This is a genomic window from Seonamhaeicola sp. (genome assembly GCF_028281565.1).
Classification (GTDB): Bacteria; Bacteroidota; Bacteroidia; order Flavobacteriales; family Flavobacteriaceae; genus Seonamhaeicola.
Genome location: NZ_JANQJQ010000015.1, coordinates 57672 through 115342, shown reverse-complemented (window position 1 = coordinate 115342; position 57671 = coordinate 57672). Strand labels below are relative to the sequence as shown.

Genomic DNA, 57671 nt, shown 5'->3' with positions numbered 1-57671 from the left:
ATAGTCCATACATTATTATTACATAAAGAATTACTACCCTGACCATGAAAATATCTGGTAAACTGATTTGTTTTAGGGTTATATCGGTTCAGCCCATTATAAGTCCCTATCCATAAATAACCACTTTCGTCCTCTTGAATAGCTAAAATATCGTTACTACTAATTGAAAGGGGGTTATCAACCTGGTTTCTGTAAATGGTAAATTTTGTTCCGTCATATTTATTTAATCCATCACGTGTACCAATCCACATTTGACCTAAATGATCTTGATGCATTGCAATTACAGAACTTTGAGAAAGCCCGTCAACAGTAGATAAATGGTTAAATACAAAAGTATTATTTTGAGCCTTTACACCACAAATACAATTTAAAAGAAAAAGGTATGTAAAGATCTTTTGCATGCTTTAAATTAATGACTTTAAGAATAAATATAACAAGATTTAATAAAGCCCGAATTCAGGTGTAGCTTTTCTGTAGTAAAAAGCTAAAATGCACATAATAAAATTGAAAAAGATTGTTAGAACATGTAATCTAAATCGGTAAATACATTATTAAAACTTCTACAAATCAAATAATCTGGGTAACCACATGGAAATTTCCGGGATATACGTAATGAGCATGAGCACGAGTACCATTATAAACAGGAACGGTAATAGTGGTTTGACCACCTGGGATACCGAGACCTTGGCAATACCACTACCCACAAAGAGGATGGTACCCACCGGAGGCGTACACAATCCAACACATAGATTAAGTACCAGGACAATCCCGAAATGTACAGGATCCATGCCAAGAGCCATTACAACCGGTAAAAAAATGGGCGTAAAGATCAATACGGCCGGTGTCATGTCCATAAACGTTCCCACGATCAACAGGGTCATGTTAATTACCAGGAATATGGCAAACTTACTACTGAACTGTTCCAACAGGAATCCGCTCATAAGTTCCGGAATGCTTTCAAAAGAGAACAGCCAGCTCATGGCCATGGACGTGCAGATCAAGAACATCACCACTGCTGTGGTCTTGGCACTGTTGAGTAAGATATTTGGAAAACTCTTTATTGTGACACTTTTATAAATCAAAGCTAATACTGCGGCATACAACACGGCAATCACCGAAGCCTCAGTGGCCGTAAATATACCAACAACGATACCGCCTACAACGATTACGAGCATCAACAGGCTAAAAAAAGCTTTCCTAAAATGATTCCATATCTCTTTTAAGGTAGCTCTCTGTCCTCTAATAAATTTCCTTTTCACAGCAACAAAAACTATATATCCTATTAAAGCCAGCCCCAACAGGATACCAGGCAAATACCCCGCAATAAACAGGGCTGCTACTGATGCTGCTCCACCACTTGCAAGTGCGTATACAATTAAAATATTACTGGGAGGTATCAATAAGCCTGTTGTTGAAGAGGTAATATTTACAGAAGCACAAAACGCTCTCGGGTACCCTTCTTCTTCCATACGGTCCGTCATGATACTTCCTATGGCCGAGGTTGCGGCAACGGCAGATCCTGATATGGCCCCGAATAACATAGAAGCCAAAACATTTACATAAGCCAGACCACCGGGCAGGCTGGCTACTAAAGATTTGGCAAAATTAATAAGCCTATTGGCTATCCCCCCCTGTTTCATAATCTCTCCAGCCAATACAAAAAACGGAATGGCCAACAGAGCAAAACTGTCTATACCCGTTGTCATACGTTGGGCAATGGTGGTCAGCCCGGGCATTTTATCAATGTTTAATAAAAGGCTCAAAGTAGTCGAGATACCGATACTGTATGCCACAGGGACCTTGAGCATCAATAAGAAAAAGAAACTTGCAAATAATACGATGATACTTAAAACTTCAATGCTCATGGTTAGTCGGTTATTTGGTTTTTGTAAATTCTAGAAATGTGATATATAGAAAACCACATAATCAGCAGTCCGCTAAATGGTAAAATGGCGTAAATATATCCTAATGGAATACGTAGGGTACCAGATAATTGCCCTAAATGTAATGTGGTGTAAACTAAGTTACTTCCACCTATAACCATAACAATCAAGGCGAACAGAAAAATTAGTATCTCAATGATAATAGACACCTTTTTCTTTGTGGCATCTGAAAACTTTTGGTACAGAAAATCCATAGACAGGTGTTCCCTTTTGGCGTTAAGGTAAGCAGCACCAAGAATAGACATCCAAATCAATGAAAATCTGGCAAGTTCTTCGGTCCACGTAAAAGACCCTTTTAACACATACCTTGAAAATACCTGAAACAGCACGTCAAACACAAGAAGTGCAAATATGACAATCAGGAATATTTCCATAAACCTAACGACTTTGTTAAATAAGGAATTGGATGTGCTCATGTTCTATTGTGATTTAATGTCTTTAACTATATCTGCAAGTTCAGGGTGTTCCTTCTTAAACTCTTCTAAAACGGATTTAGATTTATCAGCAAATAATGATTTTTCCGGAATGATGACTTCTACACCAGCTTCTTTTACTATTCTCATACAGTCTTCAACAGATTCCTTCCAAAATTGTTTTTGGGCCTGGGCCGATTCATTGGCGGCTTCCTGTACCCAAATTTTCTCCTGGTCCGACAATTTTTCCCATTGTTTGGTTCCAATGAGTAATACATCGGGAATCGAAGAATGTTCGTCTAAAGTGTAGTACTTACTAATCTCATAATGGTTGGATGACACAAACGAAGGTGGATTATTTTCGGCACCATCAACTACCCCTTGTTGAATAGCGGTATATAATTCACCATAGGCCATAGGTGTGGCAGAACCCCCCAGGGCATTAACCATATTGATGGCCATCTGGTTGTTCATCACCCTGATTTTTAATCCGTGCAGGTCTTCCGGGGTTCTTACCGCTTTGCTGGCGGTATAAAAACTTCTGCTTCCCGCATCATAGTAACATAAGCCCCGAAGCCAAAATTGCTCTCCTTTTTCTAAAACTGATTTCCCAATAGCTCCTTCTAAAACATCGAACATATGTTGTTTGTCCCTGAACAAATAGGGGATACCAAAAACGTGGTAATCCGGAACAAAGTTCGACATGGTTGCAGCACTTACTTTGGTAATCGCTACACTTCCTATTTGAAGTAATTCTACCACTTCACGTTCTGAACCTAATTGGCCGTCAGGAAAAATTTTAATGGTTAGCGTCCCGTCAGATTTTTTAGCCAATGCTTTTTGAAACTCTACAATCCCCTTATGAACCGGATGTGTTTGGGGAAGTGTATGGCCTAAATAGAGCACTTTTTTATCTGAACGCTTATTACATGAAATGAGCCCCAACGACAAAAACAGTACTAAAAGAAATTTATGGTTCATACTGAAAAATTAGTTTAGTTTTTAAGTTGATTATCTACAAATATAGTAAAAATACAATCGATTGTATTTTTATAGTTCATACTATTCAAAATTGAAATAGTTTTTAGCATTATTATAGCAAATATCCTGAATCATTTTCCCCAGAAAATCAATATCATCCGGCACCAGGCCATTATTCAAATCATCTGCAATCATATTGCATAAAATACGTCTAAAATATTCATGTCTCGGAAAAGACAAAAAGCTACGGCTATCAGTCAACATACCAACAAACCGACTTAACAACCCCATGTTTGACAGCGTATTCATTTGCTTTTCCATACCATCTTTCTGATCTAAAAACCACCATCCGGTTCCAAATTGCATTTTTCCGGGAATACCAACCTCGCTATAATTCCCCATCATGGTAGCAAATACTTCATTTTGCGTTGGGTTTAGGTTATAGCAAATGGTTTTGGTTAAAACGCCTTCATAGTCTAATCTATTAAAAAACTTAGACATAGCTTTGGCATAGGTGAAATCACCAATAGAATCACATCCGGAATCATTTCCTAACAGGGTGCCTAAGCGTCTATTATTATTCCTTATGGCTCCCAGGTGAAATTGTTGGATCCAACCTTTTTTATGATACAACTTGCTAAAATTGTACTGTAAAAATGAACAATAAATTTCCGATTCTTCATTTGATAACATTTTACCGGACAATCTCTTTTTAAAAACCTGATCAGCTTCAGCTTCTGCAAAATCTACCACATATATTTGTTCCAGTCCATAATCCGAAACCTTACATCCGTGAGAAGCAAAGAAATCCATTCTATTTTCTATGGCTTTCAGTAAATCTGTAATCGTATGAATGGAACATTCTGCGCAAGCTTCCAATTTCTCTATGTAGTCCGGAAAACTTGATTCATTAATAAGGAACAATTTGTCCGGCCTGAAGGAGGGGTATACTTTAGTGAAAATATTTAGTTCTGCAATTTGTTTATGATACTCTAAACTATCTATAGGATCATCTGTAGTACAAACAACTTCAACATTCATATCTTGTAATATGTCGGCCGGTGTTTTAACGGCTAAAACAGCATTTGCTTTTTTATAAATATCATTGGCTGTACCTGGCTGCAAAATATCATCTATATCAAAGTAGCGTTTCAATTCTAAATGCGTCCAGTGAAACAACGGATTTCTTAACGTATATGGAACCGTTTCGGCCCAGGTTTTAAATTTGTCTTCAAGGGAAGAAGTATCCCCAGTAATTAAGGCCTCATCAACACCATTGGTCCGCATGGCCCGCCACTTGTAATGATCACCTCCTAACCAGGCTTTTGTAATATTTCTAAATGGCTTGTTTTCAGCTATTTGCTTTGGTGATAAATGATTGTGATAATCAATAATAGGCATGGATTTGGCATACTCATGGTAGAGTGTTTCAGCCTCTTTAGACTGAAGCAAAAAATTATCGGTTATAAAGTTTTTATGATTCATTTGATGGTTTTCCTATTGTTGCCAGAATTCCGCCATCAACATACAAGACATGTCCATTAACAAAATCACTGGCTTTTGATGATAAAAATATGGCTGCTCCGGCTAAATCACTTGGATCTCCCCATTTGGCAGCCGGTGTTCGGTTTACTATAAAGCCATTAAACGGGTGACCGTCAACTCTAATCGGGGCTGTTTGAGATGTTGCAAAATAACCCGGTCCAATGCCATTTACCTGAATATTATGTTTTGCCCATTCAGTTGCCATATTTTGGGTTAGCATTTTAAGCCCTCCTTTAGCGGCTGCATAAGCGCCTACGCCGTTACGTCCTAATTCACTCATCATGGAGCAAATGTTAATCACTTTACCTTCTTTTCTGGCTATCATACCTTTTACAACGTGTTTAGAAACAATAAAAGGGCTGACCAAATCAACATCTATAACTTCTTTAAAATCGGAAACCTCCATTTCAATAAGCGGTGTTCTTTTTATTATTCCCGCATTATTGACTAATATATCTATTTGCCCAACCTCTGTTTCTATTTGGGCAATAGCCGAAATCACTTCTTCTTCCCTGGTTACATTAAACTTGTAGCCTGTGGTATTAATGCCCTCGCTTTTATATTGAGCAACAGCTTTATCAATTTTTTCCTGCGAAGAGTTACCATTAACTATAATGTTAGCACCAGCCAACCCTAACCCACGTGCCATGGCCATACCCAGACCATGGGTGCTTCCGGTTACCAATGCATTTTTTCCTTTTATATCAAATAACGAAATACTCACTCTTAATTCAATTTATATCGATTTTGAAATACCAAATTCTAAACCTCTCAGTTCTGCCAACCCTCTTAATCTACCAATTCCGGAATACCCCGGGTTTGTTTTCTTCTGTAAGTCATCCAGCATCTGATGACCGTGATCTGGTCTCACAGGAATTGTGGCATCTTTATATCCGTTCGATCGTCTTCTTTTCTCCTCGATAAGAATCTCTTTAACTACGGCATACATATCTACATCCCCCTCTAGATGATTGGCTTCATAAAAATTCCCATACGCGTCACGTTGGGTACTTCTCAAATGAAGGAAGTGAGCACGGTCGGCAAATCTTTTAAATATTTGCACCAAATTATTATCTGCCCTTACGCCTAATGATCCCGTACAAAATGTTATACCATTAGCCCTATCGGGTACGTTATCGAACAAATAGGCATAATCATCTTCGGTACTTACTACTCTGGGAAGCCCCAAAATCGGGAATGGCGGATCATCCGGATGAATACACATAAGCACTTCATTTTGGGAAGCAACAGGTATGATTTCCTTTAAAAAAGCAACCAAATTTTCTCGGAGTGTTTGATCACTTATATCATTATACGTATCTAAAACACTCTGAAACTGTTCTAAGGTATAGCCTTCTTCTGCTCCCGGTAGTCCGGCTATAATGTTATTTATAAGCTTTTGTTTTGCCTCTTCCGATAAATTATCTGCGTACACTTTTGCGACCTTTTGTTGCTCTTCCGAATACTCGCTTTCTGCCCCGGGGCGTTTTAACAAATATAACTCGAAAGCCGCAAAGGCAACAACATCAAAGCGTAATGCTTTGGAACCATCTTCAACTTCAAAACCTAAATCCGTACGTGTCCAATCCAATACAGGCATAAAATTATAACATACTATGTTCACCCCACATTTAGCCAGGTTTTCAATACTCTTCTTGTAGTTCGCAATATAGACTTGAAAGTTTCCTGACCTTGTTTTAATATTTTCATGAACGGGAATACTTTCTACAACGCTCCAATTCAATCCGGCGCTTTCAATTATGTCTTTTCGTTTTTGTATTTCATCAATGGTCCAGATGTCTCCATTGGGGATATGATGTAATGCTGAAACCACACCTGTAGCTCCCGCTTGTTTTATGTCTGACAAAGTTACCGGGTCATTTGGCCCGTACCATCTCCAAGTTTGTTCCATTTTTTTTAATATTATATTTTTAAACACCACTAAAAGCGCTAAAACCACCATCTATTGGAATGACTATTCCCGTAATAAAACTTGCAGCCTCACTACATAAAAAATGAATGGCCCCATTTAGTTCTTCCGCCTCTCCAAAGCGTTTCATTGGTGTATTATTGATTATTGTATTACCACGGTCTGTATAGCTTCCATCTTCATTGGTCAGTAATCTGCGATTTTGATTACCTATGAAAAACCCGGGAGCGATAGCGTTTACCCTAATTTTCCCTCCAAATTTTGTAGCCATTTCAACGGACATCCAACGTGTAAAATTCTCCATGGCTGCTTTAGAGGCCGAATATCCAACCACTCTTGTTATGGCTCTTTCAACAGTCATAGAGGAGTAGTTAACAATACAACCTTCACCTTGCTTTGCCATTACTTCTCCGAATACTATGGAAGGTAAAACAGTTCCGTTCAGGTTTAAATCGGTTACCTTTTGAAAATCTTCCATCTTTAAATCGAAAATTGTTTGGTCCGGGCCAATGGTGGCTCCCGGCATATTGCCTCCGGCGGCATTTAGGAGGATATCAATTTTCCCAAAGTGTTTTAAAATGTCTGTTCTGTTTTTTTCCAGGGTTGCTTTATCTAAAACATTAGTTTCAAAACCAATAGCTTCACCACCATTATCATTTATGGCTTTTACTTTACCATCAATGGCTTCCTGACTTCTGTCCAGAATAACAATTTTAACTCCGGAATCAGCTAAATTTTCAGCTATAGAACCTCCAAGAACACCGGCTCCTCCGGTTATAACAGCTACTTTGCTTTGTAAATTAAATTTTTGACTCATTTGTTATTTTTTAGGTCTAAAAGGTGTATTTATTCTAAAGATACAATTTTATCGTGTACGTACACGCAAAGATATAAATTTTTTTCGTGTACGTACACGAAACATGTAAAAATTCTTTTTTATGGATTAATTTAAGAGTTGAATCCATAAAAAACTTGCTATTATTTAAATCCTAAAAATGCAATGATTTTATCAACTACTTCCCTAAGTTCTTTCGGGAGTTGATCCTCTTCCCAGGGGTGGCGAGCTTCAAAAACATGATTGGCATTCTTGATGACCATCAGGGCGCTGTCCGGATTCCATTTATGAAGATCTTTAGCTTCATCAATTAAAATACTGGTATCATTATTACCATGAATGATGAGATGAGGAATCTTTAAATTAGACACGGCCTTTTTTATGTCCAGGCGTTCTTTATTTTGCACAGTGTCTTCGTAAAATTGATAATAATGTGGCATTTGCTGCTTGGTGCGTCCGTTTAAAACATATTTTACACCTGTTTTTTCCCAGTTTTCAATATCGGTATTGGTTACAGACCTGCTTAAAAAATCAGATACGCCTGCCAGGCTGATCACGTTTTTTATCCTGGGATCTTCGTATGCGGTAATTGAAACAATCCCACCACCTCTACTGTGCCCGATAAGTGTAAGATTATCTAAGTTCCCAATGGTTTTGATACGGTCATTCTTAAAACACCAATCAATAACCAATTGTAAATCATCCAGTTCTTTAGTGTAGTTGTTGTTGCCAAAGGCTTCCAGATCCGGGAAATCTATGGGCTGTTCAACTGTGCCGCCATTATGAGAAAAATTAAATTTCACAAAACAAAATCCGGTATTTGCAAAAGCATTAGCCATTAAGTTCCAGGCACCCCAATCTTTGAACCCTTTATAGCCATGGCAAAAGATGATTATCGGATTATTTTTAGTGGAATCAACCCGGGTAATATCTATTACAATAGGTTTATTATGGCTTCCATTAATTACAAAATGTTCTTTTTTTAGCATCATATTTCTTTTTCGGTGAATGGGATATCGGGATTACAGATCTCTAAAACGAGTTGCCTTAATTCCGTACTAAAGTTATCAATTGTTTCTTGAGTAATGAGCATATTTTTTTTTGCGTAGGCTCCGGGCTTGTCCTTTTTTGCAAATTTTAAAAAACCGCTGCTCAGGTTTTTAAAGGATATAATTCCGGCTTCAACCGGAAATTTAATCTTAGCCGAAAGCTGCATCATATAAACATAGGTGAGTACCTGAAAGCTTTTGCTGTACTTTTTATAATCGGTTGAAATAGCTTCCCAATTAACAACTTCAACTTCGGTTTGATTAACCTTACCGGTTTTATAATCAATAATCCGGGTTATACCGTTATATTCATCAACGCGGTCAACTTTACCGGTAATTTTTACCGGGAAGTCAAGCTCCGGAATATCAATTGAAACCGTATTATCAGCCTCAATGGCCACTATTTTTATTTCGTTGTTGGCTTTCAAGTCCTTAATTTCCAGGTCTAAAAAATTGGACACATAGCGTTTAGCTATTTCAAAAATAATAAGGTTCTTCCCGGTATTAATATCCCCTTCTTTATAAATATCAGTAAAGTGATGTGTGACGGTTTTAGCAATACTTTTTTTTAAGTTTTGAATGATTTCAACAGAAAGAAATGTCCCGATCAAAGGTTTATAGAAATCTTCAAGCGTGTTATGAACTACGGTCCCTAAGGTATTGGCAGCAACCGTTTCTTCTACTTCATCAAACTCCTTTATTTTTAAAACTTTCTGATAGTAAAAATCGATTGGGTTTCTAATATAGTTTGTAAGTGACGATGGCGAAAACCCTTTTTCGGCAACTACTTTTAGTTTTTCAATGACATCAGGGGTCTTATCAACTACATTTAATTCAGTTGCAATTACCGGTACCTGCGGTGTAATTATCTGATGTCTGATTTTGTGAATGCCTTCCAGTTCCAATTGAGTTATAAATCGGCTTTTTTCGCCACCTGTCAGCACATCGGTTTCCGTATTATAAAGCAGGTAAATGTTTTTAGCACGTTGTAAAAGATGGTAAAAATGATAGGTATAAACAGCGTCTTTTTCCTTATAAGTGGGCAAATGGTTTTCTAATTTGACATCAAAAGGAATGAATGAATTATTACTTTTTCCCGATGGAAGCAGGCCTTCGTTAACGCCTGAAATAATGACGGTTTCAAAATCCAAAACCCGGGACTCTAACATGCCCATTACTTGTAAGCCCTGTAAGGGCTCCCCTTGGAAGTCCAAAGTCTCCGCAGCCAGCAACTCTTTATAAACGCCGAATAATGATACTATATCTTTGATATGATTGTTTTCAGAGTTTAATCTCACCAACTCATTGAACAGTTCGTTAAAACGAAATAAGTATTCTAATGACAATAGATTAGAGCTTTTGTCTCTATCCAAATGCTCTTTGATGGCCAGGATTAATTGAGAGCAGTTTTTTAACGTTACATCAACAGATTTATCCCAATTGTCAAACAATAGATCAATAATTTTTGAAGACGCATTAGCAATTTCTTTTAACCTTTTACTTGTGAGGTAAACGAGGTTATTGGTATCAATGGTCTCTATGATTTTAGAGGCATGATCAACAGCGTTGATATAAAAAAGAGGTTGGATAAACTGATGTGAAACGATATTGATAATGTCTTTGTAATAAAAGGATCTTGAAGGATTTTTATGCATATGGAACAGGGCCTCGAAAAGCGATGCCAAAGGAATGGACCTTAATGGAAACCCCATGGTAATATTTAAAGATTGAATATTTTCCGGTAAAGAATTGAGGGTTGGAATTAACAAATCTTCATCTCCCAAAACCAAAGCCGTATTTTGTAATGATGGGTTTTCTTCCTTTAGTGTTTTTAATAGTGAACCAATATATTTTGCCTGCCCAATATTTTTCGGAATACCTAAAACTGAAATATTTTTTTCATTGGAATAATGATTAGCTACCCAATTAAAAGGTTGTTTTTCAAAACACAACCAATTGGTTTTAAATTGCCTTATAAAAAGTGCTGCGTCATGCTTTGGATTGTCTATAAAAACCTGATCAATGTCCCAGTATATTTTGGCTAATTCGTTTTGAAGTAATTCTTGAATAATAGTTTCTTCAGCCCTGTTCAGGGCATTAAACCCTAAAAAAACATGGTGCTTTTCAGTATTGTTTTGAATGTAAGATTCTAGGTTTTCAACAGCTTCTCTGTAAATGAGCCCTTGATAGCCAACTTTTTTATTTAGAAGGGATGTTGTGAAATGAGTATAATAGGTATTGAGTTTATTCCAGAACGATAAATACTTTTTTATAAACTCGGTTTGGTTTTCTTCTAAGGACCAATGGTTGTGTTCTATTTCTTTAATAGCACTTAAATAGTTGAAAATGTTTTTCTGAGGAATAAGGTATCGGTCTATTTCATTAAAGTCTTGAAGCAGTATTTGTGCCCATTTGGAAAACGACTCCAAAGGATCTCTTTCGTCTTCATTTGTTAGTTTGAGGTAAGTGCTATAAAACTCAAAAAGAAGCGCTGTATTGCTAATGTTTTTTAATCCTGAAAGTTCTTCTACAAATGCCTCAATACTAATTATTTCGGGCGCAAAAATAGTTTGATTTGTTATTTGCGATAATTGATGTTTTAAAAATAAACCCGCACGTTTACTGGGTAATATAAAAGTGAGGTTAGAAAGATGCACATGGTGTTTTTGTAAATCTTTTAGAACATCAAAAATAAAAGTAGCCATTGTATAAAAATAAAAAACGCTTCGGGAATCCCGAAGCGTTTTTTAAAAGTTATTTAAGGAATTAACTGTCTTATTTTGCCAAGTTAATTTCTACTCTTCTGTTTTGAGCTCTACCGGCTCTTGTTTTGTTAGAAGCCACAGGGCTAGATTCTCCGTATCCTTTAGAAGATAATCTGAATTGATCAACTCCGTGTGATGTTAAATAATCTTTTACAGCAGCAGCTCTGGCTTCAGATAAACCTTGGTTTAACTTCTCGCTACCTACACTATCAGTGTGTCCTTCAACAGTAAACTTAGAGTTAGGATACTCGTTAAGGATTTTAATGATATCAGCTAATACTTCAGCAGACTCATCTTTGATAGAAGATTTACCAGTATCAAAGTTGATAGTTTTAGCGTACTCATTTAAAGTTTTTTGCACTTCTTCAGTTACTTCAGGACATCCGTCGTTAGCGACAGTACCTTTAACCTCAGGACATTTATCGTCTTTGTCTAATACACCGTCACCGTCAGTATCTGGCCATGGGCATCCTTTGTTAGCAGCAGGACCTGCAGTGTTAGGACATTTATCATCACCGTCAGTGATACCGTCACCGTCAGCATCAGGACATCCACTTAAAGCTTTTAAACCAGCTACAGTAGGACATTTATCTTTGTTATCGGCAATACCGTCACCGTCAGAATCCGGACAACCGTTTAATTCCGCTAAACCGGCTTCATTAGGACAATCATCTTTGCTGTCTTCAATACCGTCACCGTCAGAATCCGGACATCCGTTGAACGCTTCTAAACCAGCAACATCAGGACAAGCATCGTCCTTGTCATAAATACCATCACCATCAGTGTCAGTTCCACCAAATTTAATAGAAAGACCGGCAGTGTGTTGGAAGTGTGTATCTAAGTAATCTTCAAAAGCATGTTTGTAAGCAGTTTGTAGCGTGAAACCAATATTTTCGTTAAACCAAATGTTGAATCCGGCTGTACCATTTAAAGTACCGGCACCAACTTCATCAACCCAGGTGTAACCACCACCTACACCTAAGAAAGGGTCTATAGTAGTTCCTTCTATAAAGTTGTACTTAATTGTACCGTCAATACCGTAGTAAGATAAATCATCTACTGAGTTACCTTCTCCCCAGGTATCAATTTTGTTTAACGAACCAGTTGCTCCAAAAGAAAAACCATCGCCTAAATATTTAGATACAGAGACTGACGATAATGATGGTAGAATGTTGTAATTGTCAACATCAACGAATTTATCAAAAATAGATTCGCCAAATGGGGCTCCGTCTCCATTAGGATGGGCATCAACTGCATTTACTCCAATGGTAATTTGCCATGGATTGTTTTTGTCTTGTGCATCAGCATAATTGTAACCAAGTACAAATACGAATGCTAACAATAATCTGCTAAGATTTTTCATATTCAAAAGTTTAATTTTTAAGTGTTAATTGTAAACAAAAGTAAGTTGTTAAAAATTATTAACAAAGACAAATATATAAAAAAAACCTACAAAAGTGCCGTTCATCGATAGTTCAGACTGATTTTAGATAGTATATTTTATCTTTTCAACTATTATAGACCCTTTTAAGTAAATTAAGTCACATTTTAACATTTTAAAGTGTACCGGTAACGTGTTTAATTGAAATTTCCTGATCGATATAAATTAGTATCTTATTTTTAACAGGGATATTCATATCTTCAAGTACATCCTGGTACGATTGTAGTTGTTGTACATGGTGTTTATCTTCACTCCCGGTTTTATAGTCAATAATAGTGGCCTCGTTATCAGAGTTAATATTAACCCGGTCCGGTCTAAGTATCATACCACTTTTTGTAATGATATCTCGTTCATTATAAATGGTGTCATTAGAGTTATAATATGCTTCTAAAAGGGGATGGTTTACAATGGCTGTTACAACTTGCCTTAAATCGTTTACCTGTTCTTTGCTGATTACCGAACTATTTAAAAAAGCATCCAAAACAAAATCAACATCCTCTTTAATTTTTATTTGAGACATAATATGATGGACGAGGTTTCCTTTTTCAATGGCTTTTTGCTGGTTGGTATCCCATAAAAACCCAGATTTTGTGACTACCTTTATATTATGATCTTCTTTTGCGGTAGAAATAAACGTTTTTTGAAGGTATGTTTTGTCATTAATGGGTGATTCCTTTGATGTCTTTTCTGAGCTACCGAAGCTGTACTCTAATTGTAGATCATTCCAAACACCAATACTTTGGAGATAAGTAATAAGTAAACCGGAATACCTTTTATTGTTGACCACACCTTTTGACGATATATCTTTTTTAGAGATAATATATAGTTGCTCAACGGCTCTGGTTAATACTACGTACAACAGGTTAATATTGTCCAGTTCCAGTTCAGATTGGTGCTTATTAAAAATACGCAAGCCTTCATCTCCAAAATGTTCAAAATCCTTATTATAATTCAATAAGGTATGAGAGAAACCCTGGTATTGCTTTTCATTTAATTTGTACCATGCTTTGGGCTCAACCTCTTTATAAATGTCTAAATCGGCATAAGGAAAAATAACCACTGGAAATTCTAACCCTTTAGATTTATGAATGGTCATAATCTGAACTGCGTTTTGCCCTTTTGGGGTAACAATGCTTAAAGTCTCTTTTTTCTTTTTGAAATGCTCAAGGAAAGCAGCAACATCTGATCCTTTTTTTTGTGTAAATTCCAGGACAAAATCCAGGAAAAACTGAATGTAAGCATTTGATGTTTGTACCAAGTTAAAACTTCTAACAATAGTTTCTGCCAGATCATAAAGCGGAAGCTGTAATAAATTGCTATTTATAGTGATGTTATATTTTTCAAAACTTTTAAAAAGTTGAGGCAATGGCAAGTATAGATGTTCTGAAAAAAAGTGATGCTTGTCTTCAATATTAAATAGGGATGTTAGATAATTTAATACGGATACTTTTATTTCATTGTTTTTAGGCTGAATTAAAAGCGTTAAAATGCCGGTTATGAAATTGACTTCCGGTGAATTACTGATTAATAAGGTTTCTGAAGAGACTATCGGGATTTCATTCTGACTTAAATAATTAGCTATGGTAACCCCTTCCTTTTTCTTTCTCACTAAAACACAAATATCTTCAGGTTTAAAGCCGCTACTTAGGCAAGTATTGATCTTTTCCAAAACCGCTTTTGTAAAACATGCATTCCTGTCATCGGTTCTATCAAAATCCAGAAATGATAATGCTACATAACCCGAATCTTCTAAAAACGTGTTTTGGTGTCCGTTCTCATAAAGCTTCTGATAATCTTTGTTGGTAAAAACCTCACCGGATAAAAATTTAAAAAACCCATTATTGAACGTTACAATTTCTTTGAAGCTCCGGTAATTTGTCGGAAGGTTTTCAATTTGCTTTTCTACATAAAACGGGTTGTCATTATTAAACAAACCAATAAACTGCTCTGCTTTTCCACCACGCCACCGGTAGATAGCCTGTTTAGCATCACCTACCAACATAGCGCTTCCATTTTCGGCAGATAGCGAATTACTTATTAAGGGAATTAAGTTCTCCCACTGTTTAACAGAGGTGTCCTGAAATTCATCAATAAAATAGTGTTTGAATTTTTCACCAATACGTTCGTAAATAAATGGTGTTGGTTGTCCTTTTATTTGGTTGCTTATAATAGTATTAAATTCTGAAATAAGCATTTTGTTTTGCTCTTCTTTCAGGAGTTTTAATTCATTATTTATAGCATTTAAAACAGATAAAGGCGTGATGTTTTTATAAAAGGTCTTTAAAAATTTAAGGTGATAAACATGTGCTTTGATTGTTTTAAAAGTTATTTCAATTTCAGGCAAAATAGTATCAATAGTATCAGCTAAAACAGGATCTAAACTTTTATTATAGATACCTTTTCTTTCGGTAATATTATTTTCAAGCTTATTATCGTAAAGCCTTTCTAAATTTAGTTGAGAAGCCTTTTTAAAATGATTTGGTAAGATGCCTCTGGTAAAATCTTTAGGTTCCAGCCCGGCTTCATTAATTAGAGTAAGCACACTTTTTGAGTGCTTAACAATACTATTTTCAGCAGATAGAATCTCTTTCTTTAATTGTGTCTTTAAGGCTTTAAAATCGTTAAAAGTTTTGTGCCTTAAAGTTTCAATAAACGGCATGTCATTTTCATTCACCAGCAATTTAGAGATCTTATTAAAGTCTAAAGCCACATCCCAACTTTTATCGTCATCAGCTTTTTCAATGGCAAATTCAACTAGAATACTGGTGAGTGCGTCATCAGTTCCGGCTTTGGCAATAAGGCTATCAACCGCTTCACTTAAAAGGGCATCCTGGTCCAGTTCAACTTCAAAATTTAAAGGTAGTTTTAAGTCGTAGGCAAAAGTTCTGATTAGCTTATGAGTAAATCCGTCAATAGTAGAAACATCAAAGGCCGCATAATTGAACAGAATGGTACTAAGTATGTTTTTGGACTTATTGTGAACTACATTTGGAGCTATCTGTAATTCTTTACAAATAGCATGGAACATGCTATTAGGATTACTTAAAATAGAGACATCAGAAAACTGCTTAAGCATATCAATAATGCGTACTTTCATTTCGGCCACGGCCTTATTTGTAAATGTAATGGCAAGGATATGCTTAAAGGCCTCCGGGTTTCCGGACTTGAATAAAACCTTTAAATATTCTTTTACCAATGCAAAGGTTTTTCCACTACCAGCGGAAGCATTATAGATGGTAAAAGCACTGTTTTTATTCATGAATGATAATTTGCAACAAGATAAAAACTATCAATGGTTTCATAACAATTTATTATTTTTAATTGAAGCCTTTTATATGTAAATTTGAAATGAAATTAATTAATAATAATAAAACAAGAAATTATGGCTTTTGAATTACCAGATTTAGGGTATGCATACGATGCTTTAGAACCACATATTGATGCTCGTACTATGGAGATACATCATTCTAAACATCATCAGGGATATACAAACAATTTTAATAATGCTATTGCAGGAACCGATTTAGAAGGGCAGTCTGTAGAAGAGATCCTTACTAATTTAGATATGAATAATGGTGCAGTTAGAAATAATGGCGGTGGATTTTATAATCACTCATTATTCTGGACAGTCATGAACCCTGAGGACAGAGGTTATTTATCAGGTGAATTAAAAGATGCTATTGAGGCAACTTATGGATCTAAAGACGAATTTATTGCGGCTTTCAGTAAAGCGGCGGCAACACGTTTTGGATCTGGTTGGGCCTGGTTATGTGCGCACAAAGGCGGTAAGATTGAAATTTGCTCTACCGCTAATCAGGATAATCCGTTAATGCCGGGAATTGGTTGTGGCGGAACTCCAATTTTAGGATTAGATGTTTGGGAGCATGCTTACTATTTAAACTATCAAAACAGACGTCCGGATTATATCAATGCATTCTTTAATGTGATTAACTGGAATGAAGTTGAAAGGCGCTACGCGGAAGCAAAGTAATCAAATTTAATTTTAAGTGTTATAAAATCGTCTGGAGCATTTTCCAGGCGATTTTTTTATGGAGTTACCCCGGGTTCAAAAAAAGAACAAATGAAAAAGGTGAGCTAGAACGCTCACCTTTTTGCCCCAAATCTACCATAAACTTAACCTACTTATGTTATGGTTCTTCAAATGTATAGGTGTACCGGAGATTGAGAAAATATTTTGGTTGAACTACTAATAAATTGGCTTAACAGGGATAAGGCTTAAAAAAGGGGATGAAGTGAAAACAGGTCTTCTTTTGAATGAATATCAGGTTATTTCAGAAACTAAATTGCATAAAAAAAGGCGAACGAGAGTTCACCTTTTTTTGCCCCAAATCTACCATGAACTTAACCTACTTATGTTATGGTGAGACCAATTTATATGTATTTTAGATAATAGGATTATTTATTAGATAAAGCGCACATTTATCAGACAAAATGCATTTTTTATAGTTTAACCGTAAATGGTTGCGAAATTGCCATTTAATAAGCACGTTCTTTATTGCCTTCATAAAAATTAATAAATGCCCGGTTCACAACTCTATTCCCTCCAACCGTTGGGTAGTTCCCTGTAAAGTACCAGTCTCCCAGGTTTTTAGGGCAAGCTTTGTGTAAATTCTCAACAGGTTGAAAGATTATTTTAACCTCAGCTTCAATACTTTCGTCGCTTAATAGTTCCGCTATCTTATCTGATATTTGTTCATCTGTAAACGGATTATAAATCTCTTTCACAAAGTTTTGTACATCTTTATCATCAAGGTCTTCCTGAGCTTTACATTTATTATAAACGTCTTCAATAGTATTGTAAGTATTGCGGTCTTTATGTAATGCCAGGGCAGCTCTAAATGCTACCAAACTTTCCAGGTTAGCCATATCAATGCCATAGCAATCCGGATAACGGATCTGAGGGGCGGAAGAGACCACAATAATCTTTTTGGGGTTCAACCTGTCAAGCATTTTCAGAATGCTCTTTTTTAAAGTGGTTCCTCTTACAATACTATCGTCAATAATCACCAGGTTGTCGTTTGGTTTTACTACGCCATAGGTAATGTCGTAAACATGAGCCACCAAGTCGTCTCTACTACTGTCTTCAGTAATGAAGGTTCTAAGCTTTACATCTTTAATAGCTATTTTTTCAACCCGAATTCTTTCCGATAGTATATTGGTGACTTCTTCAGCTGAAATATTGCGTTGCCCGCTCAAAATGGTTTTGGTTTTCGATTTATTGAGTTCATTTTCGGCGGTTTCTACCATACCATAAAATGAGGTTTCGGCCGTATTGGGAATGTATGAGAAAACGGTATTTCTCGTATCGTTGTCTATAGCCTCAAATACTTTTGGCATTAATAACTTACCAAGCATTTTTCGTTCCTGATAAATCTCGGCATCACTTCCCCTGGAAAAATAAATACGCTCAAAGGAACATGCTTTTCTTTCTAAGGGTTCTAAAATTTCCTTAATCCTAACCTCACCGGAATTTTTGGTGATAATAGCGTTCCCCGGAGGCAATTCGTGTACCGCCTCAAAAGGGACATTAAAAACTGTTTGAATGACAGGTCTTTCTGAAGCAACAACAACTACTTCGTCGTCTTTATAATAATATGCGGGACGAATACCGGCAGGGTCCCTTAAAACAAAAGAATCTCCATGACCAATAAGTCCTGCCATGGCGTAACCACCATCCCAGTTTTTGGCCGCACGTTTCAAAAGCTTAGAAAGTTTTAAGCGTTCAGCAATTAAAGGTGATGCCTCCCGTTTGTTATAACCTTCTCGTTTTAAGTCTTTGTATATTTTACTAACGGCATCATCTAAAAAGTGACCGATCTTTTCCATTACTGTAATGGTATCCGTATACTCTTTAGGGTGCTGTCCCAATTCAATGAGGTTACTAAATAATTCCTTAACATTGGTCATATTAAAGTTACCGGCCATGATTAGGTTACGGTGCATCCAGTTATTCTGTCTTAAAAACGGGTGTACACTTTCTACACTGTTTTTACCAAAAGTACCATAACGTACATGTCCCAAAAGGACTTCACCTATATAAGGGATATTCTTTTTTTGAGCGGCCACATCATCCAGATATTCAGGGTGTGCTTTAAACTCATTATTAATACGGTCATTAATTTGACCAAAAATATCTTGTATGGGTTGTTGGGCTATGGAGCGAATTCTACTTATATAACGTTCTCCGGGTTTGGTGTTTAATTTAATACTGGCAAAACCGGCACCATCCTGTCCACGGTTGTGCTGTTTTTCCATCATGAGGTACATTTTATTTACACCGTAAAATGCACTTCCATACTTTTCTTTGTAATATTCCAGCGGTTTTAAAAGTCTTATAACAGCTATACCACATTCGTGTTTTAAGATATCACTCATATTTAATTTTTTTTCGCCTCTAACAGTCTTTAGTTAGACGTACGGAAATAATAAAAATAGTTTATCTAGATTTCTAGACTTTATTTGATTCCCGCCTTCACGGGAATGATAATTTTAATGGAAACCTCGATGCAAGCATGCGAGGAATTCTTTTTAATTAAAAACGCGCTCTATTTTTGAGCGCGCTAAGTTAGGTTAATTCTATTTCAAACTGCGTTAATTGCTTAAACTGCAGTAGTCGTTTATGTACTTCGTCATTTGATAAATTCAGCATACGCTCCGTTCCAAATTTTTCAACGCAAAACGATGCTAATGTAGAACCGTAAATAATAGCGTTCTTCATATTTTCAAATGAGGTGTCATTTGTTTTTGCCAGGTACCCCGCAAAACCTCCGGCAAACGTATCGCCGGCACCGGTTGGGTCAAACACTTCTTCTAATGGTAACGCAGGGGCATAGAATACATTGTCATCATGGAACAATAAAGCACCGTGTTCTCCTTTTTTGATCACCACATATTTTGGCCCCATGGCATAAATTTTTCTGGCAGCAACCACCAAAGAATATTCTCCGGTAAGCTGTCTTGCTTCTTCATCATTTATGGTGATGACATCAACGCGTTTTATAACATTGTGCAAATCTTCCAGGGCAGAATCCATCCAAAAATTCATAGTATCTAAAATAACCAAATCCGGTTTCCTGGTCATTTGATCCAAAACACTCATTTGGGTTTGCGGGTGTAAATTCCCTAACATAACCACACTGGCATCACGATAGTTTGCAGGAACTACAGGATTGAATTCTGCAAGGGTATTAAGTTCTGTGACCAGAGTATCTCTGGAATTCATATCGTTATGATATCGACCGCTCCAGAAAAATGTTTTGCCTTCTTTTACAATTTCTACACCGGTAAGGTCAATATTTCTGTTGGATAATAAATCTAAATAATCCTGGGGAAAATCACCTCCCACAATTGATACGGCTGCAGCATCTACGCTAAAATGAGAAGCGGCTAACCCTATAAAAGTTGCGGCACCACCAAGTATTTTATCGGTTTTTCCGAATGGCGTTTCAATAGCATCAAACGCTATGGTGCCAACTATAACTAATTTACCCATAAAAGGACTGACAATTTTGTGCAAAAGTACATTAATTTTTCCAATAAAAAATTTCTTGAAACGAACTATTTCTGAGGAAGAGCATAGGGGTATTTCACGCTTTCATTTTGCTCTTTTTTAATAAGGTTGTGACTTTTTAAAAAATGAGGTGTCTAAAAAGTGCTATTAATCGATTTGATTGAGATTGGGGGATATAAATTATTTATGTTCCCTGATTTTTTTAAGGCACTTTTATTTTCTCCCAAAATCAGCAGGAATTTCTCCCCAGGCTTTAGTTTCCCATTTGACAATAACTGTATCGTAAGTGTTAGACTTTAACCAGTTCACGGCTCTGTCGACCAATTCAAAAAGCGGCTTGTTTTTTTCGGTGCGTTCCAGTTTGGTGTTACAGTTTTTCTTTCTGACCCAACTCATAGCGGTTCTGGAATCGGTATATATAATATGATTGCTATTGTGCTTTTTTAAAAAAGCCAATCCGTGTACTATTGCTAAAAACTCGCCTATATTATTAGTGCCTTCTTCAAAAGGGCCCTGAATGAAAAGTTGTTTTTTTGTTTTGGTATCCACGCCACGGTATTCCATTTTCCCCGGGTTGCCACTAGAGGCAGCATCAACCGAGATAGAGTTGTAGTTAGGTTGCCCAATTTTTTTAAGCTGTGCTTCGGAAAGTTCGCTTTTGAATTTTGCCGATTTTCCAATGTAGTCTTTATAGTTTCCTTTCAATGCTTTTTTGGCAGCTTCAAATGTTGAAAAGGATTTGTACCGGGCTCCCTGAAAATCTTTTATCTGGGCTTTGCAGTCATCCCAGGATTCAAAAACCCCTGTTTTATGACCTTTCCAAACGGCGTAATATTTTTGCTTCTTTTTACTCATTCAAAAGTTTCTCAACCACCTTTGGAAAATGCTCCATTTCCAGTGCATGAATCTTAGCGGCCACATCTTCGGCAGTATCAGTAGGGAATACTTCGCATTTTGCTTGAAAAATGGTAGCGCCTTCATCATAGTTTTCATTAACATAATGAATGGTAATACCGGTTTCAGTTTCCTTGTTTTCAACCACAGCATTATGTACATGCATACCATACATGCCTTTACCTCCAAATTTTGGTAATAAAGCAGGGTGTATATTAATCACTTTGTTAGGAAATACGTTTAAAATAGTCTCCGGGAACTTCCATAAAAATCCGGCTAATATAATAAGGTCCGGGTTTGAGACTTTTAAAATGTTCAATACATCATTAGTCTTTGTGAAAGCCACTCTGTTGAACGATAAGGCACTCACTTTGAGTCTTTTGGCACGGTCCAGAACTTTGGCATGGGGATTGTTTGTAAGTATCTGAATAACAGATACATTATCGCTGTTTTGAAAAAACTTAATTAAATTTTCAGCATTAGATCCGCTTCCGGATGCAAAAATTACCACACGTTTCATCTGATGGTTTATATTTTAAATTACAGTCATACTTCGGCTTAGCTCAGCACAGGTATGTAATTCGCTATCAAAATTTAAAGAATGCCTTGTAAAGTTCGTCAAGCTCATTTCATATGACCGATAGTAATGTTAAGATTGTTCGAACAAAAAAAAGAATAATTATTAACAATTAGGAGGTAAAATTAAAATACTTAAAAGTTATTTTAGTAAATTACAAACACATTTTTATAGTAAAGATGTGTTTTAAAAATAAAGTTTTTTATTTTTGCCAACTGAATTAAAACTTAAAATTAAAAGATTATGTCAGACATTGCATCAAGAGTAAAAGCGATTATCGTAGACAAATTAGGAGTTGATGAGAACGAAGTTGTTGCAGAAGCTAGCTTCACTAACGATTTAGGAGCAGACTCATTAGACACTGTAGAACTAATTATGGAATTCGAAAAAGAATTCGACATTCAAATACCAGATGATCAAGCTGAAAATATAGCAACAGTTGGTCAAGCTATTTCTTACATAGAAGCTGCAAAATAAGCACATTACTTTATGGAATTAAAGCGAGTTGTAGTCACAGGTTTAGGGGCTTTAACACCAATAGGCAATACCAAAGATGAATATTGGGATGGTCTGGCTAATGGTAAAAGCGGTGCTGCGCCTATAACGTATTATGATACCGAAAAGTTTAAAACCAAGTTTGCTTGCGAGGTAAAAAACTTTAATGCAACCGATTTTCTTGACAGAAAAGAAGCTCGTAAAATGGATAAGTTTGCGCAATATGCTATGGTAGCTTCAGATGAAGCTATTGCAGATGCCAAATTAAACCTGGACGAGGTTAACAAGTTGCGCGTGGGTGTTATATGGGGAGCAGGTATTGGTGGCTTAGAAACCTTTCAGCAAGAAGTATTAAACTTTGCTGCAGGAGATGGGTCTCCAAGGTTCAACCCTTTCTTTATTCCAAAAATGATTGCTGATATTGCACCAGCAAACATCTCCATAAAGCATGGTTTTATGGGGCCGAATTACACAACGGTTTCTGCTTGTGCTTCTTCTGCCAATGCTTTATTTGATGCCCTGAACTCTATACGTTTAGGGTACACAGATGTAGTTGTTACAGGAGGAAGTGAAGCGGCAGTTACCATAGCCGGTATGGGTGGTTTTAATGCCATGCATGCACTATCAACCAGAAATGAAAGTCCAGAAACAGCTTCAAGACCCTTTGATGCAACCAGAGATGGTTTTGTTTTAGGCGAAGGAGCAGGTGCTTTAATTTTAGAAGAGTATGAGCATGCCAAAGCAAGAGGCGCTAAAATTTATGCGGAAGTTGCAGGTGGAGGTTTATCTTCAGATGCCTATCACATGACGGCACCTCACCCGGAAGGACTTGGTGTAGTTGAGGTAATGAAAAATTGTTTAGAAAATGCAGGACTTAACCCGGAAGATGTAGACCATATTAATACACATGGTACCTCTACGCCTTTAGGTGATGTGGCAGAACTTAAAGCCATATCAAAAGTATTTGGAAGTCATGCAAAAAACATAAATATTAATTCTACAAAATCAATGACAGGGCACCTGTTAGGTGCAGCCGGGGCTATTGAAGCCATAGCGAGTATTTTAGCTATAGAGCATGGTGTAGTGCCTCCAACAATAAATCACACTACGGTTGATGAAAATATTGATCCGGAATTAAATTTAACTTTAAACAAGGCTCAAAAACGCGACGTAAATGTAGCAATGAGTAATACATTTGGATTTGGCGGACATAACGCTTGTGTATTATTCAGGAAAATATAGATAGACAGAATCCCGAATGAAATAAACCATAACGATAAATTAAATTTTACATATTGATATGAACCATGGTTTATTACATCTGACATTAAAATAGAGTATTAATTATCAGATGAAAAACATTCGTAACATATTAAATTCCCGTTTTAAACGCAACGGGAATTTTTTTATGCAAATAACCAAGATTCTTGGGTTCAAACCCAAACGTATTGAGTATTTTAAAACAGCATTCACCCATCGCTCCATGAACATAAAAGATAGTGGGGGTAACGCTATCAATTATGAGCGGTTAGAGTTTTTAGGGGATGCCATGTTAAGTGCCGTTATTGCCTCGCACTTGTATCAGGAGGTGCCAAGCGGCGATGAAGGTTACTTGACAAAGATGCGCTCTAAGGTTGTAAGTAGAGAGCATTTAAATGAATTAGGTAAAGAGTTAAACCTAATTAATTTAGTACAAAGCAAAATTCCTGCAGGACAATTTGGAGATAATATTCACGGTAATTTATTTGAAGCACTTGTGGGTGCTATCTTTTTAGATCGAGGCTATAAATACTGTGAAAAGTTTATATTCAAACGTGTTATAATTCCGTATGTGGATATTGAAAAGCTTGAGGGCAAAGTCATAAGCTATAAAAGCTTACTTATAGAGTGGTGCCAGAAAGAAAAGAAAACATTTGGGTATAATGTTTATGAAGATACGGGAAATGATGATGTGAGACACTTTTCCGTAAAGCTTTCCATTGATGAAAAAATAGTGGCCAAAGCCAGGGCAACTTCAAAGAAAAAGGCCGAAGAAAAAGCTTCAAAACGTGCTTTTTTTGCATTTCAGAACAAAATTTCAAAAATGATATAACATTTTATTTACAAAAGAAGTCAACTATAACGTTTTAGTTAGCTTTATTTTTAAGATTAGGTAAAACCCTTTACAATTCAGCATATTAAATACTATATTTACGCCGAAAAATTAGGGTATGGCTGTTCATAAACTTGTTTTAGATGCTATTGATGAAGACCTATTTACTTTAATTGCAATACATTGCACCCTTGAAGATTATAGGTTAGCATATCTGTTAAATAAGTTTTTAGGTATTACGCTTACCAGGAAAGCATCTGATCTGGATTTCCAAAATGGAGCATTAACCTATTCCATTTATGAATGGGAAGATTGCAAACAGCAAACCATTTGGAGTTTAGTATCCAATGTTTGTAAAACGGAAGATTATAGACAAGGTAATGATGATTCGTTGTTTAACGTACAGGAAAAAATAACCCGAACCAATCATTTAATACCGGAATATAAAAGCGTTAATTATTTTTTGAAGATAGATAACGAATTCAATTTTAGTAAAGAAAAGTATATTTTAAACAGTATATTAAAAATCCCGCAAGTGGCCACAGCCTATAGTATTGAACCTAATCAACTAAAATCTAAGGACCATTTAATTTTTAGCTAATGTCAATAAGAAAGAAAACCAAAATAGTAGCCACATTAGGACCGGCAACAAGCAGTAAAGAAGTTTTGAAAGGGATGCTTGAAGAAGGTGCTAATGTTTTCAGAATAAATTTTTCCCATGCCGATTATGATGATGTGACCGAACGTATAAAAATGATTCGCGAACTTAATGAAGAATATGGGTTTACTGCCGCCATTTTAGCAGATTTACAAGGACCAAAGCTTCGTGTTGGTGTGATGAAAGAAGAGGTAGTGGTTAATCCGGGTGATGAAATAATCTTTGCAACCGGTGAACGCTTTGAAGGCACCAAAGAGCGTGTTTACATGACCTATGATAGGTTTCCGCAAGATGCAAAACCAGGAGAAAGCATTCTTTTAGACGACGGGAAATTAATTTTTGAAGTGGTTTCAACGGACCAAAAATCTGAAGTAAAAGCCAAAGTCATTCAGGGTGGCCCACTTAAATCTAAGAAAGGAGTAAACCTGCCAAATACCAATATATCGCAACCGGCATTAACAGAGAAAGATATCAATGATGCTATTTTCGCAATTGGTCAGGGTGTAGACTGGATAGCCTTATCGTTTGTGCGTCATTCAGAAGATTTAATGCAGTTGCGTGATCTAATCAATGAACACAGTGATTATAAAATCCCCATTGTAGCGAAAATTGAAAAGCCGGAAGCTATTGAGAATATCGATAAAATAGTGACACACTGTGACGGTATCATGGTAGCTCGTGGTGATCTGGGTGTTGAAATTCCGGCTGCCGACGTTCCTTTAATTCAAAAGCAATTGGTATTACGCGCTAAGAAAGCCAGAATTCCGGTAATCATTGCTACGCAAATGATGGAAACAATGATTTCCAGCTTAACACCTACCAGGGCAGAGGTTAACGATGTGGCTAACTCCGTAATGGATGGTGCCGATGCCGTAATGCTTTCGGGAGAAACATCGGTAGGTAATTATCCGGTGCAGGTCATCAGGCAAATGGCTAACATTCTTAAAAGTGTTGAGGATTCTCCGTTAATAAAAGTGCCGCAATTGCCACCACATATACGTACCAATCGTTATATTACCAAATCTATTTGTTATCATGCCGCCAATATGGCCAATGAAATTGATGCTAAAGCTATTTCAACCTTAACAAATAGTGGTTATACCGCATTTCAAATTTCGGCATGGAGGCCATCGTGTCACATTCTTGTTTTTACTTCTAATAAGCGTATTTTAACGCGCCTTAGTTTGCTTTGGGGTGTTCGTGCTTTTTATTACGACAGGTTTGTCAGCACCGATGAAACCATTGAAGACGTAAACAAAATAGCCTGCCAAAAAGGCTATGTAGATGCCGGTGATATGTTGGTGAGTTTAGCAGCCATGCCAATACAAGATAAAGGTATGGTGAATACCTTACGCGTTACAGAGATCAAATCCTGTAGTTTCTAGAAAATATTTATAGTGTTACTGTGGTGTCTTTGAGAACTTCAGACACCACAATGAACTGCACTTTCCTATACCTGTTTGCTTGCGGACAGGTCTTTTTTGTTTTTATCAAATCTTGACTGACAAAAGCGGCCATTTTTGAAGCCAGTTTTTCTTTTGTATTCGCGATTGAAAAATAGCTTGTTCTCTTTTAGTATTCCAGGTGATGTGTAGATCAAATATGGATTCCAATTCAAATGGAGAGCATACTTCTATGGTTCCCGATGTATTTAATCTTGCAATAATGGCTGTTTCTTTTTCGGGCCAGTAACTAATGGCATCCATGGTACTTTTATATTCCGGGTCGCCATTTGGTTCAGACATATAGAATTGATTTTTAATTTCAAAGGTGTTTTTGGGAAAGCGGGTCTCAAGGTCTTCTTTGATTTTAGATTCTATAAACGGATTTTTATTTCGATCGAAATATACGATATCAATATCGTTTAAACCAGATCTTTGGAAACTGTGAAGTTCATCCCAAATGAGGTTGCGTATAAAACCTGCACCAACCCAACAATCATTCAGGTTAAGGGTAGAAATTGCTTTAAGAACCTCCATACGAAAGGAGTCTTGTTGAATATATTGAACTATCCTTTCCATAGTTAAACGAAGTTAGTTGAAAATTTTTATAAAGTTAAGTATCTATTCTTTGTACCCCAACAACTTAAATAGTTGAGGAGACTGCTTTAAGTATTGCTCTTTATCGGTTTCCATAAACCAAGCTTCTGATATTTTTTTATTATTCTGGAGTCGGGCATCTTTCCATTCATGAATCCCGGGAATATTAAGGTTTTGCCAATTTTCATTTATAAAACTAACCGCTTTAATATTCTTGTTATAGATAAAGCTGAAGTAATTAACAAACCAGTCATCCCAAGCTTTAGTAGTGTCTTTATCAATGCCATAAATAGGATTAGATTCAGCAATCATCACCGGTTTTTTATGTTGCCTGGCAAATGCTAAAACGGTGTCACAATGAGGCCCAAAATCCGCATTGTAGGCATGCCCAAAAACAGAGATGCCCACCCAATCCACATAAGCATCGCCCGGATACCAATCAGACAGCTTATAATCTTTATAGGGTCTGGAGGCGTAAGAATGCCATATAAAAGCAATATTATTAGCGCCTTCTTTTCGCAATATATCTACAATACGTTTGTATATTCTTTTATATTTTGCAGGCTCTAAGGCGTTATGCGGTCCGTCAAATTCGTAACCAATTCTGAGATAGATCGGTCTGTTAACAGACTTCGCCCAGGCGGCATATTTTTTAATGCCCTTGTCATAAAAACCCAAACTGGCATTTTCGGGAATTCTTAATTTACCAACCATCCACAGCGCACTTTGAATGGCCGTATTAGGAAATTTATTAACTAACATCTGATGGTTTTGAGAGCTACCAGTGTCATTTCTATGTCTCTCAGTAACACCTTTAAATTCTGTTATTGCCCAATAAGCAGACCAACCACCAGGCGTTTTTTTGTTAGAAAAATGATTCTGATATTCCGTAATACTTTCAACAGTTTGTCCCATGATAAGCAGTGTTTTTCCATTTGGAGGAACAAATTTTGTCTGGTCATATTCATAAACAAATTCAGGATCTACATCAGTATTAATTTTTGAAATCATTTCTTTTGTGGATATCTCAGAGTCTTTAATTATTTCTTCTTGAGAAAAAGTTAATGGAGATAAAAGAAGTATTAGAGTAATAGTTAAAAAAGAAATCTTGAAGGATACAGTTACTTTATTTTTCATATTCCTAAATATAATAAATTATTAAAACTCAAACTTTAACTGTACACTTACGCTTTTTTCCTTCGGTGCTTTCTTCTCGGTTTCGGTATTCAGGTTAGATAATGAGATACCTAATAACCTGACCGAGTTATTTAATTTTTCCTGGTATAACAGATCTTTTGCAGTATCAAGAATCACACTTTTATCACTAATATAGTACTGCAATGTTTTACTGCGGGTTTGCAGTGTAAAATCACTGTATTTAATTTTTAAGGTCACTGTTTTCCCGGCAACCTGGCTTTTGTTTAATCGTTTGGAAACCTCCTCGGCAATATGCTCCAATTTTTCAAGCATAAACACTTCACTGGACAGGTTTTCACTAAAGGTACGTTCTGCCGCTAACGATTTTCTGGTCCGATGTGGTTTTACTTCATTGGTGTGAATGCCTCTAACAATGTGGTAATAATATCTGCCTGACTTACCAAAATTAGCATCCAGATATTCCAGTGATTTCTGTTTTAAATCCTTTCCGGTAAAAATGCCTTTTTGATACATTTTTTCGGCAGTTACCTTACCAACACCGTAAAACTTTCTAATGTCCAGTGCTTCTAAAAACTCCAGTACTTCTTCGGGGTTTACGGTCTTTTGCCCATTAGGTTTATTGAAATCGCTTGCTACTTTAGCAATAAATTTATTAATTGAAATACCGGCCGATGCCGTTAATCCAACCTCATTAAAAATACGTGCTCTTATTTCCTTGGCAACTAAGGTAGCGCTTGGGTTTCCTTTTTTATTTTGAGTAACATCCAAATAAGCTTCGTCTAAAGACAGTGGTTCTACCAAATCGGTATAATCATAAAAAATGCGCCTTACTTTTTTAGAGATTTCGGAGTAACGTTCAAAATTAGGCCTCACAAAAATAATATCCGGACATAATTTAGCTGCCAGATTTCCGGCCATGGCACTTTTAACACCAAAGGTTCTGGCTTCATAGCTGGCGGCACTTACCACACCACGCTTACCGCCACCACCAACAGCAATAGGTTTTCCCTTTAACTCGGGGTTATCCATTTGCTCTACAGAGGCGTAAAAGGCATCCATATCCACATGAATAATTTTTCGTATTGGTAAATCAACAGACATAAAAACAAAATTATATTAATTTTGAATAACAAAAATTCAAACTCTAAATACCAAAACATAATTTAGCCATTTTTGGAATTTGGAATTTTATTAATTGAAAATTGCCATACTTATGGTAGAAATAGAACGCAAATTTTTGGTGACCTCCAATGCTTATAAAGATGAAGCCAGTAGAAAAATACGAATAACCCAGGGGTTTTTAAACACGCATAAAGAACGGACCGTTAGAGTTAGGCTTAAGGGCGAAACAGGATTTTTAACAATAAAAGGGATATCATCCGAAGATGGTTTAAAGCGCTTTGAATGGGAAACCGAAATAATCGATGAAGATGCTAAAAGTTTGTTAAATCTTTGTGAATCAGGGGTAATTGATAAAATTCGCTATGAGGTGCCCGTAAAAAATCATATTTTTGAGATAGATGAATTTCTTGGAGATAATGAAGGATTGGTGATTGCAGAGGTTGAATTGAGTTCGGAAAATGAGGCTTATGAGAAACCAGGTTGGCTGGGAAAAGAAGTCACAGGAAATATAAAATATTATAACTCTCAATTAAGTAAAAATCCGTTTTGCAATTGGGAAAATAAAGAGATAATATGAAAAAAATACTATTTACAATTTTGGTTTTGCTGATCATTGTATCATGTAAAGAAGAGTCAAAAGCCAATTTACCGGATATTAAAGAAATGGTATCTGAGGAAGCAACAGATTCAACTCAAGTTGAGGTTATTAAAGAACCTGTTAAAAAGACTATTAAACAATTAAAGGAAGAATTAACAGCGAAAGGTTTCCAGATTTTCGATTATGTTGATGAAAAGACCAAAGACACGGTTTTAATGCAACAGTATTTCATTGCTTTTTTAAAACGCGGACCTATCAGAACTCAAAACGAAGAGGAAGCAGCGTTAATTCAAAAAGAGCATTTAGAGCATTTAGGTAAAATGTACGAGTTAGGGTATGCTGATATTTCCGGGCCTTTTGGAGATGATGGTGACATTCGCGGCATTACTATTTACAATGTACCCACCCTAAAAATGGCCGATAGTTTAGCTAAAGCTGATCCTGCGGTAAAAGCTGGTAGATTAGAGATTGAAGTCCACCCCTGGTGGGCAGCAAAAGGGTTCCCGTTGCGCTGATGTTTAAAATCTTACGCCCCATTTTTCATATTATCAATGCCGTGGCTATTCTGGCACTAATAGCCATTCACTTTATAATAAAAGAAAGTACGTATCAAACGTCCCTGTATTATTATACCTTTCCGCTTCCCGCCATCATTATTATTGTTTTGGTACTTTCAATTTTTCTCAGTAAAAGTTTTAGAAAGTACAATTTGTTCATTGCAGGCATTTTTTTGATAATATGGTTAAGCCGGAGTTTTAAAATTCACTTTCCTGATGCTATTGATGAAACTGACGTGGAAGTTGTATTTTGGAATGCAACACATTATCGGGAGTTTGAAGACGTATTTGAAGAAGACGGAAGCATACCGGATGTGGTGGTTTTGGTTGAATATCATGGTGATTATTTAGAAGAAGCCAGGACTAATTATTCCAAGTATCATTTTTATGAAAGTTCTGCTGAAGAAATGGGTATTTTTTCAAAAGAACCGATACAGGTAATACAGGTGATGCCCTCAAAATATGGATCAACGGTCATTAATTTCAAAACACATGACTTAAACTTTTATGCGGTTGATGTGTCAGCCAGTATTGATGTGCCCAGAAGCTGGGAACTGGAATTTGTTGATGAAACGATTACCCAAACAAAAAACACAGTGGTGCTGGGTGATTTTAATGTGCCTTATGAATCGAAATTTTTAGATCCGATAAAAGAAAACTTTAATCATGCTTTTACTGAAAAAGGCAACGGATTTAGAGAAACCTGGTTTTGGAATATTCCCTTCCTTTCCCTTGATCATATATGGGCCTCTAAGGATTTAGAGATTCTAAGAGCCAAAAAAATCGGTACGTGGAAATCAGATCATGCTATCGTTAGCACTATAATTAGAGCTAAATTATAGTTTGTTTATAACAAAATTTTGCTTTTAGATACCTTCTCATAGTATTTTGTATACTTTAATGTATACAAATAGATTACTTGGTTTGTATTCTTTTCTAATATTATAGCTAAATAATTTTTCTTTACTAAATAGTATTTGGTTATGCGCAGAATTGGAACTGAAAAAATAATTTTCATAGGGTTTCTATTCGGGTGTTTCTTAATACAAGGATCTTATGCTCAATTAGGTTTTTGTACCGGTAATTCAGGCGATCCTATATTTACAGAAACCTTTGGTACAGGGACCACAAATAATCCGTTACCGTCTGGTACCACAACATATTCATATTCATCAGGAACTCCTTCAGATGGATTTTATACGGTTTCTAATGGCACGTTTGGTAGTTGGAGTGATTGGCATGAAATACCAGATCACACCGTAGGAGATACCAATGGTAAATTACTTATTGTAAATGCGGCGCTGGCTGCAGGAGAATTTTATAGAACATCAATTATAGGACTTTGCGAAAACACAACGTATGAGTTTTCAGCCTGGGTAATTAATTTGCTAATAGGAAACACCATTTGCGGAGCAGGAGCCATACCCATAAACGTTAGGTTTGAAATATGGGATAGTACAGATACTGTATTGTTGGCATCAGGAGATACAGGTAATATTACAGAAACATTCACCCCCAATTGGCAGGAATATGGTTTGGTTTTTCAGACATCACCAGGGCAAACGGCAGTTATATTAAAAATGAGAAATAATGGCACAGGAGGTTGCGGTAATGATCTGGCCATAGATGATATCGAGTTTAAAACCTGTGGGGATTTAACAACAGTAACTGATGGTTTAGGAAATAGTAGTGCAATCATATGTAGTACAGACACACCTTATTCAACTACACTAACAGCTAACCCTGACGGGATCGTTTTTGCTAATCATTTTTATCAGTGGCAGCAAAGTACAGATGGCACCACATGGACAGATATTGCAGGGGAAACCAACCAAAGCTTTAGCGTTACAGGTATTACAAATACCATGTATTACAGGACAAAAGTAACAGAGACAGCAAATACCATAAATAATCCTCAATGTAATACCTTGTCTGACGTATACCAGATAACAGTAAATACAGTAGTCACACCAACCTTCACACAAGTGCCTGCAATTTGTAGTGGCGATACCTTATCGCCATTGCCCACTACCTCCAATGAAGGAATAACGGGAACATGGAGTCCGGCATTGGATAATACCATGACAACCACATATACGTTTACTCCGGATGCAGGACAGTGCGCAGTAACCCAAACCATGACCATCACGGTTAACCCGATAGTTACACCTACGTTCAACCAAGTAGCAGATATTTGTAGCGGAGACACTTTATCACCATTACCCATTACCTCCAATGAAGGAATAACGGGAGCATGGAGTCCCGCATTAGATAATACGGCCACTACTACGTATATCTTTACCCCGGATGTGGGACAATGTGCAATAACCCAAACCATGACTATTACGGTCACCCCAACGGTCATCCCAACATTTACTCAGGTATCTGCTATATGTAATGGAGATACCTTATCGCCTTTACCTACAACATCCAATGAAGGTGTTACAGGAACATGGAGTCCGGCATTAGATAATACGGCCACTACTATTTATACCTTTACCCCGGATGCAGGACAGTGCACAGTAACCCAGACCATGACCATCACGGTCAACCCAATAGTCACACCAACCTTCACACAAGTGCCTGCAATTTGTAGTGGCGATACCTTATCACCTTTGCCCACAACATCCAATGAAGGTGTTACGGGAGCATGGAGTCCGGCATTGGATAATACCATGACAACCACATATACGTTTACTCCGGATCCGGGATTTTGCCCAACTACCGTTACTATGACCATTGTAGTGAATGATAACCCTAACGTGATCTTGCAAAATGAATACTTCTTGTGTTTTAATACAGGCGGAGGCGTTGCCATACCATTAAGTATTAACACTGGATTACCCACAGGGACTTTTAATTTTACCTGGTTTTTAGGTGGAGTGATAATCCCGGGAGCTAATCTGGGAAGTTATGCACCAACCCAGGCAGGTATTTATGAGGTTGTAGTTCAAAATGCCATGACTTTGTGTGAAACACGAGCTGCAACAACAGTAACAGCTTTGTTAGAGCCTGTATTTGAAGCAAATGTGACTTCTGAAGTGTTTTTAGAAAATCAAATTATTGAGGTTACTACAATAAGTGCTGGGATTTTTGAATATAGTTTAGATAACGGACCCTGGCAAGAGAGCCCTATATTCACAAATGTTTCAATAGGAGCGCATACAGTAACGGTTAGAGACACCAGAGGATGTATTGAAAGTTCTCAAACAGTTATAGTGATTGGGTACCCTAAATATTTTACACCTAATGATGACGGGTCTCATGACACATGGAATATTATAGCTCCAGCGAACCCCAATACTTTTCTAGCCACTGCAGAGATATTTATTTTTGACAGGTATGGTAAACTATTAAAGCAGCTTAACCCTAACGGGGCTGGGTGGAACGGTATTTATAATGGTGTAAAAATGCCAACCGATGATTATTGGTTTGTAATAGCCTATAACGAACCAAATACCAATGAGAGAAAACAATTCAGGGCACATTTTACGTTGAAGCGTTAATTTGAAATTTCAAAATACCGCTTCGCTTCATTCCCAAATTCATCTACAACTGTAAGTGTATGTTTACCTTGTTCAGGCAAAACAGCCAATTCGTGAGTGTCTTTGGTATTGCCAATAAAAGTGTCATCAATATACCAAAACAAGGTGCTTTCAGGTTTTGAATGTGCTATTTTTAAAATCATTTCATTGGTGTTTCCGTTAAAATCTTTAGGTAAAAAGATACTGTTATTTTCCTTAGGATAAATAAATTCCATGGAGACGATATGGTCACCTAAACAGTCATTTCTGAATTTTGGTAAAGGCTTATAAAACGGATTTTTAGTTTTGTAATAATAGGCCATAAGCGGAGGCAGTACAAACCAGGATCTGTGTTTAATATTATTGACATCTTCACAGGAAGTATTTACCTGGTAGGTTTCATTGTTATCAACATGAATTAAAACATGATACGGACAAGGTTGGGTTTTCAGACCACTTATTTGAATAAATGTGTCTTTTGTGTCATTACAATTTGATGATGCCCTGTGCCCGCTTTGTTTACAAATAGTTACCTCTTGCATGGCATCAAAAGGTTTTGAAAACCAGTCACTTTTTGGTAACAGATCAAACACTTCAAAAAGGATAGGAGCAGCCGTTTGCACACCTACTAACCCCGGTCTGCCTTCACCGTCAGCATTGCCTACCCAAACGCCCACCACATAATCTTTGGTGGTCCCAATGGCCCAGGCATCTCTAAAACCAAAACTGGTGCCTGTTTTCCAGGCTATTTGTTTTGAGTTATCAAAAAACTCCCAATTTTCATCACCTTCCGGCCTGTTGACTTTTTTTAAACTCTCGAAAGTCAGATAGATAGAAGCCGCATCAAAAAGTGTTTTTTCAGGTTGCAAAGTTCCAAAGTCAACTTTTTCAGAAAGTAATAACGTTGGTTCGCAAAATTCCTTGGCATAGTATTCGCTCGAAGTTTCAGAAAAATGATTTATAGTTGAAGAAAATGCCGCATAACTTTTACATAGATCCCATAAATTACTTTCGGCTCCTCCCAGAATTAATGATAATCCATAATGATTGGCATTGTATTTTAAGTCTTTTAACTGTAATGCTTTTAAATAATGATGAAACCTATCCAGTCCAAATGCTTGTAACATCCTGACCGAAGGGACATTTAAAGAACGCGATAAAGCCTTGCTGGCCGGAATAGCACCGTCATAGGTCTTATTAAAATTTTCAGGATTATAGCTTCCAAATTGACTGGGAACATCGGCCACTAAAGTATTAGGTAATATATCACCTGTATCTAACATAGCGGCATATAAAAAAGGTTTTAAAATACTTCCGGTGCTTCGGGGTTTATCAATGATATCTACATCCTTTTGATGGGCTTTACCTGTTGGCGTGTTACCTATATAAGCTAAAACCTGCCTGGTTTTAACATCTAAAACTAACACCGCAGCATTATGAATTTCGTTCTGACTTAAAACATTATAATGCTGTTTAATAACCCTATTGATCTGAGTTTGTAGTGAAGCGTTGATGGTGGTTTTAATAGATTGTCCCTGGTGTGTTTTGGACAATTTTTGCAACAAATGTGGCGCTATTTGAGGCAACGGGTATGGCTTTTCAGGAAGTTTTTCTGCAATGGATAACCGGTATGTAAGCGAATCGATTATAGCATTTTCCAGTAATTTTTTTAGTAACCTGTTGCGTTTATTCAATAAGTGTTTTTCATTCTTTCCCGGATAGATTAAACTTGGGGCATTTGGCAGAACTGCTAAGGTGGCGCTTTCTGCCCATGACAGATTGTTCGCCTCTCTGTTAAAATAGCGCCATGAAGCAGCATCCAATCCAACTACATTACCTCCAAAAGGAGCATTACTACTATAATAGGCCAATATTTTTTCTTTTGAATCCCGAAGTTCTAAACGGGTAGCCAAAACAAGCTCTTTTATTTTTTCAAAATAAGTTCTTGACTTCCCTTTTCTGGATAAACGAATAACTTGTTGCGTAATGGTACTTCCGCCCCGTTTAACATTTCCTGATTTTATATTTTCTCTTAAAGCTTTAAAAATGGAGATGGGATTGAACCCCGGATGTTTATAAAAATATTCGTCTTCAAACTGAATGATACAGGTTTTGAATTTTTCAGGGATACTATCATTATGAGGAAACCGCCATTGACCGTCTTCAGCAATTTTAGCACCGATGAGTTCATTATCCGAACTTGTGATTACCGTTGCCGTAGCATCTTTAAAAAGTTGTTTGGGTAAACAAAAGTAATAGGCCATTAGTATCAGTAATAATACTGTAACCCTAACTCTGTGCTTTTTTATGTAGCCTATTACTTTGCCCACCTTCACATATAATCAAATTAACATCCTAGAGGAATATCAAAAGCAATGATCTTCTCTAATTTTTCATCGTGCATGGTCGTAAAAATCACTTTAAAGTATATTTTACTGATCGATACACTTGATGCTCCCTTGTTGACAGCTTTGGCATCTTTAACTAAATTGTACCACGCTTCACCACAATGTTCTTTTACGGCCTTTTTAAAGTCGTCTATATCTACCTTAATAAATTTATTCCAGGCTTTGGGTTTATAGGTAATTGTTGTGAACACATTACTTTTTCCGATAGTTTTTAAAGGCTCCCAGGCAGAATAGTAGTGTTCCCATTCAGTAAGGTCACAATGTGGGCCATCATTCATAATGGTAATACTATTTTCGTGTCTTTGGAATACTTCAATCTTTTTATATTTTGAATGATGCCTAATTCGTAGTGTTTTGTTTTCAACAGTTTCGCCTAATTCAACAATGGCATCAAGATTATTAGAAGCCTGTGTTGTGATTTGCGAATCACCGATGATTTCTGCACTCAAATTATCAATTTCCATAGTGAAATCTTCAAAGTCAATACTAAACCGTTTCTTAATTTTTTCCTCTGTTAGGAAACCATTAAAAACATAACCGGATCGGTTATTGTGAATGTCATCAGTACAAGACACTTTTACCCATTCACCTGAGATTATTTCATTATTATCCTGAACATCGAGTTTTAAATTAGTGCGTTGTGTTATCTCCAGTTGAGTTCCATAGACCAGTTTGTCAAGGCGTTTGGAATCCTGGCTGGGTTTATCTCTTAAAAACAGGCCATTATCGGCGTTTACGTATCTGATTTCCTGTGCTTTGGCTATATTGAATACCATCAATAGAGCCACTATATAAATATATTTTGTCATTTTTTTTTAAAGTTTTTTTGCGAATGCCCATTTTGAGAAATAATTTTTATGTCATTCCGAATTTATTTCGGAATCTCATTATCCATTAAGTTTGACATAACTTTAATGAGAACCTGAAACAAGTTCAGGTTGACAAGCTTGTTTATTACTTATGAAGGACGTTCAATATTATTTAATTACATTAATCCATGCCCCTTTAGTTCTCACTAAAAAGTCATTATCATACATAGCTTCCGCCTGAATTCCCGGCAAATAATAGCGTCCTAAATAGGAAGCATTTAGCATTACCGAAAACGTTTTGGTGCTATTGGTGTTTCCATTTCTGCTTAGATCAAAGTAGAAATTCACACGGTCGTCTCTTATGTCTGTATAGCGCGCCTGACTAGAGGTTGTATTTCCAAAATCTGTAAACCGGGTATTTACAATGTTCCAACCCGAAGGGAATAGTTGTGTTAAAGCCACATCCTTAACGGGGCTGTTTTTGAGGTTGCTCACTTCCACGGTGGCAATAAAATCCTGCCCTTGTTTTAACTCGGAAACATCGACTCTGTTACCTTGTAGATCTTTATAAGAATAGCTAATGCTTAATCCGCGTTGTTCGGTGGTTTCTTGTCCTAATGGTAGTTTCCCAGAGTTCAGAATTCTAACATAAACAACGTTGTTATTTTTATTAGTAAAAGACATTTTATTGGTGCCATCAACTATTTTTAATTCACGTTGGGCAACTGCATTTGTGGTTTCAATTGTTTGAGTTTTTCCATTTAAAGCATAACTGAGTTTCATTGCTTTTCCACCATTGGCATCCACCATTTTTGCCATAGCCAATAAGCTGTACGCTGTGGTTTGCGTGCTCATCCAACGGTTGCCGGATAGATCTTTGGCTATAGATTCTGCCAGTTCTCTGGTTTTTTCATTTTTGGTAAGTACCATAGTTTCTAAAGCCATGGCCCTGTTTCTGTCAGCCGAACCATAGGTGTAATAATTATACCTGTTTGGAACGAAATTGACGTTAGCCGATTTAGAAATGCTTTCACTGGCTTCTTTTTGGCCTACGAGTGCGTAAGCAGCAGCTAATCGCCATTTAGCTTCGTTGGACAATTCTGAAAATTCACGTAAGCGATTCATAGATGCCAGATCCGGACTTCCGGCTAATGCTAAAGTGTACAACCTATATGCTTGAGCTAAATCCGAGTTATAACGTCTGTAGCTTGGTCTCCAATCCCTGGCAGCCTGCTTTTGATATTTAATCCAATTGCTTTTAAATGTAAGCGGTAATACGTACCCCTTTTTTTCGGCTTCAATCATGAAATGTCCTGCATAACTTGTGCCCCAATCATTAGCACTGTTTTCACCCATCCAATAACTTAGGCCTCCATGTGGTCTTTGGAAATGCCCAAGGCGTTTAATGGCATTTTTTACGTGGTCTTGAATGGCTTGTTTTTTATCAGCTGTTACATCGAAAATATCACTTAGGAATAACTGAGGAAACACACTTGATGTTGTTTGTTCCACACAGCCATGCGGATACTGAATTAAGTATTGCAATCTGCGTGAAAAATCCATTGGAGGTAAGGTTGAAAACTCTACCGTGGCTGTATTAGTACCGGTCACACCAAAGGTTGAAAACGCTATCGATTCACTAGAATCAGCCGTAAGTGTTTTGTCTATAGCCTTTGATGTAATAGGATTGGGGTTTACCACATCCAACGCTACTTTATACGTTGATTTTTCGCCATTCCCTGAAGCGATCACCTCTACAGTATTAATACCTTTTGCTTTACTGACGTCTAAAATGAAGTAAGCCATTTTTTCATCGGGTTTTGGGAACGACAGTGATTGAGAGGCATTACCTTCAACCGTAATACCATTGCTTAGCTTTAAGCTGATAGTAACGTTTTTTACTTTAGGCTCCATAGCAAAAACGGTTACCGGTAAAGTCACCTTTTCTCCAGGGCTTAATTTCCGAGGAAGCGTTGCTAACACCATTAAAGGTTTTTTAACCTGAACCGATTTATCCGTGCTGCCGTAAGCTTCTTTGGTAGGATCGCCGGCAACTACCATAGTTCTAACCGAACCTATATAATTGGGCATTTTTATGGTATGTAATTTTTGCTCTCCCTGCTTTAAATTAAAAGGGCCCAGGTACTTCACTACAGGTTTAAAACGATTCGCTTTTTTCTTTTTACCGGCGGTAGCAGTTCCGTCTCCACCAATAGCAAACACTTGATCTATACTGCCGGAATACGCTCCTACCACATCATCAAAAATATCCCAGGTTTTCACACCCAAAGCCTCCCGGGCATAAAAACTTTGCCATGCATTAGGTGTTTTAAAACGGGTTAGATCCAACAGGCCTTCTTCAACCATGGCAATGGTGTAAGTCATAGGGTTTTTACTTTTTTCTGAGACCGTTACTTTGAATTCCTGTTCCGGGCGTAACACATCGGGCATGCTAAGTTGAGGTTCCAACCTGGTGTTAGGGTCTTCAACCATCATCGGAATAACACCGTATAATCTGATTGGCAAATCATTGGCTGTAATAGCATGCGGTTGTAATAATGAAATATTGATAAACACATTTGGAGCCATTTCCGATGTGACCGGAATGTCTACCGTAGTTTCTCCTTTTTGAGTTTTTATCCATTTATAATCCAACACTTCAGTGCCATTTTCAACGCTCACCAAAGCGCGTCCTTCATTACCGGATTGGAATGTCACCTTAGCGGTTTCGCCCACACTGTAGGTTTCTTTATCACTGGCAAAAATGAGCATCTTAGCTGCTTCTTTATCACCGGAACCAGCGTTTTGCCACCAGTTCCTGTAGAAATAGGCAGTTCTTCCTGTGGCGTGATTGCTAACAGGATCAACAACTCTTATTAAATATCGGCCCCTATCGTGGTCCGGGACTTTTATTTTAAAGCTTCCTTTACCATTAGCATCCGTATTTATTTTTGAGGTTGAATAGGGTCTGTGATAACTACTGGAAACATAACTTGATAGATTATCGTAAGAGGCATTCCACCACCAACGCCATTCAATTTTATAGATTTTTACTTCAAGGTTATTACGTTTAATCGGTTTGCCCAAAGCATCAACTGTTACAATGTCAAAGGTTTGGTTTTCGTCCGTAAAATAGGATCCATAGGCATTTCCTTTAGGGGAGTGCAATCCGACAAACGATTTATAAGGCGCGTATTTTTTTGTGAATGCATCAATAGAGAAGTCGCCGCCATTTTCAAAGGCTCTCACTAAAAATTGTACGTTTAATAATCCGGGAGCATTCTTTTTGATATTTAATTTTGAATTTATTTTGGCTAAACCTTCTTCATTTACATGGCCTTCAAACACATTGAATTCTTCGGTTTCAAACGTTCTTGAAGGATCTGTGAAAACATAATCTTTGTAGCTTTCAAACCCGGAATACGATGTAGAGAATTTAGCCTTTACTTCGGCTTTCAGGTTTTTTCCCGGAGCACCGTGTAACCATTTTACATCTAAATGACCTGTAAGTGGTTTGGTGGCTGTAAGCACCTCGTCATTAAAGTCAATTTTAATTTTTAACCGATTGGGTTTTACCGTTTCTATTTTTAGGTTTTTTCTGAAGGTGGCTCCTCCAACAGAAACTTTAGCACTATAGTTACCGGTCTTATCTTCAGTTGAAGTAGGAACCGTGAATTTAAAAAAGTTGTTTAGATGATCACGTGTTATTTTTTTATAAACCATTTTGCCGTTGGGGTCCGTGATTTCCATTTTTACCGGATGTCCTTTTGGAAGTTTGTTGGCTTTGTCATTCAGCATAAAGGTTAAATGCAACGAGTCGCCCGGACGCCATACGCCACGCTCCCCATAAATGTAACCTTTAAGTCCGCGTTGCAGTCTGCTACCCGAAACATCAAACTTACTTAGTGATAGCGCATTACCGTCATAAAGACGCACATAAGTAGTATTATTCCCTTTTGAAACAATGGCAAAATTGGCGTGTTTTTCGGCATCAATAATGGCTAATCCATCTTTATCTGTTGAAGCGGTTTCCATTTTTCGTTGCTGGAAATTATAAAGTGAAATAGTTGCATTGGCTTCAGGTTCGGTACTCAAAATATTGGTAATTGCAAAATAGTAGGAGTTGTTACTTCCGCGTTTGGCAATGACTCCCAAATTGGAAGCAATTAAGTTTTGCGATACTATTTTACGGGCATTATAATAGGCATCATGACAAGGGTTCTTTTCTTCGCGCCAATTATAACTGTAATTTTTGTAGCGGTATAATAAGTCATCCCAATATTGTTCCTCACGTAAGGCTTCGTCTTCTTCAGATAAGGCATCGGAATCTGCTTCATAAAAATCTTCTTCGTAGTAGTCATCCTCATCGTTTGAAACATTGGAATTTGCTTCGCAATCGTAAAGGGAATACGTTCTGTCATAACTCACTTCAACTCTGTAGATGGCACCGGCATCGGCCTTAAAAAACTTTGATAGATCCATACTGTAGGCTTTCCACTTTCCGGTGTTTTCTGCAGCCGTTTGTAATTGAATGGTTTGTTTTGCAATGCGACGTCCTACCTTTTTTATATTGTATTCATTATTGCTATTTAGATTATTGTCTTGTAAAAATTGAAGGATATTATCTTCAAAAATTTTGATGATTCTAACATCTACGGCGCTCAAGTTCACAGCTTCAAAATTGAACTTTAGTTCTTGGGAGTTTGGCAGAATGGAACCATTATTAATTAAACGTACCTGTGGTTTTAAAGCCTCAAAGGCGATAGTTTCGGAGTACGGTTTTTTAAGTTTGAAACCTTCGGTGTTTTTAATACCCTGAAACACATCAACCTGAATATTTCCTACCAGTTTACTATCGGGATACACTTTTAAGACATGGCCTTCAACAATATATTTGGGGCTCTTTACTTTTTGAAGCGACACCAAACCATCAAAGTTTTGTTGCTTTTTCAAAGGGTCTGAAAAGTTAATAGACAAATATTGTTCCGGTGATTGAATCACTTCGGTTTTAGTGATAGTGAAGTTGTTTATTCCCGGAATTACAATAGTGTTTTCTCCTTTGTTACCAGCCCGGATCGGTTTCCCATTCCAGGATACATCAATACGGCTATCCTCTATTAAACGATGAATACTATCTATTTTAAATTCAAAAACGTTACTGCTTTCGCTCGCTTCGTTAAAAACAATACTCAAGTCTTTGCCATCCTGTTCGGCTTGTATAAGTAGTTTTGCTTTTTCTAACGGGATCAGGTCAGCTGATTTAAGAATGCCTTCTAAATATTGCCAGTTTTTACTATAAGACTGTAAGTTGCTGGTAACAATATTAAAATTAGGTGTGATGGTTTTAAACTGAAACGTATAGTCTTTATATTCACTGGCAATGTCTTTATAAATTTCAGATAATTTAACCGTCACCGTGTATTCTGTTGATGGCTCTAAATGCTCATCCGGTGTAAAGATTAGCGTGTGGTTATTGCCAACTTTCAGTTTGCCTTCTACATGCGGTTTTATGGTGATCAATTTGTCGTCAATTTCCCGGTTCATGTCCCAACCGTCAACCGCTTTTGCCAAATTAATTTGAATGGGTTTCGCAACCGAAGTCATACCTGAAGTAGTGTAACTTATATAATCCCTAAACTTGAAAATATTATCGGTTTCAACAGGTTTCTTTTTACAGGAAACAATTACTAAAATTGTTAAAACGGCGGTGAAAAGGTTTTTAATTGACATAAGACAAAAGGGTATTAAAGTGAGCATTAATAAAGAAACCGCAAGGGTTTCCTGCTAATAAAGTTACGTTTAAGATTTGAACTTTAGTTTTTTTAAAAACGTTAAATAAGTCTTAAGATTTTACAGAATATCTCAAACAAAGTATCGATGAACTACGTTTTTTCATTGAAAATCAACGAATTATTAAAAATTATACATCCTCAAACAATTTTGAAGCGTATATTTCTATACCCAAATCACTTAAATTATGAAAACTGTTCGTTCTAAAACCTACTGCATCTTACTTTGTTTTATGGTAATAGTTGCCAATATCTCATGCTCAAAAGATGATCCCTTAGATACTGTTGAAAATGCTGAGGCGAAGTCTATGGCTAATGAAATTTTGCAACTAGTCAATGCTCATAGAAAAAGTATTGGGAAACAGGCGTTATCTTTTAATACTTTGGCAAATGCATTGGCACACGAACACACGTTATATATGATAGGCCAAAGAGATATTAGTCATGATGATTTTGATGAAAGGGCCGATCGCCTTTTTGATGAAGAAAATGCGTCTCAGGTTGGCGAAAATGTAGCGTACGGGCAGCCATCTGCTCAAGTAGTTATGAATGCATGGCTGAATAGCCCCGGGCACCGACGCAATATAGAAGGCGATTTTACCCATATAGGTATTGCGGTTATTCAGGATGAATCGGGGACTTATTATTTTACGCAGCTTTTTCTAAAGAAAAGATCGAGCTCACCCGAGGCTTAATTCTAAAAATTAGCACGTACAATTTGCCTTTAACCATTCATTGTGATACGAAACACTAATGCAGTGTTTTGAGTTTAAACAGGTCTAATGTCTGCATGAGATTTTTCTTTATTCTTATGGAACTTCATAATTGAAAAATTTTAACAAAATCGACTTTTTATTATTATATTCACAAACAATTTTAATATAAATAATAAATCCATAAAACATGAACAGTGTTGCAACAGATTTTGGCATAGATAAAGCTTTAAATGAATTAGGTATAAAAACAGTTAATGACGGAACTTCTACAGGGTCAACTTATTTTTCTAACGGAACAATTATTGAAAGTTTTTCACCGGTTGATGGTAGATTAATAGGAAGTGTAAAAGCCACTACTAAAGCTGATTATGAAACAGTGATGGAAGCGGCCACTTCCGGTTTTAAAACATGGCGCATGATGCCGGCACCTCAACGCGGTGAGATTGTGAGACAGTTTGGAGAAAAGCTACGTGAAAAAAAAGAAGCCCTTGGCAAATTGGTCTCTTATGAAATGGGGAAAAGCTATCAGGAAGGACTGGGTGAAGTACAGGAAATGATTGATATCTGTGATTTTGCCGTTGGGTTATCCCGCCAGCTTCACGGCTTGACTATGCACTCGGAAAGACCCGGGCATCGTATGTATGAACAATACCATCCGTTAGGAGTTGTTGGGATTATTTCGGCCTTTAATTTTCCGGTAGCGGTTTGGTCCTGGAATACAGCTTTGGCCTGGGTCTGTGGTGATGTTTGTGTTTGGAAACCAAGTGAAAAAACACCACTTTGTGGAATTGCGTGTCAAAATATTATAGCTGAGGTTTTAAAAGAGCATGATCTGCCCGAGGGCATTTCATGTTTAATCAATGGCGATTATAAGGTAGGTGAGTTTATGACCAAAGACACAAGAATTCCTTTAGTTTCGGCAACAGGTTCTACCAGAATGGGTAAAATAGTTGCTCAGGAGGTAGCAGCGCGGTTAGGCAGGTCATTATTAGAATTAGGGGGCAACAATGCCATTATTGTAACACCTGATGCAGACATCAAAATGACTGTTATAGGAGCTGTTTTTGGCGCTGTTGGAACTGCCGGCCAACGTTGTACCAGCACGCGCCGATTGATCATTCATGAAAGCATTTATGACAAAGTAAAGCAAGCCATTGCGGATGCCTATAAACAACTGAAAATTGGAAATCCGTTAGACGAAACCAACCACGTTGGGCCTTTAATTGATACTGATGCGGTGCATATGTATAATAGGGCATTGGAAGAAGTTGTTAAAGAAGGCGGTAATATTGTGGTTGAAGGCGGTGTGCTTTCAGGTGAAGGTTATGAAAGCGGGTGTTATGTGCAACCTGCCATTGCGGAAGCGGAGGGTCACTTTAAAATTGTACAACATGAAACTTTTGCACCTATTTTATATTTATTGACATATTCCGGGGATGTTGAAAATGCCATAGCGATTCAGAATAGTGTGGTGCAAGGTTTAAGCTCTGCTATAATGACCAATAACCTTCGTGAAGCAGAACGCTTCTTATCACATGCAGGGAGTGATTGTGGTATTGCTAACGTCAATATTGGTACTTCCGGAGCTGAAATTGGCGGTGCCTTTGGTGGAGAAAAAGAAACTGGTGGTGGACGCGAATCAGGTTCTGATGCCTGGAAAATTTATATGCGCAGACAAACCAATACCATTAACTATACAACGGAGTTACCTTTGGCTCAAGGTATAAAGTTTGATTTGTGATTTGTCAGGAAACAAGACTTTTTTGTACTTTCATACAGATTAAACCTTTTTAACTCATTGCGGTCTAAAGGGTTATAAAACTTTTTAATATGAAGCGCAAACATATTCAGCATTTGTATAGACGCGTCGGTTTTGGGATATTACCAAATGAGCTCGATAAGTTGTCAAAAATGAAAAGAAAAGAGGTTGTGGCTAACCTTTTTAAGGCTTCAAAAAATGTAACTCCCCTTGAGCTAGATACTACCGAACTAAAAAGTTTGATGGGAACTTCTTATATGATGGCCAAAGACAATATCAGGGATATCCAAAAATTAAGTAGGGAATCCACCCAAAAACTTAACAGAGCCTGGATTGAAAGATTAACGAATCCAACAGAGCTTTTAAGAGAAAAAATGACCTTGTTCTGGGCCAATCATTTTGTATGTGAAGACAATAACTATGTTTACACTCAAAACTTTCACAATACATTGCGTCAACATGCTTTGGGAAATTTTAGAGCCTTTGTAGTTGCTATATCCAAACAGGCGGCCATGACCAAATATTTAAACACCAAGCAAAATAAAAAGCAAAAACCCAACGAAAATTTTGCTCGTGAATTAATGGAATTGTTTACCCTTGGTGTTGGGAATTATACAGAACAGGACATTAAAGAAAGCGCCAAAGCCTTTACAGGATATAGTCACAATATGCAAGGCGATTTTGTTTTTAGAAGACGCGTGCATCATGAAGGTACAAAAACTTTTTTTGGAAAATCCGGAAACTTTAACGGCGAAGATATTATAGATATCATACTGGAAAAAAGACGATGTGCCCAATACATCAGTGAAAAAGTATATCGCTACTTTGTGAATGATACCATTAATAAAGCTCATGTAGAAGCTATGACCGATGCATTCTATAAAGATTACAATATTGAAAAATTAATGCGCTTTGTGTGCCTTTCGGATTGGTTTTATAACGAAGAAAATATAGGTACAAAGATCAAATCCCCTATAGAGTTTTTAGTTGGTATTAAAACACTCGTACCCACCGAGTTTAAAAACCAAAAACAATTAATGTATTTGCAACGGTTAATGGGGCAAATACTGTTGGATCCTCCAAATGTTGCCGGATGGAAAGGCGGACAAAACTGGATTGACAGCAATACGATAGCACTGAGGTTAAAATTACCGTCTTTGTTGTTGAACAGCTCCTATATTTCAAAATCCAAAAAAGGGCAAACAGATGCTAGAATAAAAGAAAGAAAACAGTTCTTTAAAAAGAATTACGGCAAATGGTTTAATGTGGAAAACAACTGGGGTTATTTTGAAAAGCAGTTCAAAAATGTTGCTATGAATGAGTTAGACAATCACATTCTGGCTTGTAATATATCGCCTAATGCCCAGGCGTATTTAAATTCTTTGGAAAAAGTATCAAAACAGGAATACTGTGTACAACTCATGTCGTTACCGGAATATCAAATGTGTTAATTATGGACAGAAGAAAATTTTTAAAACAGTCGTCGCTGGCTAGTAGCTTATTTTTTGTGCCAAGCTTTGTAAAAGCTTTTGAAAATGTTGCCAGCAGTAGTTTAGGTTATAAGCGTTTGGTAATTATTCAATTATCCGGAGGTAATGACGGTTTAAATACTGTAGTGCCTTTTGAGAATGATCTGTATTATAAGGAGCGTCCTTCTTTAAGCATTGCCAAAGGGGATGTTTTAAAGCTCACTGATGAGATAGGTTTACATCCCAGTTTAGCACCTTTAAATCGTTTATATGACAAAGGACTTTTAACTATTATTAATAATGTTGGATATCCAAATCCAAATCGTTCACATTTCAGATCGATGGATATATGGCAAACGGCGGTAGATTCTGATGAGTATTCACAAAGCGGATGGATTGGACGCTATATAGATAACTATGGAGATGCGCCTTATACTGCTATTGAAATAAATGAAAGTTTATCATTGGCTATGAAGGGTGAAACAAAAAATGCCATTGCCACCCAGGATGCCAAATCATTATTTAACCTATCCAGAGACCCCTATTTCAAAAACTTACAGGGCCATAAAAACGATACACATTTAAGCGAACACAATTTGGGTTATTTGTATAAGTCTATGATTGAGGCACATTCGTCTGCTAAATACATTTATGAAACCAGTAAAACGGTTTCGGCCAAAAAAGAATATCCAAAGAATAAGTTTGGCAAACAATTAAAGACCACGGCGCAGTTCATTAATTCTCACCTGGAAACAAAAGTGTATTATGCTTCTTTAAATGGTTTTGATACACACGTAAACCAGTTACCAACTCAAAAGCGTTTGTTAAGTCAATATGCCGAAGGGATCGAAACTTTTGTTCAGGATCTAAAAGCCGGAGGGACCTTTGATGATACACTGATTTTGACTTTTTCGGAGTTTGGACGAAGAGTAAAACAAAATGCCAGTGTTGGTACGGACCACGGAACGGCAAATAATCTGTTTATAATCGGCAACCAATTAAGGAAACCGGGGCTTTACAATAAAATGGCCAACTTAAGTGATTTGGACGGCAATGGCGATTTAAAATTTGAAATAGACTTTAGAACCATCTATGCCACGGTTTTAAACAAATGGCTGGAAGTAAATGACAAGAAGATTTTAAACAAATCGTTTAAGCAATTAAACTTTATATAAAAAGAAAAAACCTTGTCTCAAGGCCGAATTTATCGGGAGAAACAAGGTCATATCTTAAAAAGATTAATAGCGACACAAAAGTCGTACTATTTTGTATGACTTCAAAATTTTAACGTTAAGTTAAGGTTAAATAATAGCCATTAGTTTAACTGTATTTTACTTTCCTTAAAATCCGCATAGACTCTTTGTAAAGTTGGTATACGTCGTCACTATGAGCCTTTAAATAAGGTTTAGCTTCTTTGAGTTTGTTTATGGCCTCATGAAACAAGTTGAGGTAACAAATTAAGTAGGTGGCCGATAAATTTCTTAAATCTAATTCTTCATGTTTCGTAAGTGTCAACCCCTTTTTAAGCTTTTCAAGTATGGCGTTATTGGTGTTGTAAATGTGATGGAGTATTTTTTTGTCAAATTGGGGCGGCTCAAATAGAAGTTTGGTGTCAATATTATAATTGGCATTATCTTCAAACTCAATAATGGTTTCTTCTAATTTGTAATACTTATTGTTGTTATGAAGTCCGAGATTCACATATTCAATGATCTTAAAGTTGTCATCATTAAAGGTAATGGAAACTTCATCTAAGGCAGAAAAAAATAACCGTACCTGTTCATTAATGAGTTCAATGTCAACTCTTGAATAGTAAACGTCATCTTTAATAACCTTTTTTTGACCGGACCAACACAATACAAAATACTCTTTAAACACTTTGTATTGGGCATTAAAGTCTTTACGCTTATTCATAAAATCGAAAACCCCGTTAAGCGTATGTTCAATATTGTTTTGGGCATTGTTTTCAATGGCCTCAACAATTTTAGAGTTTACATCTTTTATTTCAATGTCAAATACTTTGGGCATACTCATGCTACCATCTCTGAAAAACACCGAGCCGCCGTAATATTTCCAGATGTTTTTTCTAAGAGAAGTTAAGGTTCCCGTAGGGCGAATGGTCACCAAACCAACTACTTTATCATCCGGTAAATGCGGAAACGGAATGTTTTCATACTGAACTATGGGCGGACTCGTTAAATAAGCATTGATAAGGTTTTGGATCTTACTGTCGTCAAAAAAGTCAACACCAATAATGTTATTGTCTTCATCTTCAACACCAATGACTATATAAGAATTATTCTTTGGGTTGCTATTTGAAAGTGCACAAATATGTTTTAAAAACTTAGCCTTACCCTCTTTATGACTTATGTCTACTTTACGCTTCTTATCATAAAAACTATTCTCATCATTATGAGCCAAAAGATGTTTAATAAGCAGGCGTTTGTTAATCATGGCTTTTCGGTTAGGGCAAAAGTTCAATTATTATAATAAGTCAATTTCTCTATTTATGTTTTCTCTGGCTTGGCTTTCAAATTTAGCCTGAAAGGGTTTGGTAAAAAAAATGGTTTTACGATCTAAAAAGTGATTAAGCGCTTTTTTTCTCCCTTTTTTGTACATAAAATTAGGGAAAATGGCGTATTCTTTTCTAATACTTTTCAAATACTTGAGATAGGTAGGCCATTCAGCTCCTAAAATTGACATGTCCATATCTAAAAAGTAGGCATTGTCATCATTTTCACCTAGAATTATTTGATGATTTTTGGTTGAAAGGATCAGTTTTTGAATCAGATGGGCCATTTTTTCATCAATTTCTAGTGATTTTAGTCGTTTTTTGGCAAAAACAGCACTTTTTTCTTCGTTATCCTGTTTTTTCGAATTGTAAATAATATCATGATACCAGATTGCGAATAAAAGATTGTCATAGTTTACAATTGTTTCTTTTAATTTTTTTGCTTGAACAAGGAGGGTATTTATATGCGACAGGTTATGGTAGTACCGGTTTTTTTTAGTGTATTGCGCTTTGATTTCATGCCACAATTCGTCTGCTATTGTCTGTTGAGCACTATATTTTGATACAAGTTGTGACCATTCGTTTTTTAATTCTTCAGTCATAATTCCTTCTTCACAATAGTACTATTGGCCTGGGCCGTACAAAACATTAAAACATCAGCAATATTTACATGGGGTGGTCTGGACACGGCAAAATAAATGACTTCGGCCACGTCTTCAGCTTGTAAAGCTTTATAACCTTGATAAACCGTATCGGCAATTTTATCACCCTTAAACCTGACTTTAGAAAATTCGGTTTCCACAAGGCCGGGATTTATAGCGCCTACTTTAATACCGTAAGGGTTTAAGTCTATTCGCATACCTTCGGTAATGGCTAAAACAGCATGTTTGCTACCGCAGTAAACGTTGCCTTTCGGGTAAACTTCTTTTCCCGCGGAAGACCCAATATTTATGATGTGCCCGGATTTGCGTTCGGTCATTCCCGGAATAATGGCTTTACTCACATACAATAACCCTTTTACATTGATGTCTATCATGGCATCCCAATCATCAATATTCCCATCGTTTATTGGGTCTAATCCATGGGCATTACCGGCATTATTTATTAATATGTCAATTCGTTTGAAATGCTCAGGAAGCGACCCCACAGCTTTAAATGTTGCTTCTTTATGTCTTACATCAAAGTTTAAAATATGCACATTGGTTAGCTTACTAAGATCTTTTTGCATGACTTCTAATCGGTTTAATCGCCGTCCGCAAAGTATCAGATCCATGCCATGTTTTGCAAATTCAAAGGCTGTTGCATAACCAATACCACTGGTGGCACCGGTTATTAGAGCTGTTTTATTCATTTTTCTTTCAAGGGTTTATATTATTTTATTGACAAAGGAAACAAGTAAACGCTTTTTTAAGTAATTGAAACATAAAAATACTTAAAACTGATATGATATAGTAAATTTGTTCTAATGGGGGATAAAGCTTTAACATAAAATTTACCTGCAAGTGTTTGAACAAACCGAATAGCAGATTCTCTCGCATAAGTATTTAAAAGCTTTTATTATGAATAAATTAAAATTAATATTTCCACTGCTTTTTCTATGTTTTTTGATCTCTTGTAATGATAATGATCCCGGATCTACAAACTTGAATAAAGAAGCTCCCACTATAACGGTGCGTTTGGTTGATAACCCGGGAGATTATGATGCGGTTAATGTAGAGATCGTTGATGTTACCATTAAAATGGATGATGATAGTGATGATGAAGATGGGTGGATATCATTAGAAGCTGAAAGTGACATTGTTAATTTATTAGATTTTACGGGGGGCATCAGTAAAGTTTTAGTGGATAGATTCCCAATTCCTGCCGGTACGCTATCTCAAATGAGATTGGTTCTTGGTGATGGAAATACCATTGTAATAGAAGGGGAAAATGAGGAGCTGGAAGAATTTGATCTTAAAACCCCCAGCGGACAACAATCTGGTTTAAAGGTGAAGATAAATAAGGTTATTGAAGAAGGGTTCACTTATGATTTTATTTTAGATTTTGATGTTGAAAAATCAATAGTACATGCCGGGAACTCAGGAAACATTATTTTAAAACCGGTACTTTATGCCAGTGCTGAAGCAAGTTCCGGTATTATTGAAGGTACAGTATCTCCAACGGATGTACCGGCCATGGTAAAAGTTCTTGTGAGTGACCCTGACGGAGATTATGAAGTGACAGCCTTCACTGATGAAAATGGAGTCTTTGCCCTATGGGGTGTGCCTGCTGGGACCTATGAAGTTATAGCGACTCCAACGGATGAAGAAGGTGATTATAATCCCGGAAGTGCCAGCGGCGTTGTAGTAGTTAATGGTGAAATAACAACTATTGCGGATCCTATTGTTCTGCCTTTAAAACCCGGTTCTATAAGCGGAACAATCTCAGGTCTTGCTGAAGGAGTTAAAGCCACTGTTTCAATTAATGATACTGACGCTACAAGCGTGGAAACCAATGATGATGGAGCATATCTCATTGAGAATGTAGCACCTGGGGATTACAAAGTAACTATTAGTGCTGAGGGTTATGTGACCCAGGAAATTGACATTACCCTGGAACCGGATGAAGATGAAATAGTAGACGCCACACTGGTTTTGGAATAAGCACGAATGCATAAATCAACTAAAAAAAGCAACGCCATTAGCGTTGCTTTTTTTTTAACCTCGTATTAACAGCTATTGTCTTAATATTTTAACCAATTCTTAACAAGAATTCAGTAAAAATTTTAACAATTTGCAATGCTCAAAGAAGCTTATTATATTCGGGCTTTAAAAAATAAAAAATGATGGAAGAAACAGGTACAATTGATATTAAGACAATTAACGAGAAGATTGAAAAAGAAAGTGCTTTTGTTGATTTACTGATGCTGGAAATGAATAAAGTCATTGTAGGCCAGAAGCACATGGTAGAACGTTTGCTTATCGGCTTGCTGGGCCAGGGGCATATTTTATTGGAAGGTGTTCCGGGACTTGCAAAAACCCTGGCTATTAACACCTTGTCACAGGCAGTAGATGGTAGTTTTAGCAGAATTCAATTTACTCCGGACTTATTACCTGCCGATGTTATCGGAACTCTTATTTATAACATAAAAGAAAACGATTTCTCAATAAAGAAAGGTCCTATTTTTGCAAATTTTGTGTTGGCCGATGAGATCAACAGGGCACCGGCAAAAGTTCAGTCGGCCTTACTGGAGGCTATGCAGGAAAAGCAGGTGACCATTGGAGACGAAACCTTTATTTTGGATAAACCTTTCCTGGTAATGGCCACGCAAAACCCGGTGGAGCAGGAAGGAACCTATCCGTTACCCGAAGCACAGGTAGACCGTTTTATGTTGAAAACTGTTATAGATTATCCTAAAATTGATGAAGAGCAACTTATTATCAGGTCTAATCTGAAAGGGGCTTTTGAAAAAGTAAACCCTGTAGTTTCCATCAAGCAAATCTTAACAGCACAACAAGTTGTTAGAGAGGTTTATATGGATGAAAAGATTGAAAAATACATTTTGGATATCATTTTTGCTACAAGATATCCTGAGAAATATAAACTTGCCGATTTAAAACCGCTTATTTCTTTTGGAGCATCACCTCGAGGAAGTATCAATTTGGCCTCTGCGGCTAAATGTTATGCCTTTATTAAGCGTCGAGGCTATGTAATTCCCGAAGACGTTAGGGCAGTGGTTCATGATGTGCTACGTCACAGAATTGGTATTACTTATGAAGCTGAAGCAGAAAATGTAACTTCAGTAGATATTATCAACAAAATAGTAAACGAAATAGAAGTACCATAAAATTAGTTTGCAGTATTCGGTCACAGTTGACAGCTGCTAACTCAAAGCCGAATATTGAAAAACTAACGGTTTGGCGATAACTGATAACTGCGACTGAAAACTGTTTACTGAATAGATGGATACTAAAGAATTACTAAAAAAAGTACGGAAAATTGAGATCAAGACACGCAGGTTGTCTGATCACATCTTTGGGGGAGAATACCATTCTACCTTTAAAGGGCGCGGTATGACTTTTAGTGAGGTTCGTCAGTATCAATTTGGAGATGATGTCAGGAATATAGATTGGAATGTTACGGCACGTTACAATGAACCTTTTGTAAAGGTTTTTGAAGAAGAACGTGAACTCACTATGATGCTCATGGTGGATGTTTCGGGATCTAAATTATTCGGGACCGCACAACAGTTTAAAAATGAGGTAGTCACCGAGATTGCTGCAACCCTGGCATTTTCGGCCACTCAGAACAATGATAAGATTGGATTGATCTTGTTTTCAGATCAGATAGAACTTTACATCCCGCCAAAGAAAGGGCGCTCACATGTACTTCGTATCATTCGTGAACTCATAGAGTTTGAACCGGAAAGCAAACAAACGAATATAGCGGAGGCATTAAAGTTTTTATCGAACGTGATGAAGAAGAAGGCCATTGTATTTGTGATGTCTGATTTTATCGCTGATGATTATGAACACACTATGAAAATTGTGTCCGGGAAACATGATGTTACGGGCATTAGAGTTTACGATAAACGGGAAGAAGAGATTCCAAACCTGGGGATGGTTCAAATGTTGGATGAAGAAACAGACGAATGGATGTTGGTTAATACATCGTCGAAAAAAGTGAGGCTTAACTATGGTAGATTTTACAAAGAAAAAGTGGATTATTACAAAGAGAGTTTTACCAGGTCAGGAGCAGGAACTATCGACTGTAGAGTAGATGAAAGTTATGTAAAAAAGTTGTTAGGATATTTTAAACGAAGAGGGTAACAAGCACAAAGTGCGAAGTTAGAAGTATGAAGGGATTAAGAGTAAAAGACAAAGGTTCTATAAAGTTAAAAAGCAAAAATAAGAAGGTTTCTGGCTTTGGGCTTCAGGCTTCAAGCTGCCTGTCCTTGTTCTTTATGCTTTATTCTTTGTTCTCTCATGGCCAGGTAACCTCTTCAATTGACTCCACTTCCATTAAGATCGGGGAACAAATCACCTATAAAATTCAGGTCGAAACAGATACTACTGATTTGGTAGTTTTTCCTGAAGGGCAAACGTTTTTGCCATTGGAAATGATAGAATCATATACCATTGATACCCTCAAAGAAAATGACAGATACAATCTCATTAAAAAATACGGACTAACACAATTTGATTCAGGCGCCTATACCATTCCAAGGCAAAAAATAGTTGTTGGGGACCAAACATTTTTCACCGATTCTTTAAAAGTTGAAGTGAGTAATATAGTTGTAGATACCACCAAACAGGGGTTGTACGATATAAAACCCATTATAGAGGTAAAGAGAAAAGGAGGCAATTGGTGGAAATATGTGTTATTTACTTTACTGGTCATTGGTGTTGTCGGGGTTATTTTGTGGTGGTTTATTTGGCGTAAAAAACCGTTGACCGAAGAAGAGCAAATAGCGTTATTACCTCCTTATGACAGAGCCAAATTAGCTTTAAAAAAGCTGGATGAAAGTCATTATTTGCAACATGAAGAGTTAAAAACTTATTATTCGGAATTAACCCTGATCATCAGAAAATATTTAGATGAAAAGGTTTATGACCATGCTTTAGAGAGTACTACGGATGAGTTGATTTCAAGACTCAGATTGCTAAAAGATGGCAATCAGATAGACTTAAGTAAAGAGACTATTAAGAATATAGAAAGTATTTTAAAGCGGGCCGATTTAGTGAAATTTGCAAAGTCAGCCCCCGATATTGCTTTGGCAGAGTTGGATAGAAATACTGTTGATGCTGAAATTGACCATGTAAAAGAAGTGCTGCCGGAACCAACTGAAGAAGAAAAACTGCTTGATGAAAAATACAGACAAGAGTTAGAGCGTAAAAAGAAGCGTAAAAAAACAATTATTACGGTTGCTATTAGTGTGTTTCTTTTAATGGTCACTATTGGTGGGTTCTCTATAAAGTATGGGTTCAATTATGTGAAAGACACCATTATAGGTCATGATAGTATGGAACTTTTAAAGGGTGATTGGGTTACCAGTGAGTATGGTTTTCCGCCTATATCTATCTCAACACCTAAAGTTTTAAAACGATTAGAGCCTGAGTTACCGGAGGAGTTCCTGGAAAAAGTGGATATCACCATGTTTGGTTATGGTAGCTTGATTGAAAAGTTCAACGTGGTTGTTGCCACTTCAAAGATTAAGAACATGGGTGAAGGTGAGGCTAAGATTGATATTCAACAAGCTATTGAAGGCAATTTAAAGACCATTGAAGCTGCAGGGGCTCAAAACATCATTACCAAAAATGAAAAGTTTGTTACACCTAATGGCGCTGAAGGCTTAAAAGTATTTGGAACTTTAGATATGCCGGTGGCTACCTCAGGTAAATTTGTAAAAGGAAGCTATGTTATTTTAGGTTTTACCGCCGAAAATGTAATACAACAAATTATGCTTACATGGAGAGAGCATGACGTGTATGCAGACCAAATAGTAGAACGCATTTTAAATTCAGTTGAACTTAAAAAAGAAGAAAGCTAATGTTTGAGGGCATTGAATTTTTAAATAAACAATGGTTCTGGTTGCTTTTAGCGCTTCCGCTGGCTATACTGTGGTATATATTTAAACATAAAAGGCAAACGGCCGAGCTTAAAATATCAAGTTTAAAAGGGTTTAAGCTTACCAATGCTTTCTTGCCAAAAGTGAAACATATCTTATTTGTTTTAAGATTGTCGGCACTAATATTTCTAATCACTGCGTTGGCAAGACCCCAAACGGTTGATGTTTCAACAAAGACAAAAACAACCAGTGGTATAGATATTGTAATGGCTATAGATGTTTCGGCCAGTATGCTGGCGAAGGATTTGTCTCCAAACAGATTGGAAGCTTTAAAAGATGTTGCTGCAGAATTTATTAAAGGCAGGCCAAACGATAGAATAGGTTTGGTGGAATATGCGGGTGAAAGCTATACCAAAACACCTATTACCAGTGATAAAGCCATTGTTTTACGTTCTTTGAAAAGCATTAGATATAATAACATCATTGAAGGTGGTACTGCTATTGGTATGGGGTTGGCTACATCAGTCAACCGGTTAAAAGATAGTAAAGCCAAAAGTAAGGTTATTATTTTATTGACAGATGGTGTCAATAATGCGGGTTTTATAGACCCTATAACAGCGAGTGAATTAGCTGTAGAGTATGGTATAAAGACCTATACCATTGGTTTAGGGACAAATGGTATGGCGCTCTCACCGGTTGGTATTTTACCTAATGGAAGTTTTCAATACGGACGAATCCAGGTGGAGATTGATGAGGAACTGCTTAAAGAAATTGCCGAGGCTACCGGAGGAAAATATTTTAGAGCGACCAATAATAAGAAATTAGAAGAGATCTATAATGAGATCAATAAGCTGGAAAAGACAGAAATAGAAGAGTTTAAATTTTATAATTACGAGGAAAAGTACAGGCCATTGGTGTTGTTAGCAGGCATATTATTGCTGCTGGAATTACTAATGCGGTTTTCAATTTTCAGGAGTTTTGTGTAATACAGATTTTAAGAATAAAGAATAAAGACAAAAGATAAATTGATAGTTACAGTATTTCTGAATTCATGGCAAGTTTAAGAACTGCATACTGAATACTGCGACTGAAGACTAAACATATGTATCAATTAGAAGAAAAAATATGGTTTTGGGGTTTGGTGATTATTCCGGTAATGATTCTATTCTTTTTGGTGCTTCAGATCTGGAAGTATAAAACCCAGCGCAAATTTGCAGACAAAGCCTTGCTTAAGAAATTGAGCCCAAATACATCGTTGTTTAAATCGGTGTTAAAAATTGCCGTTCTAAGCTTAGCGTTTTTGTGTTTAACCCTGGCCATGGTAAACCCCAAAATAGGTACAAAATTAGAGACTGTTAAGCGGGAAGGCGTCGATATTGTTTTTGCCGTCGATGTTTCTAAAAGTATGTTAGCCGAAGATATTGCGCCCAACCGATTGGAAAAATCCAAGCAATTAGTGACCCAGATCATTAATAATTTAGCCAGTGACCGCGTTGGGATTATTGCTTATGCCGG

General features: G+C 36.8%; 45 protein-coding genes (2 of these 45 cut by a window edge). 20 read left to right on the top strand and 25 right to left on the bottom strand.

Annotation, left to right across the window (positions count from 1 at the left end; all coding sequences use genetic code 11):
* The 12 genes from Q0983_RS07465 to Q0983_RS07410 all read right to left on the bottom strand — a co-directional run.
* A protein-coding gene (locus Q0983_RS07465) for a two-component regulator propeller domain-containing protein (RefSeq protein ID WP_299550821.1) crosses the window boundary here: on the bottom strand, window positions 1-401 show its 5' portion. The gene continues 3655 nt to the left of window position 1, outside the view; 401 of the gene's 4056 nt are visible here — the first part of the coding sequence; it begins with the start codon at window positions 399-401; its stop codon lies off the left edge, out of view.
* A gap of 159 nt (window positions 402-560) precedes the next feature.
* Window positions 561-1865 carry a TRAP transporter large permease gene (locus tag Q0983_RS07460; RefSeq protein ID WP_299550819.1) on the bottom strand — a complete coding sequence of 435 codons (1305 nt, stop codon included), beginning with the start codon at window positions 1863-1865 and terminating at the stop codon, window positions 561-563.
* Window positions 1866-1867: 2 nt separating this feature from the next.
* A complete protein-coding gene (locus tag Q0983_RS07455) occupies window positions 1868-2359 on the bottom strand; it encodes a TRAP transporter small permease (protein WP_299550817.1) in 492 nt (163 codons plus the stop codon).
* 3 nt (window positions 2360-2362) lie between these two features.
* Window positions 2363-3337 carry a TRAP transporter substrate-binding protein gene (locus Q0983_RS07450; RefSeq protein WP_299550815.1) on the bottom strand — a complete coding sequence of 325 codons (975 nt, stop codon included), beginning with the start codon at window positions 3335-3337 and terminating at the stop codon, window positions 2363-2365.
* A gap of 81 nt (window positions 3338-3418) precedes the next feature.
* On the bottom strand, window positions 3419-4822 hold the full coding sequence (uxaC, locus tag Q0983_RS07445; RefSeq protein ID WP_299550813.1) for a glucuronate isomerase: 1404 nt from the start codon (window positions 4820-4822) through the stop codon (window positions 3419-3421).
* Entirely contained in the window at window positions 4812-5606 is a 795-nt protein-coding gene (locus Q0983_RS07440; RefSeq protein ID WP_299550811.1) for a gluconate 5-dehydrogenase, read from the bottom strand. Before Q0983_RS07440 ends, uxaC begins: the two co-directional genes overlap by 11 nt.
* A 12-nt stretch (window positions 5607-5618) precedes the next feature.
* Window positions 5619-6794 carry a mannonate dehydratase gene (gene uxuA / locus Q0983_RS07435; protein WP_299550809.1) on the bottom strand — a complete coding sequence of 392 codons (1176 nt, stop codon included), beginning with the start codon at window positions 6792-6794 and terminating at the stop codon, window positions 5619-5621.
* A 19-nt stretch (window positions 6795-6813) separates the two neighbouring features.
* A complete protein-coding gene (locus tag Q0983_RS07430; RefSeq protein WP_299550807.1) occupies window positions 6814-7629 on the bottom strand; it encodes an SDR family oxidoreductase in 816 nt (271 codons plus the stop codon).
* 161 nt (window positions 7630-7790) lie between these two features.
* Window positions 7791-8639, bottom strand: a complete 849-nt coding sequence (locus Q0983_RS07425; protein WP_366141003.1) for an alpha/beta fold hydrolase — start codon at window positions 8637-8639, stop codon at window positions 7791-7793.
* Entirely contained in the window at window positions 8636-11401 is a 2766-nt protein-coding gene (locus Q0983_RS07420) for a PD-(D/E)XK nuclease family protein (protein ID WP_299550805.1), read from the bottom strand. The genes Q0983_RS07425 and Q0983_RS07420 overlap by 4 nt, the downstream gene beginning before the upstream one ends.
* A gap of 70 nt (window positions 11402-11471) precedes the next feature.
* Window positions 11472-12824, bottom strand: a complete 1353-nt coding sequence (locus Q0983_RS07415) for an OmpA family protein (RefSeq protein ID WP_299550803.1) — start codon at window positions 12822-12824, stop codon at window positions 11472-11474.
* Between the two features lie 193 nt (window positions 12825-13017).
* Window positions 13018-16161: a UvrD-helicase domain-containing protein gene (locus Q0983_RS07410; RefSeq protein WP_299550801.1), complete on the bottom strand. Its 3144-nt coding sequence runs from the start codon at window positions 16159-16161 to the stop codon at window positions 13018-13020.
* Window positions 16162-16284: 123 nt separating this feature from the next.
* Between Q0983_RS07410 and Q0983_RS07405 the strand changes: the two genes are divergently transcribed.
* On the top strand, window positions 16285-16893 hold the full coding sequence (locus tag Q0983_RS07405) for a superoxide dismutase (protein ID WP_299550799.1): 609 nt from the start codon (window positions 16285-16287) through the stop codon (window positions 16891-16893).
* A gap of 506 nt (window positions 16894-17399) precedes the next feature.
* On the opposite strand, the gene Q0983_RS07400 is transcribed toward Q0983_RS07405, so the two are convergent.
* From Q0983_RS07400 to Q0983_RS07385, 4 genes are all read right to left on the bottom strand, one after another.
* Window positions 17400-19298 (bottom strand): amidophosphoribosyltransferase, encoded by a 1899-nt coding sequence (locus tag Q0983_RS07400; RefSeq protein WP_299550797.1) that lies wholly within the window; start codon window positions 19296-19298, stop codon window positions 17400-17402.
* A 190-nt stretch (window positions 19299-19488) separates the two neighbouring features.
* Window positions 19489-20415, bottom strand: coding sequence for a PfkB family carbohydrate kinase (locus Q0983_RS07395; RefSeq protein ID WP_299550795.1), 927 nt, complete (start codon window positions 20413-20415; stop codon window positions 19489-19491).
* Between the two features lie 231 nt (window positions 20416-20646).
* Window positions 20647-21288: a ribonuclease H family protein gene (locus tag Q0983_RS07390; RefSeq protein WP_299550793.1), complete on the bottom strand. Its 642-nt coding sequence runs from the start codon at window positions 21286-21288 to the stop codon at window positions 20647-20649.
* Complete coding sequence (locus Q0983_RS07385) at window positions 21281-21847, bottom strand: phosphoribosylglycinamide formyltransferase (protein WP_299550791.1); 567 nt, start codon at window positions 21845-21847, stop codon at window positions 21281-21283. Before Q0983_RS07385 ends, Q0983_RS07390 begins: the two co-directional genes overlap by 8 nt.
* Window positions 21848-22147: 300 nt before the next feature.
* Between Q0983_RS07385 and Q0983_RS07380 the strand changes: the two genes are divergently transcribed.
* From Q0983_RS07380 to pyk, 5 genes are all read left to right on the top strand, one after another.
* Window positions 22148-22381, top strand: a complete 234-nt coding sequence (locus tag Q0983_RS07380; protein ID WP_076698750.1) for an acyl carrier protein — start codon at window positions 22148-22150, stop codon at window positions 22379-22381.
* 12 nt (window positions 22382-22393) lie between these two features.
* Window positions 22394-23641 carry a beta-ketoacyl-ACP synthase II gene (gene fabF / locus Q0983_RS07375; RefSeq protein ID WP_299550784.1) on the top strand — a complete coding sequence of 416 codons (1248 nt, stop codon included), beginning with the start codon at window positions 22394-22396 and terminating at the stop codon, window positions 23639-23641.
* Window positions 23642-23750: 109 nt separating this feature from the next.
* Window positions 23751-24491 carry a ribonuclease III gene (rnc, locus tag Q0983_RS07370; RefSeq protein WP_299550782.1) on the top strand — a complete coding sequence of 247 codons (741 nt, stop codon included), beginning with the start codon at window positions 23751-23753 and terminating at the stop codon, window positions 24489-24491.
* Window positions 24492-24609: 118 nt separating this feature from the next.
* Window positions 24610-25092, top strand: coding sequence for an IPExxxVDY family protein (locus tag Q0983_RS07365; protein ID WP_299550780.1), 483 nt, complete (start codon window positions 24610-24612; stop codon window positions 25090-25092).
* Window positions 25092-26534 carry a pyruvate kinase gene (pyk, locus tag Q0983_RS07360; protein WP_299550778.1) on the top strand — a complete coding sequence of 481 codons (1443 nt, stop codon included), beginning with the start codon at window positions 25092-25094 and terminating at the stop codon, window positions 26532-26534. Before Q0983_RS07365 ends, pyk begins: the two co-directional genes overlap by 1 nt.
* Window positions 26535-26639: 105 nt before the next feature.
* On the opposite strand, the gene Q0983_RS07355 is transcribed toward pyk, so the two are convergent.
* The 3 genes from Q0983_RS07355 to dinB form a co-directional block, all read right to left on the bottom strand.
* Window positions 26640-27128 carry a nucleotidyltransferase family protein gene (locus Q0983_RS07355; protein WP_299550776.1) on the bottom strand — a complete coding sequence of 163 codons (489 nt, stop codon included), beginning with the start codon at window positions 27126-27128 and terminating at the stop codon, window positions 26640-26642.
* An 84-nt stretch (window positions 27129-27212) separates the two neighbouring features.
* The gene (locus Q0983_RS07350) at window positions 27213-28199 is read right to left on the bottom strand and encodes a glycosyl hydrolase (protein ID WP_299550774.1); all 987 of its coding nucleotides are present in this window, start codon (window positions 28197-28199) and stop codon (window positions 27213-27215) included.
* Between the two features lie 147 nt (window positions 28200-28346).
* On the bottom strand, window positions 28347-29447 hold the full coding sequence (dinB, locus tag Q0983_RS07345) for a DNA polymerase IV (RefSeq protein ID WP_299550772.1): 1101 nt from the start codon (window positions 29445-29447) through the stop codon (window positions 28347-28349).
* A gap of 112 nt (window positions 29448-29559) precedes the next feature.
* On the opposite strand from dinB, the gene Q0983_RS07340 reads away from it, so the two are divergent.
* The 4 genes from Q0983_RS07340 to Q0983_RS07325 all read left to right on the top strand — a co-directional run bounded on the left by Q0983_RS07340 (window position 29560) and on the right by Q0983_RS07325 (window position 34129).
* Entirely contained in the window at window positions 29560-30045 is a 486-nt protein-coding gene (locus Q0983_RS07340) for a CYTH domain-containing protein (RefSeq protein WP_299550770.1), read from the top strand.
* The gene (locus tag Q0983_RS07335; RefSeq protein WP_299550768.1) at window positions 30042-30581 is read left to right on the top strand and encodes a YciI family protein; all 540 of its coding nucleotides are present in this window, start codon (window positions 30042-30044) and stop codon (window positions 30579-30581) included. The genes Q0983_RS07340 and Q0983_RS07335 overlap by 4 nt, the downstream gene beginning before the upstream one ends.
* Entirely contained in the window at window positions 30581-31465 is an 885-nt protein-coding gene (locus Q0983_RS07330) for an endonuclease/exonuclease/phosphatase family protein (protein ID WP_299550766.1), read from the top strand. The genes Q0983_RS07335 and Q0983_RS07330 overlap by 1 nt, the downstream gene beginning before the upstream one ends.
* A 141-nt stretch (window positions 31466-31606) precedes the next feature.
* Window positions 31607-34129 carry a T9SS type B sorting domain-containing protein gene (locus tag Q0983_RS07325; protein ID WP_299550764.1) on the top strand — a complete coding sequence of 841 codons (2523 nt, stop codon included), beginning with the start codon at window positions 31607-31609 and terminating at the stop codon, window positions 34127-34129.
* Here Q0983_RS07325 and pbpC read toward each other — a convergent pair.
* From pbpC to Q0983_RS07310, 3 genes are all read right to left on the bottom strand, one after another.
* On the bottom strand, window positions 34126-36477 hold the full coding sequence (gene pbpC, locus Q0983_RS07320; protein WP_299550762.1) for a penicillin-binding protein 1C: 2352 nt from the start codon (window positions 36475-36477) through the stop codon (window positions 34126-34128). The genes Q0983_RS07325 and pbpC overlap by 4 nt on opposite strands.
* 17 nt (window positions 36478-36494) lie before the next feature.
* Window positions 36495-37364: an SH3 domain-containing protein gene (locus Q0983_RS07315; RefSeq protein WP_299550760.1), complete on the bottom strand. Its 870-nt coding sequence runs from the start codon at window positions 37362-37364 to the stop codon at window positions 36495-36497.
* A 168-nt stretch (window positions 37365-37532) separates the two neighbouring features.
* Window positions 37533-43094: an MG2 domain-containing protein gene (locus Q0983_RS07310; protein ID WP_299550758.1), complete on the bottom strand. Its 5562-nt coding sequence runs from the start codon at window positions 43092-43094 to the stop codon at window positions 37533-37535.
* A gap of 247 nt (window positions 43095-43341) precedes the next feature.
* Here Q0983_RS07310 and Q0983_RS07305 point away from each other — a divergent pair, with 247 nt between their 5' ends.
* From Q0983_RS07305 to Q0983_RS07290, 4 genes are all read left to right on the top strand, one after another.
* On the top strand, window positions 43342-43848 hold the full coding sequence (locus tag Q0983_RS07305; RefSeq protein ID WP_299550756.1) for a CAP domain-containing protein: 507 nt from the start codon (window positions 43342-43344) through the stop codon (window positions 43846-43848).
* Window positions 43849-44056: 208 nt separating this feature from the next.
* Complete coding sequence (locus Q0983_RS07300) at window positions 44057-45610, top strand: aldehyde dehydrogenase family protein (protein WP_299550754.1); 1554 nt, start codon at window positions 44057-44059, stop codon at window positions 45608-45610.
* Window positions 45611-45699: 89 nt separating this feature from the next.
* Window positions 45700-47079, top strand: a complete 1380-nt coding sequence (locus Q0983_RS07295; protein WP_299550752.1) for a DUF1800 domain-containing protein — start codon at window positions 45700-45702, stop codon at window positions 47077-47079.
* A 2-nt stretch (window positions 47080-47081) separates the two neighbouring features.
* The gene (locus Q0983_RS07290; protein WP_299550750.1) at window positions 47082-48272 is read left to right on the top strand and encodes a DUF1501 domain-containing protein; all 1191 of its coding nucleotides are present in this window, start codon (window positions 47082-47084) and stop codon (window positions 48270-48272) included.
* A 145-nt stretch (window positions 48273-48417) separates the two neighbouring features.
* On the opposite strand, the gene Q0983_RS07285 is transcribed toward Q0983_RS07290, so the two are convergent.
* From Q0983_RS07285 to Q0983_RS07275, 3 genes are read right to left on the bottom strand one after another with little or no spacing between them, the layout of a single operon-like run.
* Complete coding sequence (locus Q0983_RS07285; RefSeq protein WP_299550748.1) at window positions 48418-49551, bottom strand: ATP-binding protein; 1134 nt, start codon at window positions 49549-49551, stop codon at window positions 48418-48420.
* Window positions 49552-49581: 30 nt separating this feature from the next.
* A complete protein-coding gene (locus Q0983_RS07280; protein ID WP_299550746.1) occupies window positions 49582-50211 on the bottom strand; it encodes a hypothetical protein in 630 nt (209 codons plus the stop codon).
* A complete protein-coding gene (locus Q0983_RS07275; protein ID WP_299550744.1) occupies window positions 50208-50960 on the bottom strand; it encodes an SDR family NAD(P)-dependent oxidoreductase in 753 nt (250 codons plus the stop codon). The genes Q0983_RS07280 and Q0983_RS07275 overlap by 4 nt, the downstream gene beginning before the upstream one ends.
* A 208-nt stretch (window positions 50961-51168) precedes the next feature.
* On the opposite strand from Q0983_RS07275, the gene Q0983_RS07270 reads away from it, so the two are divergent.
* The 6 genes from Q0983_RS07270 to Q0983_RS07245 form a co-directional block, all read left to right on the top strand.
* A complete protein-coding gene (locus Q0983_RS07270) occupies window positions 51169-52251 on the top strand; it encodes a DUF4382 domain-containing protein (RefSeq protein ID WP_299550742.1) in 1083 nt (360 codons plus the stop codon).
* Window positions 52252-52433: 182 nt separating this feature from the next.
* On the top strand, window positions 52434-53435 hold the full coding sequence (locus Q0983_RS07265; RefSeq protein ID WP_299550996.1) for a MoxR family ATPase: 1002 nt from the start codon (window positions 52434-52436) through the stop codon (window positions 53433-53435).
* Between the two features lie 115 nt (window positions 53436-53550).
* The gene (locus Q0983_RS07260) at window positions 53551-54417 is read left to right on the top strand and encodes a DUF58 domain-containing protein (RefSeq protein WP_299550740.1); all 867 of its coding nucleotides are present in this window, start codon (window positions 53551-53553) and stop codon (window positions 54415-54417) included.
* A 26-nt stretch (window positions 54418-54443) separates the two neighbouring features.
* Complete coding sequence (locus Q0983_RS07255) at window positions 54444-56138, top strand: BatD family protein (RefSeq protein ID WP_299550738.1); 1695 nt, start codon at window positions 54444-54446, stop codon at window positions 56136-56138.
* On the top strand, window positions 56138-57142 hold the full coding sequence (locus Q0983_RS07250; RefSeq protein WP_299550736.1) for a VWA domain-containing protein: 1005 nt from the start codon (window positions 56138-56140) through the stop codon (window positions 57140-57142). Before Q0983_RS07255 ends, Q0983_RS07250 begins: the two co-directional genes overlap by 1 nt.
* Window positions 57143-57258: 116 nt before the next feature.
* A protein-coding gene (locus Q0983_RS07245; protein ID WP_299550734.1) for a VWA domain-containing protein crosses the window boundary here: on the top strand, window positions 57259-57671 show its beginning. Its footprint extends 625 nt past the window's final position; only the first 413 of its 1038 coding nucleotides appear in the window; the start codon lies at window positions 57259-57261; the stop codon falls past the right edge of the window.

Bases quoted from the DNA above. Each gene is read 5' to 3' on its own strand.
- Q0983_RS07415 (WP_299550803.1), bottom strand. From the start codon at position 12,824: ATGAAAAATCTTAGCAGATTATTGTTAGCATTCGTATTTGTACTTGGT.
- Q0983_RS07280 (WP_299550746.1), bottom strand. From the start codon at position 50,211: ATGACTGAAGAATTAAAAAACGAATGGTCACAACTTGTATCAAAATAT.
- Q0983_RS07300 (WP_299550754.1), top strand. From the start codon at position 44,057: ATGAACAGTGTTGCAACAGATTTTGGCATAGATAAAGCTTTAAATGAA.
- Q0983_RS07315 (WP_299550760.1), bottom strand. From the start codon at position 37,364: ATGACAAAATATATTTATATAGTGGCTCTATTGATGGTATTCAATATA.
- dinB (WP_299550772.1), bottom strand. From the start codon at position 29,447: ATGTCTGTTGATTTACCAATACGAAAAATTATTCATGTGGATATGGAT.
- Q0983_RS07395 (WP_299550795.1), bottom strand. From the start codon at position 20,415: ATGGGTAAATTAGTTATAGTTGGCACCATAGCGTTTGATGCTATTGAA.
- Q0983_RS07250 (WP_299550736.1), top strand. From the start codon at position 56,138: ATGTTTGAGGGCATTGAATTTTTAAATAAACAATGGTTCTGGTTGCTT.
- Q0983_RS07295 (WP_299550752.1), top strand. From the start codon at position 45,700: ATGAAGCGCAAACATATTCAGCATTTGTATAGACGCGTCGGTTTTGGG.
- Q0983_RS07285 (WP_299550748.1), bottom strand. From the start codon at position 49,551: ATGATTAACAAACGCCTGCTTATTAAACATCTTTTGGCTCATAATGAT.
- Q0983_RS07275 (WP_299550744.1), bottom strand. From the start codon at position 50,960: ATGAATAAAACAGCTCTAATAACCGGTGCCACCAGTGGTATTGGTTAT.
- rnc (WP_299550782.1), top strand. From the start codon at position 23,751: ATGAAAAACATTCGTAACATATTAAATTCCCGTTTTAAACGCAACGGG.
- Q0983_RS07290 (WP_299550750.1), top strand. From the start codon at position 47,082: ATGGACAGAAGAAAATTTTTAAAACAGTCGTCGCTGGCTAGTAGCTTA.
- Q0983_RS07270 (WP_299550742.1), top strand. From the start codon at position 51,169: ATGAATAAATTAAAATTAATATTTCCACTGCTTTTTCTATGTTTTTTG.
- Q0983_RS07405 (WP_299550799.1), top strand. From the start codon at position 16,285: ATGGCTTTTGAATTACCAGATTTAGGGTATGCATACGATGCTTTAGAA.
- Q0983_RS07325 (WP_299550764.1), top strand. From the start codon at position 31,607: ATGCGCAGAATTGGAACTGAAAAAATAATTTTCATAGGGTTTCTATTC.
- Q0983_RS07420 (WP_299550805.1), bottom strand. From the start codon at position 11,401: ATGGCTACTTTTATTTTTGATGTTCTAAAAGATTTACAAAAACACCAT.
- Q0983_RS07430 (WP_299550807.1), bottom strand. From the start codon at position 7,629: ATGAGTCAAAAATTTAATTTACAAAGCAAAGTAGCTGTTATAACCGGA.
- Q0983_RS07340 (WP_299550770.1), top strand. From the start codon at position 29,560: ATGGTAGAAATAGAACGCAAATTTTTGGTGACCTCCAATGCTTATAAA.
- Q0983_RS07460 (WP_299550819.1), bottom strand. From the start codon at position 1,865: ATGAGCATTGAAGTTTTAAGTATCATCGTATTATTTGCAAGTTTCTTT.
- Q0983_RS07455 (WP_299550817.1), bottom strand. From the start codon at position 2,359: ATGAGCACATCCAATTCCTTATTTAACAAAGTCGTTAGGTTTATGGAA.
- Q0983_RS07385 (WP_299550791.1), bottom strand. From the start codon at position 21,847: ATGAAACGTGTGGTAATTTTTGCATCCGGAAGCGGATCTAATGCTGAA.
- Q0983_RS07450 (WP_299550815.1), bottom strand. From the start codon at position 3,337: ATGAACCATAAATTTCTTTTAGTACTGTTTTTGTCGTTGGGGCTCATT.
- Q0983_RS07365 (WP_299550780.1), top strand. From the start codon at position 24,610: ATGGCTGTTCATAAACTTGTTTTAGATGCTATTGATGAAGACCTATTT.
- pyk (WP_299550778.1), top strand. From the start codon at position 25,092: ATGTCAATAAGAAAGAAAACCAAAATAGTAGCCACATTAGGACCGGCA.
- Q0983_RS07330 (WP_299550766.1), top strand. From the start codon at position 30,581: ATGTTTAAAATCTTACGCCCCATTTTTCATATTATCAATGCCGTGGCT.
- Q0983_RS07400 (WP_299550797.1), bottom strand. From the start codon at position 19,298: ATGAGTGATATCTTAAAACACGAATGTGGTATAGCTGTTATAAGACTT.
- Q0983_RS07310 (WP_299550758.1), bottom strand. From the start codon at position 43,094: ATGTCAATTAAAAACCTTTTCACCGCCGTTTTAACAATTTTAGTAATT.
- Q0983_RS07305 (WP_299550756.1), top strand. From the start codon at position 43,342: ATGAAAACTGTTCGTTCTAAAACCTACTGCATCTTACTTTGTTTTATG.
- Q0983_RS07390 (WP_299550793.1), bottom strand. From the start codon at position 21,288: ATGAGTAAAAAGAAGCAAAAATATTACGCCGTTTGGAAAGGTCATAAA.
- Q0983_RS07260 (WP_299550740.1), top strand. From the start codon at position 53,551: ATGGATACTAAAGAATTACTAAAAAAAGTACGGAAAATTGAGATCAAG.
- Q0983_RS07335 (WP_299550768.1), top strand. From the start codon at position 30,042: ATGAAAAAAATACTATTTACAATTTTGGTTTTGCTGATCATTGTATCA.
- Q0983_RS07425 (WP_366141003.1), bottom strand. From the start codon at position 8,639: ATGATGCTAAAAAAAGAACATTTTGTAATTAATGGAAGCCATAATAAA.
- uxaC (WP_299550813.1), bottom strand. From the start codon at position 4,822: ATGAATCATAAAAACTTTATAACCGATAATTTTTTGCTTCAGTCTAAA.
- Q0983_RS07265 (WP_299550996.1), top strand. From the start codon at position 52,434: ATGGAAGAAACAGGTACAATTGATATTAAGACAATTAACGAGAAGATT.
- uxuA (WP_299550809.1), bottom strand. From the start codon at position 6,794: ATGGAACAAACTTGGAGATGGTACGGGCCAAATGACCCGGTAACTTTG.
- fabF (WP_299550784.1), top strand. From the start codon at position 22,394: ATGGAATTAAAGCGAGTTGTAGTCACAGGTTTAGGGGCTTTAACACCA.
- Q0983_RS07350 (WP_299550774.1), bottom strand. From the start codon at position 28,199: ATGATTTCAAAAATTAATACTGATGTAGATCCTGAATTTGTTTATGAA.
- Q0983_RS07380 (WP_076698750.1), top strand. From the start codon at position 22,148: ATGTCAGACATTGCATCAAGAGTAAAAGCGATTATCGTAGACAAATTA.
- Q0983_RS07355 (WP_299550776.1), bottom strand. From the start codon at position 27,128: ATGGAGGTTCTTAAAGCAATTTCTACCCTTAACCTGAATGATTGTTGG.
- Q0983_RS07255 (WP_299550738.1), top strand. From the start codon at position 54,444: ATGAAGGGATTAAGAGTAAAAGACAAAGGTTCTATAAAGTTAAAAAGC.
- Q0983_RS07410 (WP_299550801.1), bottom strand. From the start codon at position 16,161: ATGAATAAAAACAGTGCTTTTACCATCTATAATGCTTCCGCTGGTAGT.